Source organism: Paenibacillus sp. RC334 (assembly GCF_030034735.1).
GTDB classification, from domain to species: Bacteria; Bacillota; Bacilli; order Paenibacillales; family Paenibacillaceae; genus Paenibacillus; species Paenibacillus terrae_A.
On record NZ_CP125370.1, the window covers coordinates 288,356 to 346,026 of the forward strand.

Sequence of the window (57,671 nt, forward strand, 5' to 3'; positions counted from 1 at the left end):
CTTTTCAATCAAAATATGATTTGTCTACATACTAGGATTTGAAGTCACTGCCGAAGTTCTCACGCCTCCCTCAAGATTCAAATGAAAGAATTGACCACTGGTGACTAACTTGTCAGTTTTGAGGAATATCTTACCATGTTGGTGGGATATATTACTATATGTTTTTTATATTTTTAGAAAAAATAAGGTTAACTTCACGTGCATGTTCCATGGAAATGTTATGAATTTACTAGATTATTTTTGAAATCATTCAAAGGGGAATGGGAGAATACGAGATTTAATGATATAATCTGCATTGGATTTGTTGATATTTTATGAGGATGTAAAATGCTTAGTGCAAAGGAGTCGATTATGTTGGCAAAAACATTGATTTTCGGGCATAAAAATCCGGATACGGATACTATTTGCTCAGCTATTGCTTATGCAGACTTGAAAACCAAACTGGGCGCGGACGTGGAGCCGGTTCGTCTGGGCGAGGTAAACGGGGAAACGCAGTATGCACTGGACTATTTCAAAGTGAGTGCGCCGCGTCTGGTTGAACAGGTTGCTGCGGAAACAGACAGCGTTATTCTGGTCGATCATAATGAACGCCAGCAAAGTGCGGTTGACATTGACAAAGTGCGTGTAACTGAAGTCATCGACCATCACCGGATCGCTAACTTTGAAACAAGCCAGCCGTTGTACTTCCGCGCTGAGCCTGTAGGCTGCACAGCCACAATTTTGAACAAGCTGTACAAGGAAAACGGGATAGCGATTCCGAAAGAAATCGCAGGTCTGATGCTGTCCGCGATCATTTCCGATTCCCTGTTGTTCAAATCCCCAACCTGCACCGACCAAGACGTAGCTGCTGCCCGTGAACTGGCTGAAATCGCTGGTGTGGATGCAGATAGCTACGGTTTTGATCTGCTGAAAGCAGGAGCTGATCTGAGCGGTCACTCGATTGAGCAGTTGGTGAGTCTGGATGCGAAGGAATTCCAGATGAACGGACGCAAAGTGGAAATTGCGCAAGTGAACGCGGTAGATGTGAACGACGTGCTGTCCCGTCAGTCCGAGCTGGAAGTAGCGCTGTCCCAAACAATTGCAGCTAAAAACCTGGACCTGTTCCTGTTCGTCGTAACAGATATTGTGAACAGTGATTCCATTGGTATTGCCCTGGGAAGCCAAGCACAAGCGGTCGAAAAAGCCTACAATGTGCAGCTCGACGACAATAAAGCCGTTCTGAAAGGTGTCGTATCCCGCAAATCGCAGATCGTACCTGTATTGACAGACGCTTTTAACAGTCTGTAATTCGGAAGCAGGCTACGATACAAAAGAAGCCACCTGAATCCAGCTACATTAAAGCAGCGGAAGCAGGGGCTTCTTTTTTTATTTCTTCAATTCTACCAGTACGTCTCTGATGCATAAATTCAAAGGCCGTTTTGTTTTCAAACTAAAATGCGATTTTTGCCGTATCCCCAGTAGTGTTTCCATATCCTTTTACAGTCTATGTTACATCCTTTAAATAAAAGATATGATGTGCCAGTGGGGAGAGAAAAACATACCAACTTTGGAGACTGTACAGCAGTAGACAGAGGTATCTGACTTACTTCTTTTATCGTTTTTCAAAGTGATCCGATGATTAAAGGTTGTCAACAAACTTCAAATAATCCTGTACGCTTTTCTCCAATTTATTTGAAATCGCTCTTGGGATTGTTGCAAAATGCTCAAGCATATATGTTCTTGTCCGCCGACATCAGCGCAGGTGGAAGATGATGCAGTGATTCTGAATCAGACGCCTCCACCATTCTGCCAGCGGATATGCGAGCAGTCTTTGTCTCAGTCCTCGCACCATTTTTCTTCTCCCTCCCTGGGACCAGTTAGACGCGAACCTTTCACATCTTCAAATGCAGACCGTACGCGTGACAGATAGGTTTCAAACTGGCAGATTTCCGACTCGCTAAAGTCCGACATCAGGCGTGAGGCCAGTCCTATGAAAAAAGGGTCCATTTGATTGATCTTGCCTCTTCCTTTATCGTTCAGAGAAACAAAGATGCCACGCTTGTCATTCGGATCATCGTATTTGTTAATGTAGCCATCTTGTTCAAGGGAAATGACCATGGAACTGATCGCTGCCCGGCTTACACCCATTTTCTCAGCCAATGCAGAAGGGGATGACATTTCGTCTCTTTGCGCAGAAAGCACACAAAGTGCTATATATTGCCCATAGGAGAGCCCGAATTCACGTGAACGTTTCTCCATGCCTTTACGAATTTCATACGTTATAGAAAATAGCTCTACCAAAACACCAATCGGTTTATTGCCACCTGGAAACAGATTATAGGCCAGTTGACGAATTTCGGAGTCCAAGAAAAAGAACATGCGATCCACCTCGATGTAGTTAATTAGTTAACTGTAATTTAATTAACCACTGGTTGCAATGATTTATACAAACTTTATTCCGCTTTTTTTAAATATATCTGCACAACTTATCATGACCAAGGTCCAATGCACTGCCCTACGTCCTGATTTACAAAAGCCTGTATAGAGGGCTGGCGGAGGGTACGCCCTTCCTGCCATCGCCACTCACTGTATTGAACCTTGGCGGTATACATAGGCTGTACCCATATTGCATCCCGATGACGATCCGGCTCATTGACAAAAGGCCGCGCTGAAATGGTATGCGGTCTCAGTCGCTCCGTAAGCTGACGCCAGTCCTCTCGCGTAAGCTTCCCCGTGCCTGCATGTCCAATGTAGCGCAGCCTTCCCTGCTTGTCGTACAGCCCCAGCAACACAGCATTGATGACGCCTCCGTTTAAAGTGTAGCCTCCAATGACAGCGATGCTATCGCCGTAATTCTTGACCTTGACCCATCGACCGTCCTGCCCGCCAAATGTGTAGGGGCTGTCTAAACGTTTGCATACGATACCTTCCATCCCTTCACTGCGTATCACCTGAAACAGAGCTTGTCCATCAGGATGAGCAGGCGCCAGTTGAACCCGTTCATTCGGCAGGATGACCTGATGCAATAATTCGAGCCTTTCTGCCAGCGGTTTACGGTGAACCCATTCCCCATTCAAATACAAAATATCAAACAGCATGTACGTAGCAGGCACAGCTTCATAAGCCGCTTGAATCCGATCTGTTCGACGAATCAGGTCGCGGCGCATAATGTCATGAAACGAGGGCTTACCATCGGCTCCCAGTGCGATCATTTCCCCGTCCAGAATTATCGATTCAGCCTGGCAATATGAGGGGAATGTAGCGAGTTCTGGGTATAAAAGAGTTCGTTCATGCTGCTTCCGGTTAAACAGACGTGTGCTACCCTGATTGTGATATGTCAAAATTCTCGTGCCATCCCATTTTATTTCGTACCGCCACAGGCCCTCCGTAGGGATTTGTTCACTTTGCACAGGTTCAAACGGGATAACGGGTTTCATTTCCGAACGCAAATACAACACCTCGCCTCGCTTTTTTGGAATAAGGATAGTGTCGACGATAGGCTTCTTTTTATGTGAGGATTTTGCAAATTCTGATGTATGAGATGTTTCGTTGGACCTCAAATCGGGGAATGATAAGGATATCTAATCGTCGGCAGAAAGGGGCTCGGTTTCATGAGACAAATTCGCGAGGAGGACCATGCGGTAGTCATGGTGGATGATGGACAGGTGGTTGCGGAAGTAGGCTATAAAACCATAGATGACCATTCCTTGGTCATTGACCATACATTTGTATCCGAAAAGCTGCGGGGGCAAAAGATCGGCAAGGAGCTGATTGACAAAGTCGTGCAAATGGCGAGGGATCAGCATAAAAAGGTCGTTCCCGCTTGCTCGTACGCACTGGCCCTGTTCAAGCGTCATCAAGAATATAGTGACGTCTGGCAGCAGTAACCGCGGGGAATGCTCGTATTACAAGTGCATAAATACCACAACATCGGGACGGGTATTCAGGTCTTCCCGGTGTTTTTTGCGTGTACAAAGCCCCTGAAATGGCCGTATTCTATTATTGATATGTTAAGCAAATGGTTATTCTAAGATGCTAAAGCACATTTTTAAATTGTCGGCTGTGAAATTGTTCATACTGTTGTCACTTCACAGGCCGTCCTCAGGTTCTATATAATATAGTATGGTTATTACCACAACAAAAAACGAAAAGTTTGAATTTAAACGAAGGAGACGCTCATTATGAATAAAGCGAGTGAGGACAAGCAGTACGTTCCAACGAGCAAACGTAATTTTACAGCCTTGATTATCACCGTTTCCATCATAGCCAACGTGATTATTTTGCTGCTGTTCTTTTCGCCGATTGGATACCAGGGTAGTGTTAGCTTCGATATCACCATTTTCCCGAGGTTGAATGCGATTTTTAACAGTTTCACGTTTATTTTTCTGGTGGCGGCGTTGGTTGCCATTATCAAGAAGAACGTCAAAGTGCATAAAACATTTGTTTTACTGGCCTTCGCCAGCACTGTTTTATTTTTGTTTTCCTACCTGACCTTCCACTATATTTCGCCGGAGACTGCAAAATTTGGCGGGGTGGGCATTATTCGGCCGATTTACTTTACGTTGCTGATTTCACACAGCATACTGGCTGCCATTATCGTACCGCTGGCCCTGTTCACGGTTGTATGGGGATGGACGATGCAGGTGGCGAAACACCGTAAAATTGCACGCTGGACCATGCCGATCTGGTTGTATGTCAGCTTGACCGGGGTACTCGTGTACGTATTCATGGCCCCATATTATTAAATAGACTTGAACCCTCAGCAGGTTCAATGAGGAAAGAAGGCGTCTCTGCTAACAGAGACGTCTTTTTTATATCAAATAAAAGAAAAATTATTCCTTCTAAATTTATTTTATTGAAAAAACGTTCCTTCTCCAACGGTATTTCTGCTATAATTTGCCTTAATCAACTAAGAATAAGGGGGTCACCATGTGACGAAGAAAGCGAAAGGCAGGTTACGGTTGCTTGTTTCTATGCTCGTGCTGGTTGTGCTGCTGAGCAGCTGCGGTGGCGGAGGCAAAAAGCCGGAAAACGTTAACGGAGGAAAAGTGACACTGCAATTTTGGACCATCGCGCTACAGCCTACATTCACCCCGTATTTCAATCGGGTGATTGCCGATTATGAGGAGAAGAATCCCAATGTAAAAATTGACTGGAAGGATTACCCTTATGACGCAGTGACCAATAAGCTGTTGACGAGTATCGCTAGTGGCAGCAGTCCGGATGTAGTGAATCTCAATACGGAATTTGCCAGCCAAATGGGCTCCAAGGGTGCTGTTGTGGATATGAATGAGCATTTATCTCCGGAGGAAAAGGCTGCTTATTTCGACGGTATCTATAATTCTACAGTTATTAACGGCAAGGCATATGCACTACCTTGGTATACCGGCACGGAAGTGCTCTACATGAATACGAAGCTGGTAAAGGAAGCCGGATTAGACCCTGCCCATCCGCCCAAAACGCGGGAGGAATTGTCTGAATGGGGCCGCCAGGTCAATAGAAAAATCGGTAAAGCAGGCTACGCGCAGCAGCTTGTATCCAAGCTTTTTGCCATAGACGGGATTCCGATTTTGAATAAAGAAAAGACAGCAGCGGCGTTCAATACACCGGAAGCGGTCACTATGATTGATAATCTCAAAAAGCAGATGGAAGACGGTGTCGTGCTCAAAGAGGACGCTGAATTTTCACAGCAAGTGAAATATTACGCGGGTGAGCAGGTTGCTTTCGAGCTGGCAGGCCCGACGTTCATCAACTTTATCAAAACGGCGGCGCCGGACGTATACAAGAACACGATCGCCGTTCCTGTACCTACAGGTAAAGCTGATGTACGGCTGTCCAACACCATGGATCTGGTCGTACCGACCAAGTCTGCACATGTGAATGAAGCGGTGAAGTTTGCTGTTTTTCTGACGAATGCGGAGAGCCAGACGGCTTTTTCCAAAGCGGCTAATACACTACCTTCCACAAAGGATTCCATTAAAGACCCGTACTTCACACAGTCTGATCAATCGCTGGAAGCACAAGCGAAAGTGGTATCCGCGCAAAGCTTGGATAAGGCGACAGACTACATGGTCGGTGTTCCTAATGCCAAGGACGTGAACAGCGCTGTTACGCGTGCTTTTCAAAATATTATATTGAACGGAACGGACACGAAGCAGACGCTTACTGCTTTGGAGCAGGAAGTGAACGATATTTTAAAGCAATAGATCAGCAGGAGAGTCATACGGAGGCTCTCCTGTTCATTTATCAAAATCGGGTGGTGATGCAGCATGATCAAATGGTTGAGGTCGGAATCCTTTACGGCCTGGGCCTTTATGACGCCGGGACTGTTATTGCTTGCCGTCTTTGTATTTTGGCCTATTATTTACAGCATTCCGCTGGCATTGACGGACTACTCGGTCATATCGGATACCCATTATGTCGGTCTGGATAATTTCGAGGCAGCGTTTAAGGACCGCAACTTTCTCATTTCGATCTGGAACTCATTGGTGTACGTGCTCATTGTTCCCTTTCTTCAAATTTTCTCCATCCTGATGGCCGTGCTGGTGAACAGCCGTATACCGGGAATTAAAATATTTCGTACGACCTACTACATTCCTGTCGTAACTTCGATGGTAGCCGTGGCCTTGATTTGGAGCTGGTTGCTTGGCAATAACAGCGTTGTGAATTATTTGCTTATGCAGGCAGGCTTGATCAGTAAGGACATTCACTGGCTGTCAGACAGCTCTTTGGCCTTGTATGTACTCATGTTCATCACGATGTGGAAGGGACTCGGGTATTATATGATGCTCTATCTGGCCGGTTTGCAGAACATTCCACAAGACCTGTACGAAGCCGCCAGAGTAGATGGAGCAAGCCGCTGGCGGCTAATTGTCCATATTACACTCCCGTTATTAAGACCCTACGTTCTGTTCTGTACGCTCATATCGCTTATGGCGGCTATTCGCGTGTTCGATGAAGTGTATGTGCTGACCAAGGGTGGGCCGGGAACAGCCACGCTGACCTCCAGCTTGTATATTTTCCAAAAGGGGATGGAGCAGTTTAACTTTGGTTATGCTTCGGCGCTCGGCTTAATTGTCGGTGTAGTCATTGCGGTGCTCAGTATTATCGTATTCCGATTCAATAGGAAAGGTGGTATCAATCCCTATTGATGAATTTACAGAATGATAAAATGCTACAGTCGCCCCTTCCGAAAAACGAAAATAGCCGCATCATTCGCAACCTGGGGCGAGTTGTAAGGATGACGGTGATCTATGTACTGCTCGTGCTGCTCGCTCTCTTTTTAATGGGGCCGTTCCTATGGCTGCTCAGCGTATCGCTCATGCCTGGCCGTAACATTTTCTCAACGCCACCGGCGATTTTTCCGACCTTTATTGATTTTGATAATTATGCTCAGGTATGGCAGTTTATGAACTTTCCGAAGTATATGCTGAACACGGTGATCATTACGGCACTTGGCGTTATTTTCAATGTGGTGCTCGCCAGTCTGACGGGATATCCCTTGGCTGTATTTCGTTTTAAGGGTAAAAATCTGGTGTTCACGCTACTAATTTCCACCATGATTATTCCTTCATATACGTCGTTCATCGTACATTACCTGACCATTCAGGGGCTTCATCTGGGCAATACGTATTTGGGTGTGGTGCTGCCTGGAGCTGTCTCTGTGTTCAACATTTTTCTGATGCGGCAGACGTTTATCCATATTCCTACCGATGTGCGTGATTCCGGTAAAATGGACGGCGCTTCGGAATTCCGGATTTGGTGGCAGCTGGTGCTACCGCTGGTGAAGCCAGCACTCGCCGTCATTTCTTTGCTGGAGGCTATGTCGTTCTGGAACAGTTTCCTGTGGCCTATCGTTATTCTGAACGACACGGAGTTATACCCGCTGGCGGCTGCGCTGACGTATCTCAATGGTCAATTTGCCTATAACTTTGGCTGGATTGCAGCGGGCACGATGATTTCGGTACTGCCGATCATTATCTTGTTCCTGTTCACACAGCGCTACTATATGGAAGGCTTGGCGGGTGCAGTAAAAGGATAGACCGGAAATATCGGATACGGACGATCCGTGAATGGAAGGGGAGACGGTTACGATGGAGCTGGCGAAAGGAACGCGGCCCAATTCCCGTGTGGGGCTAACAACGCAGGAGATTCAATATTATTTTCGTGATGTGTATGACAGTGGGGCAAAGCTGGTCATACCCGAACCACATTTGATTTCTGAGTTGTCCTCCCGCTTCGGGATGAATCAGGAATATGAAGGCGTTCTGGACCCCGACGGGCCGATCAAGCTGATCTTGCCTCCAGGACCAGGCGTGCCGACCGAAACACGCGGTAGCGTGCAATTGGTACTGGAGTACGATGGAGCGCTCGTTGCAGACGGCTATCGTTTGGAGATTCACAAGGAAGGTCGAATTGAAATTCATGCAGCTAATAAAAGAGGGCTCAAATACGGCATGGATGCCCTGCATTTGCTGCTTCAAGTCGAACAAGAGCGATGTACACTTCCTGTAGTGTCCATTCGTGATGAGCCTTCTTTTCCGGTCAGAGGGATTATTGAAGGCTTTTACGGAGAACCGTGGAGCTTGGCGAATCGGCTGGATGCTGTCCGTTTTATGGCTGCGCATCGGATGAACACATTCATGTATGCTCCCAAGGATGATCCGTATCATCGTGAGTTATGGCGAGAGCCGTACCCGGAAGACACGTTTGCGCAGATCCAAGAATTAAAGGAAACCTGCGACCAGCATGAGATCGATTTTCATTACTGCATCAGTCCAGGGAATGACCTGAGCTTTGGCAGCGATGAAGATTTCCTCAGTTTGACGGAAAAGCTGGCGGCTGTGATTGCCATTGGCGTGCGCCATTTTTCTATATTAATGGATGACATTGACTATGTGCTAAAAGGAGAAAATCGACATTTGCTGGGTCGCTCGGGGCACGCTCATGTCTTTTTGACGAACAAGGTGCATACATGGCTGGCTGAGCGGTTGCCTGAATTTACGCTGACAGTCTGTCCCTCGGAATATTGGTCGTACTGGGATACCGAGTACAAAAAGGATTTCCGTGAGCGGCTGCATCCGGAGATTAAGGTGTTCTGGACCGGATACTTTGTGTTTGCTCCGCATATTGGCCGGAAGCACGCCGCCGATAATCATGCGTTCTTTGGGCACGAGCTGTGGCTGTGGGATAACATTCCGGTGAATGATTGTGACCGTGACCGTTTATTCCTCGATCCGCTGCGCGGGCGGTATTCCGGGCTTCCAGACTGCGGACATACCGGTATGGTAGCCAACCCGATGAATCAGTGGGAATGCTCCAAAGTAACGCTCATTACGATGTCTCATTATATGTGGAACAGTGAGCGGTACATGCCGGAACTTTCTTGGGATTGGGCAGTGTGGGAGTTAGCGGGGGAGCGTGCGGAGGAACTGATGTTTTTCTGCCGTCAAAACAGGAACAGCCGACTGGGCGGCAGCACGTATGAGGACGTGGACCTTGCTTTGCAGTTGCGCGATATCCCGGCGCTGGATATGTACTTTGAGCGGCTGCTCCAAGCCGTGAGCGTCCTGCGGCAAGTACCCGCCGATGATCCGGCGGCAGGCTTCGTAGCACAGGCCATGCCGTGGCTGGAACGCGCCGAGCTGGACGCTGATCTGTGGCGTACGCTGCGCCAAGCTGTGGTCAGCAGCGAGCGGCAGAGCGGCACGCAGGCAGAGGAGAGCAGTACGCCGCCGGAAGTGGTTGGCGGGCAAGGGCCTGTGCTCCTGCTGGACGAAGTCGTGGGCGAACTCCGGCGCTGTATCACTGCCTGTCTGGAGACGGAGGCTCGGCTCGGCAGTGATCCGGCGATCCGCGCAGCCGAGCGGTGGGGCTACGTCAGTCAGGATGAACAAGGCAAGTATCGACTGATCTTGTGAGCATTTTGCCGATGGATTAAGAAACCAAGGCAGCATAGCTGCCCTGAAAATAACCATTTGCCGTTAGGATAACGGTAATTTTCAGGAGAGGTGGATGCGTGTGGTGAAGCCAAACACTCGTGTGCTTTTTGTGCCGCTGGATGAGCGGCCCTGTAATTATGAATTTCCTTATTTACTGGCGCAGGGCACAGATTTGGAAATCGAGCGTCCCCCGATGGAATGGATGGGACAAAAGAAAATTTCCGGTGATACGACCCAATTGTGGGCTTGGCTCGAAGAACGTGCAGCGGGAGCCGATGGAGCCATTATTGCGATGGATACGCTGCTGTACGGCGGAATCGTGCCATCTCGTCTGCATGGAATGACAAGTGATCAGGTCGGTGACAAGGTGAATCGACTTCGCAGGCTCAAGCGGCTTTATCCGCAGATGACCTTATATGCTTTTCAACTCATTATGCGCTGTCCGCAATATTCTTTGGCTGACGAAGAACCGGATTACTACGCCGATTGGGGGCGCGAGATATTCAGGAAGGGCTTTATTGAGCACCGTCAGGAGCTGGGGATTGCTACCTCAGAGGAGCTTCTTGAATTATCTGACATCAACGAACGTTTGCCTGTAGAGACACTGGAGGATTATTTGGGCCGTCGCCGTGTGAATCTGGAAGCCAATGAAGCCGCACTGGAGCTGGTAGCAGAGGGTGTCATTGATTTTATGATCATCCCGCAAGATGATTCTGCCCCCTACGGCTATACTGCCAAGGATCAGCAGCGGCTTAGAAAACGTATTTCCAATCTTGGGCTGGATTTGAGCGTGTACATGTATCCGGGGGCAGACGAAGTCGGCTGTACGCTGCTGGCGCGGTGGGTTAACCAGGCGAAGAATGTTGTGCCGCTTGTCTATCCAAGGCTGTCCGCTTTGCAGGGAGCATTTGTGATTCCGCTTTTTGAGGATCGTTATTTTTATGAAACGTTAAAATACCAGATTATGGCGGCAGGTGGACTGATCGCTTCTTCAGCGACAGAGGCTGATTTGATTCTGTTGGCTAACACGCCCGGAGACGCCATGGCGGAAGCATCCTCCCAACAGCGTGCAATGGCCGGATATGATGTATACCGAAACGTGGTGGAGCTGGTCGAATACGGCGCCCATATGCTGCGGTATACAGGCAAAAATATTGCGGTAGCTGATGTAGGCTATGCCAACGGAGCCGATCTTAAGCTGCTTAGACTCTTGAAGCAAAAAGGGCTGCTTTTTGAGCTGGCAGGTTATGCAGGCTGGAACACCAGCTCCAATACGCTGGGAACCGTCATTGCCCAGTCCATGCTGTACAGCCACTATGGGCCTACAGCAGAGCATCTGGATTTTCTGGCGTTGCGTTACGCCGAAGATGCATGTTATTGCGCTGTGGTGCGTACCGCCATGAATAACGGGATTGTGGAACAAATGGGCTTCAACAAGTTTATGCTCGATGGACAGAGAGGCTCGGTTACTGCGGTTATTCGCGGAGAGCTGGAGCAGGCGCTCGACGAATATGTAAACGGGCCGGAGGGCTATGTGGAAATTACAGATTGCTATATGCCGTGGAACCGCACCTTTGAAGTCGGATTGACCGTACGGCATCATGCCGAAGAGAGAGGGTGATCCCAATGGGATTGGAAGCTGTATTATCAAAAGTTCAGCACGGCCTGATCGTATCCTGTCAGGCACTACCGGATGAACCGCTGCACGGATCGGATTCCATGGCCAAAATGGCACGCGCCGCTCAGCAGGGCGGAGCTGTAGCCATTCGCGCCAATGGCGCAGCAGATGTGCGTGCGATCAAACAGGCGCTTTCCCTGCCAGTCATCGGCCTGATCAAGCGGGATTATGATGATTCCGATATTTACATTACACCGACCCTTCGAGAGATGGAGGAACTGGTGGATGCGGGCGCAGATATCATCGCCCTGGATGCTACATCACGTCCGCGTCCGGGGGGATGCAGGCTGAAGCAGCTCATAGATTACGCCCATAAGCATGGAGTGGCCTCTATGGCGGATATATCCACACTGGAGGAGGCGCTTCATGCGGCTTCCCTCGGCGTAAGCTGCGTATCCACAACGTTATCCGGTTATACGCCATACTCTGCTCAGATCGATGGACCCGATCTGGAGTTGGTTCGGAGAGCGTCAGAGCTGGTTCCCGTGCCTTTAATTGCGGAGGGCAAAATCCATGAGCCGGCGCAGGTGGAGGAAGCATTCCGGCTAGGTGCACATGCAGTGGTTGTAGGCTCGGCAATTACCAGACCCCAATTGATTACGCAGCGGTTTGCCGATGCCGCAAGGAAGGCAGTGAAGTGCATCTATGGAGATGAACGACCGAATTAATACGTACTTTCCTTCATTAACAAAATCGGAGCAAAAGGTCGCTTTGTGCGTACTGGAGCGCCCGGCAGATATCATATATTTCTCCGTGACGGAGTTAGCTGATTTTGCAGGTACAGGTGAGACGACCGTCATGCGCTTTTGCCGGAAAATCGGTTTTAAAGGCTATCAGGATTTCCGACTGTCCCTGGCGCAAAACCAGGCTTATCGCAAAACCGATACGGGTGGGGAAAACACCGACCCGGACAACGAACATGATATTACCCGCATGGTGTATCACAATATGCTTGATATTTTGCACTCCAGTATGGGACTGCTGGACCGTTCAGAGCTTGGACGTGCGATAGCGTGTCTTGACCAGGCAGGCTATGTCCAATTTTTTGGTGTAGGTGCTTCGGGGATTTCTGCGCAGGACGCCAAAAACCGCTTCTTACGAATCGGGCGGCGTGCTGAAGCCGTGACAGACGGACATATCCAGTCGATGATGGCGGTGTCCATGAAACCCGGGGATGTGGCTATCGGTATCAGTGTATCGGGAAGCACGCTGGATACCAACGACATGCTGCACAAAGCCAAGCAAAACGGCGCGACCATTATCGCGATCACCAATTATGCAAAATCGCCTATCACCTCCATTGCGGATATCGTGTTGCTCACCGCAGGCAAGGAAGCCCCGATGGAGGGAGGCTCGATTGGAGCCAAAATCTCGCAGCTATTTGTCATTGACCTCATCTGCGAAGGGCTTGCTCGCAAGCACACGAGTCATACCAAACAGATGAAGGAAAAAACAGCAAGGGCGGTCATTGAGCGAAGTTATTGAGGTTTTGAAGCGGAGAACCGTACCCCTTTGGCTGTGTCATATCGTTAGTTATTGTTGTGGTATATGACTTGCTATTATAGAAGCTTTACGTAAAGAGCGTGTATGTTGATATCATTTGGCTACAAGGAGGACGCTGTGGTGGCAGATGCTGTGAACAGAGTCATTGGGATCGACATTGGAGGAACATCAGTGAAGGCCGCTGTAGTGGAACAAGATGGTTCGGTACTTGATGAAATCCGGCTGGATACGGACGCTTCTCGCGGGCGTGATTGGCTACTGTCACGGGTATCCGAAGCTGTGGAAGGACTGAAACGCTCCCTGGGAGACACCAGCAACAGCACCAGCGGCGGCATCGGTATCGACGCTCTGGGGATCGCTACGGCTGGCAGAGTAAACGTGGAGAGTGGTGAGGTTGTGTATGCCACGGATAATCTCCCCGGCTGGCAAGGCACGCACTTGGTAACGTGGGCGAGGGAGAATCTGGCCTTACGTGCTGTTGCCGACAATGATGCGAATGCCGCTTTGCTTGGAGAAGCGTGGCAGGGAGCGGGGAGGGGCAAGCAACGCTTGGCCATGCTCACCTTGGGAACAGGTGTCGGTGGCGCATATATGGAACATGGCTTGTTGTGCAGAGGGGCTCATTGGAGTGGCGGCGATTGGGGACATAGTATTTTATTCCCAAGAGGTCTTCCTTGCAATTGTGGAAAAAGGGCTGCGCCGAGCAGTATGTATCAGGTAGCGCACTGTTACGCCGGGTCAGAGAATACACAGGTAAACAGTATCGCTCGGGAATCGAGATCATGAAGCAGGCTGCTCACGGTCACTCGGAGGCGCTTCAGGTACTGGACGATTACACCGCAGATTTAGCCGTGCTTCTGGTCAATATCTCGGTCACCCTTGATCCCGAGGCTATTATCGTAGGCGGAGGGGTAGCAGATGCGGGAGAAGTCTGGTGGCCCTTGCTGGAAAAGCATCTACAACAGCTGGGAGTCGGAACGGAAGTAAACCGGGCGTTATTGGGTAATCGCGCTGGAATCATCGGTGCGGCACGGCTTGCTTTTGAATTAACGGATTCCTAGAACAAGTATGAAAGGGGAACGAACCATGACGCAAAATCGGCTTGATACTGACATTGTTGTGATTGGCGGAGGTCTGGGAGGAACATCGGCAGCTCTTGCGGCTGCGAAGGCTGGCATGAGAGTCATCGTGACGGAGGAGACGGATTGGTTGGGAGGACAGTTAACTTCACAGGCCGTCCCCCCGGATGAGCACCGATGGATCGAACAGTTTGGCTGCACAGCAACATACCGTGAGTTCCGTAATCGTGTACGTGACTATTACCGTCAGAACTATCCTTTAACGGAAGAAGCCCAAAACGATCCGATTCTTAATCCCGGCAACGGTTGGGTAAGCCGTCTGGCTCATGAACCACGAGTAGCTCTACGGGTGCTTGAGGATATGCTTGCTCCCTATTTGAACACGGGGCGTGTTCGCGTATATTACCACACCGTGCCCATAGCCGCTCAAACGGATGCTGATTGCATTTGTTCCGTAACTGTTCGTACCTCGGATAGCCTTGATGGTGGGTGTAGGGTTATGGTGTTGCACGGAACGTTTTATCTGGATGCCACAGAGTGCGGGGATCTTCTTCCGATGGCGGGGGTGGAGCATACGAGTGGAGCAGAGTCGCGGTATGATACAGGTGAGCCTCATGCTTTGGAGTGCGCTGACCCTATGGATATGCAGTCTATTACACATGTGGCGGCCGTGGATTACATCCCTCAAGGAAGCTTCATTATAGAACGGCCGCAACAATATGATTTTTGGAGAAATTATATTCCTTCCTTTTCCCGTTTCCCGATTTTGAGTTGGTTTGCTACAGATGCGGATGATACCAGCAAACTAAAACAGTTCACTTTGTTTCCTAACGATCAGGGTATTGTATCTTTGTGGGATTACCGTCGCATTGTGGACCCTTCTATATGGAGCAAGCCATTAAATGATGGAGAGGTAACACTTTTAAACTGGGCGCAAAATGATTATTACCTCGGTCCATTGATCGGTGTCACTGCTCAGGAGCAGGAAAGACGTAGAGAAGGCGCCCGTGAATTGACCCGTTCTTTAATCTATTGGCTCCAGACCGAAGCACCCCGGCTAGATGGAGGATTCGGTTATCCGGGTATTCGGCCCCGTGGAGATTTCCTTGGCACCTCAGATGGTCTTGCCAAAACCGCCTATATTCGCGAATCGCGCCGAATTCAAGCCAAGTATATGATATCGGAGTTCGATGTAAGTCGTGAGCTTCGGGGGACGGATGGGCCAAAACGATATGCAGACAGCGTAGGTGTAGGCAGCTATCATTTGGATCTCCATCCGACCACTGTATCTCAGCGGACATTTTACATTCCTAATTACCCTTATGAAATTCCGTTAGGCTCCCTTATTCCGGTGAGAGTGCGTAATCTGCTTCCCGCCTGTAAAAATATAGGGATGACTCAAATCGCAAATGGCTGCTATCGGCTGCACCCCACGGAGTGGAATATAGGTGAATCAGCGGGTAGTCTGGCGGCTTACTGTGTGTCCAACGGAGTATTCCCGATAGAAGTCAGCGAATCGGCAGAGCATCTGGGGCATTTTCAAAGCAGGCTGCTTCGCCAAGGCGTGGAGTTACACTGGCCTGTGGAAGTATTTGAGCCGGAGGGAGTTACCAGCTAAAACGTGAGGGGCTATTGCCCCTTGGCTGACTTTGATAAGGTCAAAAGATAACTTTAAAAAAGTAACAAAAAAAGTGCTTGCTAAGTTGCTTGGATATATGATATATTATTTGAGCTGACAACAAAACAGCTGTTTCAAAAGTGAAAAGCTTGGGTACAATAATATTTATAAAAGAAGAAAAAATAAAGCTTGCATTTCTGAAATGAACATGGTATGATCTTATAGCTGCTGAAAAACACAGCGAAAAAGAAATGTTTGATCTTTGAAAACTGAACAACGAGTGAGTACGGATTTTGCTTGCAAAATCCAACGCTGAGATTTTGGTACATGCCGTCAGGCTGTATAAAATGGAAGCGAACAATGAGATATTTTATCTCGTCAGTTTCAAAATGAGCATATCGCTCTTTCTATAAACCAGCTTCGGTTGGTCTTTAATGGAGAGTTTGATCCTGGCTCAGGACGAACGCTGGCGGCGTGCCTAATACATGCAAGTCGAGCGGGGTTGTTTTAAAAGCTTGCTTTTAAAACAACCTAGCGGCGGACGGGTGAGTAACACGTAGGCAACCTGCCTATCAGACTGGGATAACTACCGGAAACGGTAGCTAATACCGGATACATCCTTTCCCTGCATGGGGAGAGGAGGAAAGACGGAGCAATCTGTCGCTGATGGATGGGCCTGCGGCGCATTAGCTAGTTGGTGGGGTAAAGGCCTACCAAGGCGACGATGCGTAGCCGACCTGAGAGGGTGATCGGCCACACTGGGACTGAGACACGGCCCAGACTCCTACGGGAGGCAGCAGTAGGGAATCTTCCGCAATGGGCGAAAGCCTGACGGAGCAACGCCGCGTGAGTGATGAAGGTTTTCGGATCGTAAAGCTCTGTTGCCAGGGAAGAACGTCTTGTAGAGTAACTGCTACAAGAGTGACGGTACCTGAGAAGAAAGCCCCGGCTAACTACGTGCCAGCAGCCGCGGTAATACGTAGGGGGCAAGCGTTGTCCGGAATTATTGGGCGTAAAGCGCGCGCAGGCGGCTCTTTAAGTCTGGTGTTTAATCCCGAGGCTCAACTTCGGGTCGCACTGGAAACTGGGGAGCTTGAGTGCAGAAGAGGAGAGTGGAATTCCACGTGTAGCGGTGAAATGCGTAGATATGTGGAGGAACACCAGTGGCGAAGGCGACTCTCTGGGCTGTAACTGACGCTGAGGCGCGAAAGCGTGGGGAGCAAACAGGATTAGATACCCTGGTAGTCCACGCCGTAAACGATGAATGCTAGGTGTTAGGGGTTTCGATACCCTTGGTGCCGAAGTTAACACATTAAGCATTCCGCCTGGGGAGTACGGTCGCAAGACTGAAACTCAAAGGAATTGACGGGGACCCGCACAAGCAGTGGAGTATGTGGTTTAATTCGAAGCAACGCGAAGAACCTTACCAGGTCTTGACATCCCTCTGATCGGTCTAGAGATAGATCTTTCCTTCGGGACAGAGGAGACAGGTGGTGCATGGTTGTCGTCAGCTCGTGTCGTGAGATGTTGGGTTAAGTCCCGCAACGAGCGCAACCCTTATGCTTAGTTGCCAGCAGGTCAAGCTGGGCACTCTAAGCAGACTGCCGGTGACAAACCGGAGGAAGGTGGGGATGACGTCAAATCATCATGCCCCTTATGACCTGGGCTACACACGTACTACAATGGCCGGTACAACGGGAAGCGAAAGAGCGATCTGGAGCGAATCCTAGAAAAGCCGGTCTCAGTTCGGATTGCAGGCTGCAACTCGCCTGCATGAAGTCGGAATTGCTAGTAATCGCGGATCAGCATGCCGCGGTGAATACGTTCCCGGGTCTTGTACACACCGCCCGTCACACCACGAGAGTTTACAACACCCGAAGTCGGTGGGGTAACCCGCAAGGGAGCCAGCCGCCGAAGGTGGGGTAGATGATTGGGGTGAAGTCGTAACAAGGTAGCCGTATCGGAAGGTGCGGCTGGATCACCTCCTTTCTATGGAGAATCGTTTCCTGCAACGGAAACATTCAAATATGAAGCGTAAGCTTCAAAACTCAGGTTTAGGCCTGTTACTCACTCGTTGCTCAGTTTTGAGAGCTCAAACTCTCAATATACTGCATGAATATCATCCACTCGGTTGAGTTGGACCGATATTCACACAGGCTACAGTTTCGATGAAACTGTATTGCACCTTGAAAACTGGATACCGAAACGAAATTGCGTTTTAGAATATTCCTTTACTCTGATCTTGTGTAAACAAGTGAAATAAAGGTAGCAGGTAAGGAAAGATATTTTGCCTTTGGTAAACATCATTCTTTATCGAACATCGATATTTTCTTTCTTTGAAAGAAAAATCTAGGTTAAGCTACAAAGAGCACACGGAGGATGCCTAGGCGCCAGGAGCCGACGAAGGACGTGGCGAACAACGATAAAGCCTCGGGGAGCTGTAAGCAAGCTTTGATCCGGGGATGTCCGAATGGGGAAACCCGGCTGTCTTCATCGACAGTCACTTTCTGCTGAATACATAGGCAGAACAGAGGCATACCAGGGGAACTGAAACATCTAAGTACCCTGAGGAAGAGAAAACAATAGTGATTCCGTCAGTAGCGGCGAGCGAACGCGGATTAGCCCAAACCAAGGAGCTTGCTCCTTGGGGTTGTGGGACGTCTCACATGGAGTTACAAAGGAACCGGTTAGATGAAGAGGTCTGGAAAGGCCCGCCAGAGAAGGTAAAAGCCCTGTAGTTCAAAACTTGTTCCCTCCGAGACGGATCCCGAGTAGTGCGGGGCACGTGAAACCCCGTATGAATCCGGCAGGACCATCTGCCAAGGCTAAATACTCCCTGGCGACCGATAGTGAAGCAGTACCGTGAGGGAAAGGTGAAAAGCACCCCGGAAGGGGAGTGAAATAGATCCTGAAACCGTGTGCTTACAAGAAGTCAGAGCCCTATTGATGGGTGATGGCGTGCCTTTTGTAGAATGAACCGGCGAGTTACGTTCCCGTGCAAGGTTAAGGTGAAGAGCTGAAGCCGCAGCGAAAGCGAGTCTGAATAGGGCGAGTTAGTACGTGGACGTAGACCCGAAACCGGGTGATCTACCCCTGTCCAGGGTGAAGGTGCGGTAACACGCACTGGAGGCCCGAACCCACGCATGTTGAAAAATGCGGGGATGAGGTGGGGGTAGCGGAGAAATTCCAATCGAACCCGGAGATAGCTGGTTCTCCCCGAAATAGCTTTAGGGCTAGCCTCGGAATAAGAGTCGTGGAGGTAGAGCACTGATTGGGTGCGGGGCCCGCAAGGGTTACCAAGCTCAGTCAAACTCCGAATGCCATAGACTTGGTTCCGGGAGTCAGACAGTGAGTGCTAAGATCCATTGTCGAAAGGGAAACAGCCCAGACCATCAGCTAAGGTCCCCAAGTGTGTGTTAAGTGGGAAAGGATGTGGAGTTGCACAGACAACCAGGATGTTGGCTTAGAAGCAGCCACCATTGAAAGAGTGCGTAATAGCTCACTGGTCGAGTGACTCTGCGCCGAAAATGTAACGGGGCTAAACACGCCACCGAAGCTATGGCTTGATATTTAGGTATCAGGGGTAGGGGAGCGTTGAATGTGGGTTGAAGGTGTACCGTAAGGAGCGCTGGACTGCATTCAAGTGAGAATGCCGGTATGAGTAACGAAAAGATCTGTGAGAATCAGATCCGCCGAAAGCCTAAGGGTTCCTGAGGAAGGTTCGTCCGCTCAGGGTAAGTCGGGACCTAAGGCGAGGCCGATAGGCGTAGTCGAAGGACAACAGGTCGAAATTCCTGTACCACCGTAATCCGTTATGAGCGATGGGGTGACGCAGTAGGGTAGTGACGCGGACTGATGGATGTCCGTCTAAGCAGTGAGGCTGGTGTGTAGGCAAATCCGCACATCGTAAGGCTGGGCTGTGATGGGGAGCGAAAATTATAGTAGCGAAGGTCATGATCTCAGACTGCCAAGAAAAGCCTCTAGCCAGGAGAAGGTGCCCGTACCGCAAACCGACACAGGTAGGCGAGAAGAGAATTCTAAGGCGCGCGGAAGAACTCTCGTTAAGGAACTCGGCAAAATGACCCCGTAACTTCGGGAGAAGGGGTGCCTCGGTAGGGTGAATAGCCCGAGGGGGCCGCAGTGAAAAGGCCCAAGCGACTGTTTAGCAAAAACACAGGTCTGTGCGAAGCCGCAAGGCGAAGTATACGGGCTGACGCCTGCCCGGTGCTGGAAGGTTAAGGGGAGTGGTAAGTCCTTTTAGGGCGAAGCTATGAACCGAAGCCCCAGTAAACGGCGGCCGTAACTATAACGGTCCTAAGGTAGCGAAATTCCTTGTCAGGTAAATTCTGACCCGCACGAATGGCGTAACGACTTGGGCGCTGTCTCAACGAGAGATCCGGTGAAATTTTAATACCTGTGAAGATGCAGGTTACCCGCGACAAGACGGAAAGACCCCATGGAGCTTTACTGCAGCTTGATATTGAATTTGGGTACGATCTGTACAGGATAGGTGGGAGCCTAAGAGACTTGAGCGCCAGCTTGAGAGGAGGCATCCTTGGGATACCACCCTGATCGTATCTAGGTTCTAACTTGGTACCGTGACCCGGTACGAGGACAGTGTCAGGTGGGCAGTTTGACTGGGGCGGTCGCCTCCTAAAGAGTAACGGAGGCGCCCCAAGGTTCCCTCAGAATGGTTGGAAATCATTCGAAGAGTGCAAAGGCAGAAGGGAGCTTGACTGCGAGACCTACAAGTCGAGCAGGGACGAAAGTCGGGCTTAGTGATCCGGTGGTACCGCATGGAAGGGCCATCGCTCAACGGATAAAAGCTACCCTGGGGATAACAGGCTTATCTCCCCCAAGAGTCCACATCGACGGGGAGGTTTGGCACCTCGATGTCGGCTCATCGCATCCTGGGGCTGAAGTAGGTCCCAAGGGTTGGGCTGTTCGCCCATTAAAGCGGTACGCGAGCTGGGTTCAGAACGTCGTGAGACAGTTCGGTCCCTATCTGTCGTGGGCGTAGGAAATTTGAGAGGAGCTGTCCTTAGTACGAGAGGACCGGGATGGACGTACCGCTGGTGTACCAGTTGTTCCGCCAGGAGCACCGCTGGGTAGCTATGTACGGAAGGGATAAGCGCTGAAAGCATCTAAGCGTGAAGCCCCCCTCAAGATGAGATTTCCCAATTAGTAAGACCCCTTGAAGACGACGAGGTAGATAGGTTGGGGGTGGAAGTGCAGTAATGCATGGAGCTGACCAATACTAATCGGTCGAGGGCTTATCCTAAAGTATAGGACGCAATGGAGTTTCGGATCCAGTTTTCAGGGTGTAACACCTTGAAGGTATGTAGAAGATACATACGACAAGCGCAGGGCTATTCATTTACACGATTAGTGATGAACTGAATATCCATACGGAAGAATTTGTTTTACAAATTCATGTTTGGTGGCGATAGCGGAGGGGTTCCACACGTACCCATCCCGAACACGACCGTTAAGCCCTCCAGCGCCGATGGTACTTGGACCGCAGGGTCCTGGGAGAGTAGGACGTCGCCAAGCAATGTCCCTTTAGAGGATAATGAAGACATACATATTAGGGCCTTTAGCTCAGCTGGTTAGAGCGCACCCCTGATAAGGGTGAGGTCGGTGGTTCGAGTCCACTAAGGCCCACCACTTCTTGATTAACACAAAATGACTGGGGCCATAGCTCAGCTGGGAGAGCGCCTGCCTTGCACGCAGGAGGTCAGCGGTTCGATCCCGCTTGGCTCCACCAATATTCCCTGATAGCTCAGTTGGTAGAGCACTCGACTGTTAATCGAGTTGTCACAGGTTCGAGTCCTGTTCGGGGAGCCAAATCTTGAATATTTTTCAATTTTATATATAAGGTGGCGGCGTAGCTGGTTGAGGACTACAATCCATTCCAGTTAGGTAGGGTTTAATCCATATGTTGCTTGTTAGAGAGATACCCAAGTGGATATAAGGGGTTAGACTGCGAAAGTGGTGCAAGGGTTTGAATCCCTCTCTCCGTCATAAAGTTTGAAAATTTCAAGGATTCTTTTGTAAGGCCCGTTGGTCAAGCGGTTAAGACACCTCCCTTTCACGGAGGTAACAGGGGTTCGATTCCCCTACGGGTCATAGTATGGAGGCTTAGCTCAGCTGGGAGAGCATCTGCCTTACAAGCAGAGGGTCGGGGGTTCGAACCCCTCAGCCTCCACCATTTATGTTATACAAGTATTCCCTTTTAATGTCGCGGGGTGGAGCAGTTCGGTAGCTCGTCGGGCTCATAACCCGAAGGTCACAGGTTCAAATCCTGTCCCCGCAATTGATTTTCCTTAGGATTATCTATGGAACTGTGGTGTAGAGGCCTAACATGCCTGCCTGTCACGCAGGAGATCGCGGGTTCGAATCCCGTCAGTTCCGCCATTTTATGAAATATATAACTGGCATTTTTGTGTATTCTACATATAATGTGGGTTTGTATATTACAGCTATAAAACAACATATGGCTCGGTAGCTCAGTCGGTAGAGCAGAGGACTGAAAATCCTCGTGTCGGCGGTTCGATTCCGTCCCGAGCCACCTTTCAAGTGGGAATGAGTAATGTGCCGGTGTAGCTCAACTGGTAGAGCAACTGACTTGTAATCAGTAGGTTGGGGGTTCAAGTCCTCTCGCCGGCACCATTTTGGAGGATTAGCGAAGTGGCCAAACGCATCAGACTGTAAATCTGCTCCCTTACGGGTTCGGTGGTTCGAATCCATCATCCTCCACCAGTCTTTTCATAATCATTATGGCGGTCGTGGCGAAGTGGTTAACGCACCGGACTGTGACTCCGGCATTCGTGGGTTCAAGCCCCATCGGCCGCCCTTTATTTTCATTTAATGGGGATTAGCCAAGCGGTAAGGCAACGGACTTTGACTCCGTCATGCATAGGTTCAAATCCTATATCCCCAGCCATTAAGAGCCATTAGCTCAGCTGGTAGAGCACCTGACTTTTAATCAGGGTGTCGAAGGTTCGAATCCTTCATGGCTCACCATTTTTGTTTATTTTGCGGTCGTGGCGGAATTGGCAGACGCGCACGGTTCAGGTCCGTGTGGGCTAACCCCCGTGGAGGTTCGAGTCCTCTCGACCGCACCATATTTTGCGGACGTGGCTCAGCGGTAGAGCATCGCCTTGCCAAGGCGAGGGTCGCGGGTTCGATTCCCGTCGTCCGCTCCATTATCCATTCGGCGCCATAGCCAAGTGGTAAGGCAAAGCTCTGCAAAAGCTTCACTCCCCAGTTCAAATCTGGGTGGCGCCTTTACTGCTCATTATGGATTATATTATGCGCCCTTAGCTCAGCTGGATAGAGCGTTTGACTACGAATCAAAAGGCCGGGAGTTCGAATCTCTCAGGGCGCGCCATTTTCTTAAAAATGTATAATATCGGGATGTAGCTCAGCTTGGTAGAGCACCTGGTTTGGGACCAGGGGGTCGCATGTTCAAATCGTGTCATCCCGATACTGATTTGCGGGTGTAGTTCAATGGTAGAACTTCAGCCTTCCAAGCTGATAGCGTGGGTTCGATTCCCATCACCCGCTTTTTGCTATAGCGGATTCTTGTTGCCTCAGTGGTGACACCTTATAAATAAAGAGAGCCTGTCTGGGGACAGCGCTCTCTCTTTTTTTATTTATGCTGTTGTATCTTTACACAGGAATGGTCAGTTGGATGGAGGTCCCCTGTTCTGGTGAAGAGGTTACGCTCATCCATCCTCCTACGCCCCTGGCTCGTTCCTCCATGCTGAACAGTCCCACGCCCTCCCCTTGGGATTGCTCGGAGAATCCAATACCTTCATCCCAAATAGTCACTTGTATGGTCTCACTCTGATCCTCTACGTTGACATGTGCCTCTGCTACGTCCGCATACTTGGCTACATTCGTCAAGGCTTCCTGTACAATCCGATAAATCGCTATTTCTTTGCGGATATCAAGGCGTTTACGTAAATTACATTGAAAATGTACCTCAATTCCGTAATGAGAACAATAGTTTTCAATATAGGTTCGTATGGCCGGTACGACGCCCAAATCATCCAGAACCGACGGACGAAGTTCCCATGCCAGTCCACGGACATCCTTAATAATGTCAGTCACCTGTGAACGCAGCTTTTCCAGAGCAGGACTAGGCTGTTCAGCAAGCTGGCTATCCAGTTGAATAATCAGCGCAAACAAGCTTTGCCCAATTCCATCGTGAAGCTCTCTTGAGAAACGCTTGCGCTCTTCCTCCTGTATTTGCATCACTTGCGTCATCATCGTCTGAAGCTCAGCCTCTACTTTTTTTAGTTTGGTTACCTCATTACGGATCGCCAAATACTGATAGGGCTTACCTTCTTCGTCCATGGACGGAACGATGGTGGTATTCACCCAATAGTAGGTGTTGTCTTTGGCTCGATTACGTATCTCTCCCTGCCATACCTCGCCTGAACGAATTGTGGTCCACAGGTTTTTCATAAAGGCAGGGGTATGATAGCCCGAATTAATGAGGCGATGATCCCGACCGATCAGCTCTTCGCGACTGTATTGCGAAATCTCGCAGAACTTGTCGTTGACGTACTGAATAATGCCCCGGTGATCGGTCAAAGCAACGATAGAGGACGTATCCAACGCAAATTTCAGATTGGATAGCTGGTGAAGTGAGTTACGCAGTGCATGGAGAAAAGGGGATTCCGGTATATGCGCTTCCAAATTATCCAGCAGCTTATCGGCTGACTCGCCAAAAGCATGCTGGAGCAAAGGATTAGAAGGTTCATTCATAATGCAGCAGCCCCTTTTTTAATGCAAATTTGACCAGCTCGGGCCGTGTTTTCAGGTTAAGCTTCTCCATCAGGTTACTTTTGTGGGACTCAACAGTTTTGACGCTGATCACCAGACGCTCGGCAATTTCCTTGTTTGCATATCCCTTGGCTACCCACGAAAGGATTTCCTTTTCACGTTCAGAAAGGGACTCATACGGGCCGGCTATGCCTTCCTTTTTGATCTTATCCAGATATTCACTCATTAGCCGTTTGGTTGCATTCGGGTACAGATAGGCGCTACCTTCGGCCACAGACTGAATGGCAGCAAGTAATTCCTCGTGAGGTGCGCTTTTTAAAATATATCCGGAAGCTCCGGCCTGAATGGCCCGGAACAGATATTCTTCATCGTCATGCATCGTTAAAATAAGCACTTCCGTATCGGGCAACTGTTTTTTCAATTCAGTAGTTGCCGTAAGACCGTCTTTGCCAGGCGGCATACTAAAATCCATGAGTACAACATTGGGCTGTAACTCTATCGCCTTGCGAATCGCTTCATCCCCGTCCGCTGCATCTCCTACCACCTTAATACCGTGTTTGCCGTCCAATAGGGCCATGAGGCCGGAACGTACGACAACATGATCATCCACTACAAGTATACGAATCAATTTGTCATCCCCTCGAACGGTAGAACCGTACGTTTTGTCATCATCATAGCAAATTTAAGGGATTCCAATCAACATAAACAGTTAGATACAATTATATTTCGTAATATATATCCGTCTCATTTTCTATAAAAATGCCATTAATCTTATAGAGTAAGAGTGTGGGCACATAGCTGACCAAGCTGCTCGGCGACTTGTGTGGCCCCTGCGACGTCGGAATCGGTGAACACTCTCACATCACGATTACCGAGAAGCAATACACCGTTCGGCAGATCCCCTGTGCTGGAAAAGGGAATAGCCACAGCAGAGTGAAGCTGCTCCGCCAGCATCAGCGCACATTCCTGACGTAAACGGATGCTGCCGGAGAGCATAGCACTTACGGTCACGGTACGCCCCAGACGAACAGCCATCCCGGCAATACCATGTCCTACCTTAAAAGAAATACGCCGATAGCGTTCGCTACGGCTGCCAGAGGCATAATACCATTGCAACCTGCCGCCCGGCTTGGACATGAGCGCAAGTGCTGTGAGATCCCCATAGATACGATCTCTCAACTGATCCAGTGTTTTGCGCATTTCATCCGTTATTTCTAGCATAGAAGACACATCCTTTTCCGTAACAAAACTGTAGCTCTAACTTATTGTAGTCCCGGCAGTTACAAAAGTAAGTCAGGGAACCCCCTGATCTATAGGTGCAGGAAACACTGACTTTTGAACATGCGGGGCAAGGAGTAGGAGGAAAGCCGTTAAATTAGGCTCTGCTTGATGGCAGGAGTGATATTTATCACAGCGAATCAGGGAGTAGGAAGGTGTAAAATCAGGTGTTCTCCTGATAACAACTGATGCGTCAAAACATTATGATATAGATATCAGGTAAACACGAGGAGGACACTAACATGCAAGCCACTTGTACGGAACGGTTTGGGGATGAAGTGGAACGCACGGGAATTCAGCTTTTTTTGACTGAGGAACATTTTGGGCTGCTGAAGGATATCATGTCCTGGAAAAAGGTAAAGGCGGGTATTACGCTTTTTAGAGAGGGCGAAGAATCGGAGCAGCTATATTATATACATTCGGGCCATGTTAAGCTTCGCAAGTCGACAGAAGACGGAAAAGAATTGATTTTGACCATTCAGCATCAAGGCGACTTGATTGGGGAGTTCAGCGGGATAGATGGAGAAGAGTATAGCTGCACTGCAGAAACAGCCGATGCCTGTGAGCTGGGCGTCGTGCGTGTTCAGGACCTGGAATCGCTTCTGTCCAAAAATGGAGCGATGGGGCTTCAATTCATTCAGTGGATGGCTATGAAGCAACGGATTATGCAATCGCGGTTTCGGGATTTGCTGCTGTATGGTAAAACAGGTGCATTGGCCTCTACGCTAATCCGGGCGAGTAACACATGCGGTGTAGCAGTGAAGGATGGCATTTTACTGAATATGAAGCTGAGCCACTCCGAGCTGGGCGAAATGATTGGAGCGACGCGGGAGAGTGTGAATCGGATGCTAAGCTCGTTGAAGGAGCAGGGGACGCTTGATACGCGGGATGGCAAAATAGTCATTCATGATCTCAAGGTGCTGCGCATGATGTGCTGCTGCCCTTCATACGGCCAATGTGCGCATGAAATTTGCCGACTCTAAAAAATATGAACATAAATAAGGCGGAGTCCCTGAGGACCCGCCTTGATTTACGTTTTCTGACAACCTGCACTTATACATCAGCATTTTGCATAATTCGATTCCGAACGCTTAAAAGTACTATATATAGACGAAATAAACCATTTCGATCTTTATATTGCTGATTTGAAATCGCTCTTGGGATTTATGTAAAATGATCACATTTATAACACAAAAAAAGCTAATCAACGCCGTATAGCGGTCAATTAGCTGGGGAGACGATTATTGATCTATTTCAACCTGTTCTGTCTGGAGGACACTTAAGGCTTGAAGTTTACGTGTAATTTCCTTTTGCCACTTTATATCTCCGACTTGTACCGCAAGATTGAGAAGATCCAAATAATCATCAATATGCAGGGAGGTTCTACTAAAAGCTTCTTTCACTGCGGTCCTGCCTCCTTTGGAGTCCATGTATATTTCCCTTTTAATAATGAGAATCATTATCAAAGAATGAGCTTATTCATATTATGCCTGTGTTCGAGATAAATTGCAAGTTATGATATGAATGAATTTTGAAGCGCACGAATGAGGGCTTGAAAAAACAAACCCTTCTCCTTAAGTTCACACATTGTTCACTTCTTTTCTATAGAACATAATGAAAAAAACAAGCGGGCATTGAGTGTTCACAGACGGGAGACAATTCGCGCAATGCTTCAACAAGAGGAGGAAAAAGATAATGGGCATAACAAAAATGAAAGCGTTTGCTATTTTGATGGCGAGCGCCTTGGCATTGACGCTGACAGCTTGTAATAACGGACAGAGCGCAAGTCCGGGAAACTCGGGCAGCAAGGGTGGAGACATTGCAAGTAAAGAAGTGACGATCACCTTCCAGAACATTAATCCTGATCCTAGCACTCCTTCATACAAAATGATAAAGCAAATTGTAAGTCAATATGAGCAGAATCATCCGAATGTCAAAATTGAGCTGGATTCGCTGAATACAGATCAACAAAAGCTAAAGCTGAAAACACAGGCGGCGGCGAAGGAAGTTCCGGATATTACGATTGTAAACCCGGCCGCACAGATGAAGCCCTTCGTAGATGCCGGGCTGCTGGCTCCTCTGAACGATGTGGCGGATAAAGATGGGTTGAAAGATACATTTCAGGATGGACTGCTCAATTATTATAGTTTTGATGATAAGCTTTATGCTTTTCCCGACGGCAACAATATAGAAGTAGTGTTTTACAATAAAGAGCTGTTCACGCAGGCGGGAATTCAAAAGCTGCCGACCACCTTTGATGAGCTGATAACGGCGGTTAAGGCGCTGAAGGCAAAGGGGATTACCCCGATTGCGATTGGGGAAAAGGATTCGTGGACCGGATCACTCCTTTTCATGAATATTTTGCTGCGTACGAATGAAGGGCCGAATTTCCTCAAGGATGTGCTGGACGGCAAAAAGACGTTTAATGATCCGGCCTTTGTGGAAGCAGTGGATGCATTTCAGGAACTGGTGCAGGCAGGGGCTTTCCCGGATGGAGCTACATCCATTGACTATAATGCGGGCGGCAATATTTTTAAAACAGGAAAAGCCGCTATGTATATCATGGGCACATGGGAAACAGGGTCTATTGATGCTTCTTCGGTAGCAGGCAAAGTGGGCGCGTTCCAATTTCCTACGGTGAATGGCAAGGGAGATGTGAATGAGTATGTGATTGCGCCGGGCAGTGCGTTTGCAGTATCGGCGAACAGTGAGCATTTGCAGGAGACGAAGGATTTTCTGCACTATTTTATTACAGAGATGCCCAAGATTCAGTTTGATCTGAAAAATGCGATTGGCAGCGGCCAGAAAATGAAAGGCGATCTGAAGGAGGCGGGCTACTCCGAGCTGGCAATTAGCCTCAATGAGCTGTTCAAAAATGTGAAAGGCGGCGACCTCGCATTTGATAATACGATGAATCCAGCTATCGCGCAGGCGCATCTGAGCAGTATTCAAAACCTGTTCGTGCAAAAAGAAGACTCCGCACAAGTTGCCAAGGAGCATCAGAGCGCTTTTGAAGCGAACAAATAGTTTCAGCTTAACAGGGGAGGGGCGCATTAGTTCCTTCCCTGATTTGGGATAACCATGAGCTGCCCATTCTTAGAAGATGTTCAGAAAAAACACAAAAGGGGATTGGAGCATGAATGTACTGAAGGTGCCGGCACGCACCATTGCCGTTTTCGTGCTGCCCTGCCTGCTGCTGTACACCTGTATGGTGTTTGTTCCGATTCTGGTGTCGGTGTACTGTGGACTACTGGATTGGAACGGAATATCTGAGGCGAAGTTTGTAGGGCTGGCGAATTTCGAGCGAATATTTACAGCCGATCCGGTGTTCTGGCCGTCTGTGAAGCGGACGATGATGTTCGCTTTGTTTTCCATGCTGGAAATTCCGTTCTGTCTGCTGCTGGCTATTTTGCTTAATCGCTATGTGCGTAAGGCGAATACGCTGGTTACGATGTATTTTCTGCCAGTCATTCTGTCGGTGGTTATTATCGGGCAGCTGTGGAAGACGATCTATAATCCGGCCTCAATGGGTGGGATGCTGAACGGTATTTTGATGTCGGTCGGGCTGGAAAGCTGGACACGCTCATGGCTGACAGAACCGCAGATTGCCATGTACGCTCTCTATTTTGTGTCGTTGTGGCAGTATTTTGGCTATCATTTGCTGATTCAGTTTACCGGGGTGCAAAATATTCCGAATGAGTTGTACGAGGCAGCCAAAATGGATGGAGCTGAGGGTTTTAAAGCAGACCGGTATATTACGCTACCGCTCATTGTGCCTATTTTCAAAATATCAATTGTATTGGCCTTTATTGGTTCTCTGCAATCGTTCGATCTGATCTGGGTGATGACGGGTGGAGGGCCTGCTCATGCAACGGATACGGTGTCCACGTATATGTACAACATGTCCTTTTTGTCCATGAAATATGGATATGGCAGCGCATTGGCTTCGTTTCTCGTGATTATCTGTTTGTCATTTACAATTGTGATAAATTTTGTTTTCAAACGAATCGAAAATAAGGTAAGCTAAGGGGGATGAAGCTGTGAACACCATGAAAAAAACATTGGTCTTTTCCTTGCTGGCGGTCTTGATCGTCACGCAGCTGTACCCACTCTTCTGGCTGCTGACCTATTCGTTGAAGACGAATGAAGAGATTTTGAGCGCAAGCTTCTTTGCACTCCCTCAAGTGCCCCAGTGGCACAACTATCAGGAAGCTTATGAATCAGGGAGCTACTTGCGCTATTTGGGAAACAGTGTGCTGGTGACCGGAGTTACGATGCTATTCGTCATTTTGTTAAGCTCGATGACTGCTTATGCGATTACGCGTTTCCGCTGGCGCTTTGGGGCTGCTGTGCTGACCTTGTTTCTGATCGGAATGATGATTCCGATGCAGGCAACGCTGCTGCCGCTGATGGTGATGTTCAAAAACATCAACATTCTCAATACGTATTTCTCGCTAATTTTACCCTACATTGCTTTTCAGACACCGATTGCGGTTTTCATCCTGTCCGGCTTTATGCGGTCCATTCCCCACGAGATTGAAGAATCCGCTTACATTGATGGGGCGAGCATTTATCGTATTTTTCGCAGTGTGATCTTACCCATCTCGATTCCGCCGATGATGACGGTGTGTATTTTGACCTTTATTAATATCTGGAATGAATACATTATGGCTGCCACCTTTATCTCGTCAGAGAAGCTCAAAACACTCCCTTTCGGCGTCTATACATTCGTCAGTCAGTATTCTGTGAATTACGGCAATATTGGCGCTTTTCTGGTCATGGGGGCCTTACCGGTCATTATTATTTATTTTGTCCTGTCCGAAAAGATTACCAAGGGCATGGTAGCGGGGGCGGTTAAAGGGTAGGCGAGCGATTCGAAAGGAGCGCACGGAGGTATGATGCGCCGTTTTCAGTCTATTCACCACCGCTTGTTTATTCTATTCCTGTTGAGCATGTCCGGTATTGTGCTGGCGATCAGTTTGTTATTTTATAACCGTACTACAGTGCAGTTCCATGATAAGGTCAGTGAGCTGGCTCGTAAAAATGTTTCCCAAACGGCAGGACTGTTCGAATTACTGCTCAGCAGCTATAACAGTCTGTCCAAATCGATCAGCAACAATATGGATTTGGTTCGTCTGCTAACGACGGATACCAGTGATTTACCCGCCGTCAATTACATCAATGAACGTACAATTACCAATATTCTGGGAGCTATCTATTATTCGCGGGAGGACCTGATAGGCATTCATGTCATCACAGACACAGGCAAGGTATACAACTACGGTAATTATATGAATGTTATTGATACCGATTACGAACACACTGAATGGTATAAGGAAATTCGAAAGTCAGCGGGCAAAATCGCATGGCTGGGCGTTTATCCTCACTCTGTCATTGACCAGGTGGAAACCAGACCGGTGTTTGCGTTCGGGCGCCAGCTCTATGATCTGGATGAGCATAAGCCGATTGGTATCGTCCTGTTTGAAGCTGAACCGCGCTCGGTTCTGTCCGCCCTCCACAATTTACGGCTGGGTACCAATAGTCAGGTATATCTGGTAGGCAATGAAAATCGGATTGTGTCGGCTACTTCCTCTGAACCGCCACCGGATCTGCAAAGTCTGGAGCAGCAGGTACCTGAGGATGATGTCATTGTAAATCGGAGTAATGAGAAGGTTGTAATCGCTTCCAAGTTGCCGTTTGCCGATTGGTCGGTCATTAGTGTGACACCCAGCGGGGATTTGAACGTGGAGCTGGTGCAAAATCAAAGGTATTTGCTCATCGTGGTGCCTGTACTCATTATTTTATCCGCGCTGATTGCGTCCATCGTCTCCAGACGTATTTCGCTTCCGCTGAAGCGGGTCATTCGGGAAATGAAACGGGTAGAGACGGGGAATTTCCGCCATACGTTGGAGATTGAATCGTATGAGGAAATCAACCAATTGGCGACATCCTTCAACCATATGGTAAGACGGATTGCCGAGCTGATCGAGCTGGTTCGCATATCATCGGTCAGTGAAAAAAATGCCGAGCTGCACGCGCTCCAGACACAGGTCAATCCGCATTTTCTGTATAATACGCTGGATATGATCTATTGGATGCTGGATGAAAAGGGGCAGGATCAGCTCGGGGAAGTGGTGCTTTCCTTATCCCATATGTTCCGCTACAGCAGTCATTGGGAGGAAGGGACCGATGTCAGCCTGCGCGAAGAAGTGGAGCAGATCGGGCATTACCTCACGATTATTCAAGCACGGCTGGAAGGCAGGGTATCCGTAGACATCAGTATTGATGAGCGCTGGATGGATATCCGCTTGCCGAAAATGACCTTACAGCCGTTGATTGAAAATGCGGTCAAGCACGGACTGGAGCCTCTTCATGCAAATACAGGCGGCAAGCTGCTCGTCAGGGCAGAGGAATATGACGGTGTTTTAAGCCTGCATATTATGGATAACGGCGCAGGGATGGAGTACGAACGATGGGAGGTGGTTCAGGTTGCTTTGGCAGAACCCGGCAAGCAGACGGGCAGCGGGCAGGCGGGAGGCATCGGCCTGCAAAATCTAAATTTACGGCTACGGCACATGTTCGGAGAAGAGTACGGCCTACGGATCTCCAGCGTACCTGGGGCCGGAACGACAGCCACTGTAAGTGTGCCTCTGCCACAGAAGGAGGAGAAACATGAATATTCTGATAGCTGACGATGAAAGTATGATTCGGCAGGGGATTCGGCGCACCATTGGCCAGGCTCTGCCAGCCTGCGGCATTCATCTCGCTGCTTCCACCGAGGAAGCAGCAGGCATTCTGGCGGAGCATCCCGTGGATATTGTATTGACCGATATCCTGATGCCCGGTATGGATGGTCTGGAATTCATGCGCATTTCCAAGCGAAAGCATCCTCATCTGCAGTGGGTTGTTATTTCGGCCCATTCCGACTTCCAATATGCACAAAGAGCAGTAAAGCTGGGTGCCAAAGACTACCTGTTAAAGCCGATCGGCAAAAAAAAGCTGCTGGAATGCATTGAAATGCTGGCAGCCGAAGCACTTGTCGCTTCACAGCAGGCGAACGAGGGCAAGCTTCTCAAGTCCAATATGGTCTATTTGCGTGAAGCTGTTTTTCAACGCTATGCACTCGGACTGGATACTGGGAAGCTCGATATACAGCCGTTTGTGGAAAACTATCCGGAGTTTCATCTCTTCATGGTTCGTATGGAACCTGATCACAAGCAGACACACCTGGAGCATTTTATGATTGAAAATGTACTATCCGAGCTGGTTGAGGCAGGCGGCAGTGGCTTTGTCGTCAGTCTCGACCGCCATAGCCTGCTGGGTATTGCACGGCTGCGGGATGAGGCAGAGGCGGCACGGCTGGAAACGTTGCTCGAATCCCACTTGAAGCGTTATGTGAAGGTACCGTTACAAATTACGCGTTCGGGGGTTCACCACAATTTTGCGTCCATTCCCGAAGAAGTGGCACGGCTAAGACGAACGCCCGAGGAGATTGCAGCGGCGGCGGTGGACGCCGGAGAATGTTTGCGAAAAGGCATGCATACGGTGGATGTGGCGTTGCAATATATTCGGACACATTTTACAGAGGAATTGTCGCTGGAGAAGGTGGCTTCGGTCGTCTTTTTGAATCCGGTGTATTTCAGCCAGTTGTTCAAGCAAAAAACCGGACAAGGCTACAAGGATTACGTTATTTGCTTGCGGATGGAGGAAGCGAAGCGGCTGCTCGGTGATCCTCATCTTCGGCTGGCTGATATTTCCGAGCGGATTGGCTATCAGGACATGCGGCATTTTACACAGGTGTTCCGGCGCAAATGTGGAATGACTCCGACCGAGTATCGGCATCAGGGAGTCAAATAAGGCGGTATCAACGAAGGAATGATGGAAGTTCCTCCAGCATAAGGCTGTTTCATGAGTAGAGCTGTAGAGCATCTACTCGGGAGCAGTCTTTTTCGTGTCTCCAGCCTGTAGCTGTTCAACCAATTTGCGAGCTGCATTGGATAAATAACGATCCTTGCGCCATACGACGGCAGGCCGTGTGAAGGGGAACGGCTCTTTAATGGAGAGTGTGCGAAATCTGTCCCCGTATTCTTGTCCCAAGCGAGTGTCTGGAATGATGGTAATCCCCATGCCTGTGGATACGAGCGCGAGAATGGTCGATATTTCAGGACAGTCCAGTACGACGCGCGGAATAAGATGGTGTTCCTGAAATTTGCGGATGACGGTTTCGTATAGCCCGTGTCCTTCTGTTCGGCGTGCCAACAAAAGGTCATAGCTGGCTGCTTCCTGTAACGTCATTTGTCCACTCGGATGACGATCTGCCCATTCACACGGAAGTACCGCAACAAAAGAGACGCCCTCCAGTTCAATCGTATGGTAAGAGCTGTCGTCTACCGGAAGCAGCAGCAGAGCCAGATCGACTTTATTTTGATGCAGCAGTTCCTCCAGATGATGTGTGTCTCCGTGTCCTATTTTAACGTATACCTCTGGATATTCCTGGTGAAAGCGGCTGAGTTGTTCGGTAATCAGAGACATACAGACCGATGAAGTGCCTATGGACAGGGTGCCGGTTACGTTGCTTTCGAACTCTCCAATTTCTCTACAGGTATCCTCCATTTCAGCCAATAATCGCTTGGCGCGGGTGTATAGTGCGTATCCGGCCTCGGTGACCTCCCACTTCTTTCCTTCACGGTAAATCAGCTTTACGCCAAGCTCATCCTCCATATTTTTTAGCTGTTGGCTCAGTGGTGGCTGGGCCATGTTAAGCATTCGGGCGGCCTTCGTGATTTGTCCTTCCTCCACGATGACGCAAAAGTAATGCAGCTGCTTCATATCCATTAGGGGATTCCACCTCATTTCTGAACAACCACTTCGATTTGAATACTTTTAAAGTATGCATTACATATATTATATATATTTTTCGTGTGCAAGGAACAGGCGTATAATTTTTGACAGTGATGCATTGGTGAACATAAAACGATGGGGTGGAAGGAGGGAACATATGAAAAAAATCATTGTAGGAATATCGGGAGCGACAGGGTCTATCTTCGGTATCCGTATATTGCAGCAATTACGGGAGGCCGGAGCCCAGAGCCATCTGGTGCTATCCCCGTGGGCTATTGCGAACATTCCCTATGAGACAGGCTATACGGTGAAGGAAGTGGAGGCCATGGCGGATGCAGTTTATTCGTATAAGGATCAGGCTGCGCGTATTTCCAGCGGCTCCTTCCGGGTAGACGGCATGATCGTCGCTCCTTGCAGCATGAAGACGCTCGCCTCCATTCGTATCGGTATGGCGGACAACCTGCTCACCCGATCGGCGGATGTGATGCTGAAGGAGCGAAAGAAGCTGCTGCTCATGACCAGGGAAACACCATTAAGCAGTATTCATCTGGAAAATATGCTGGAGCTGTCACGCATGGGCGTGATGATCCTGCCGCCGATGCCTGCTTTTTATAATCATCCTGCAAGTATTGAGGAATTGGTGGATCATATTGTTTTTCGCGTATTGGACCAGTTTGGTATCGTCACAACCGCAGCCAAACGCTGGGATGGAATGAAGCAGACTGACTCCAGACTGCACCAGAATTGAGAAATCGGAAGACGAAGGAGAATGAAAGATGGCTTATAAAGACTTTCGCGATTTTCTGCATACCTTGGAAAAGGAGGGGCAACTGCTCACGATCAGCGATGAGGTAAAGCCGGAGCCAGACCTCGCAGCAGCTAACAGAGCGTTAAACAATTTAGGTGATAAGACGCCTGCTCTCTTTTTCAACAATATCTATGGATATAATGCTGCTCGTATTGCAATGAATGTGATGGGCTCCTGGCCCAATCATGCCCTCATGATGGGAATGCCCAAAAATACACCGCTCAAGGAGCAGTTTTTTGAGTTTGCCAGACGCTATGAACAATTTCCAATGCCCGTGAAGCGGGAAGAAACCGCTCCTTTTCATGAAGTGGAGATTACAGAGGATATTAATTTGTTTGATATTTTGCCATTGTTTCGTTTGAACCAGGGAGACGGAGGGTTTTATCTGGATAAAGCGATTTTGGTGTCACGTGATCTGGATGACCCCGACACCTATGGCAAGCAAAATGTAGGCTTGTACCGGATGCAGGTGAAAGGCAAAAACCGTTTGGGTATCCAGCCTGTACCGCAGCATGATATTGCAATCCATATTCGTCAGGCAGAGGAGCGCGGCGAAAATCTGAAGGTAGCTATTGCCCTCGGATGTGAGCCTGTGATTACCACAGCTGCTTCTACGCCGCTGCTGTACGATCAATCGGAATATGAGATGGCGGGCGCCATTCAGGGTGAGCCTTACCGTGTGGTCAAAGCGAAGGATGCGGATCTCGATCTGCCTTGGGGAGCTGAGGTTATTCTGGAAGGTGAAGTGTTGGCGGGTGAACGTGAGTATGAAGGTCCATTCGGTGAATTTACAGGTCACTATTCCGGCGGCCGCGCGATGCCAGTCATTCAGATTAATCGTGTATATCACCGTAAGCAGCCTATATTTGAGCATTTGTACATCGGGATGCCTTGGACGGAAACGGATTATATGATCGGTGTGAATACAAGTGTACCGTTGTTTCAACAGCTCAAGGATGCATTTCCTAATGAAATCATAGCCGTTAATGCCATGTATACGCATGGGCTGGTCGCTATTATTTCCACGAAAACCCGTTATGGCGGCTTTGCGAAGGCTGTGGGGATGCGTGCGCTAACGACTCCGCATGGATTGGGGTATTGCAAGCTGGTGATTGTGGTGGATGAGGATGTCGATCCGTTCAATCTGCCGCAGGTCATGTGGGCGTTATCCACCAAGCTGCATCCGAAGCATGATGCTGTCATTGTGCCGGGCTTGTCTATTTTACCTCTTGACCCCGGCTCTGATCCGGCAGGTATGACGCACAAAATGATATTGGATGCGACGACACCCATAGCACCGGATATTAGAGGCCATTATTCCCAGCCGCTCGATTCCCCGCTTGGTGTAGCAGAATGGGAGAAAAAGTTGAGTCACATGCTTCGTTAAATATGTTTGAAAATAAAGAAAGATTAAAGGAGTGCTGACAGATGCATATTTGTCCCCGTTGTGAATCTAATCGTTCGGAGGTCGTTACCCGTTCGCCAGTTAAAGGCGCCTGGGAGGTCTTGCTGTGTCCTGTATGCATGTTCACATGGCGCACCTCGGAACCAGATAGCATTACTGATCCGGCAAAGTATAAATCGGCGTTCAAGGTGAACCCCCAAGATATTCCGAATGCTACCCATGTCCCTCCTATTCCAGAGCGGGTACAGCGTCGTTCGTAACCAGATGTAAATTGTGGTACTTTGAAGATATAGGCCAAATGTAAAGGGGAGTATACTTCATGCAGACACCAAGGATCGGCAAGGAGCTGTTCACGCTGTTGGACGGCAAGGCATTGGAGAACAAGCAGCATGAAGCGATGATGCTGCTGACGGTCACTGAGGATCAGTGGCCGCATATTGCAATGATTAGCGTAGGCGAGGTTGTAGCGCTGGATGAGGGAAATCTGCGTCTGGCACTATGGCCGGGCACGACTACGACGGGCAACATGATTCGTACCGGGAAGGCGACACTCGCGGTGTTCATCGGCGGGAAGGCGCATTATGTCCGATTGTCGCTGGAGCATTTGCCGATGTTGCCCGGAGCCAAGCATGTACGCGAACGGTTTGCGGCACAGGTATTCGCAGCCCGAGAAGATTCGGCCCAATATGCGGATATTGTGACAGGTGTTACGGTCCGACTCAAGGAGCCGGAAGCAGTGTTAAATCGCTGGAAAAAAACAGTGGCAGAACTGTTAATGTAAAGCCATTTGGTTATGAAAATAATCTTTGTAATTACTAATTTTACCGTTAAAATAAATGCGAGGGGATAAGCGCTTACAAGAAATTCAGGTTGGGCTTGTTGTTACAGGAAATTAGAGCACGAGGGAAAGCTTGTTTCTTTTGAAAGCAAAACAGGAGGAATGAATATGTCTCGTTTTGAAAAGGTAGATCAGTTATTACAACAATTCATAGCGAATGGGCCAGCAGGTTGTGGTTGTGCCATTGCGCAAAATGGCCAAGTGTTGTATGAAGGGTATCACGGATATGCTGATCTGGAAGCTCGAAAACCAATCACTGAAGATACCGTGTATCGCTTGTTTTCCATGACAAAGGTTATTGTATGTGCGGCTGCACTTATGCTGTATGAACGCGGACAATTTTTGTTGAATGAGCCTTTGTATGAATATTTACCCGAATATCGTAATTCGTATGTATTCAAAACCGCTCCTAACGGACATACCTATATGGATAAAGCGGAGACTCCCATTTTAATTAAGCATATATTCAATATGAGTGCGGGTCTTCCTTACGCTTCCGAGTATTCAGATACAGGAAAAGCTATGCAAAAGGTCATTACAGCGTTAAAGGACAAGCAGGGGAAATATGATCTGCGCGCAGAGATTAAAGCGCTTTCTGAAGTTCCGCTTGCCTTTGAACCGGGAACACGATGGTTATACGGATATGGACATGATCTTGTTGCAGGTCTTATTGAAGTCATTTCAGGAAAATTATTAGGACAATTCCTAAAGGATGAAATTTTTGATCCGCTTGGAATGAAGAATACAGGTTACCGTTATCGTGGAGATATTGAATCGCGTATGGCCTCTTTTTATCAACGGACAGACACCGGAGAGCTTGAAAAAATTGAGGGTTTCTTGGATGAGCATCATCAGCCGGACGCTGTATATGAAAGTGGAGGGGCAGGTTTATATTCGACAGTTAAAGAGTACCTCACATTTTCACAAATGCTGTCGAATGGCGGTACGATAGACGGTGTGAGGCTTTTAGGGAGAAAAACAATTGATTTAATGCGCACCAATCATCTGAGTACAGCCCAATTATCCGATTTTACGAATTCATATCATACAGGTTATGGTTACGGATTGGGCGTGCGCACGTTAATTGATAAAGCGGCTGGACATGCAAACAGCTCTATTGGAGAATTTGGCTGGTCGGGAGCAGCAGGTACTTGGGTTTCTATAGATCCAAGCGAGCAGTTCTCGGTCGTTTATATGCATCAGCTGGCCCCAAATATGGAAGAATACCACCATTTGAGGCTTCGTGCAGCAGCTTACAGCTGTTTGTAAAAGTGAGGTTATATGTAACGGCTTAATCTTTGTCAGTACCGATTCTAGTTAATAAGGACCAAATTTTCTTTAAAGCCTAAACTATTCTTTTCCACATGTCGACATAAAACGTAGGTATAAGGATTTTGCGAAATCCTTAATTTTAAGTTTCGAAATGGGAGGGAATTAGATTTTGAAGAATAGATGGTCCGGTTTCTTGGCGTTGGTCATCCTGATCTCAAGTTTTACATCATACGCAGGGTTTGCATCCGCAGCTGATCCGGTGCTTTCCAAGATTGTCCTTTCCTCTAACGAGGTGACTGTGCAGCAGGGAGATACGGCTGCGTTGACGGCTACGGCTATTTACGCCGATGGGACGACTTCAAATGTAACTGTAAGCACGGATTGGAAAAGTGATAATACTGCTATTGCTACGGTATATAACGGTACAGTTTCTGGTAAGGGCGAAGGGGATGCGACTGTGGTTGCAACCTATAAGGATAAGATACAATCGGTTCAGGTACATGTAACGAAAAAGGTTAAGGCGCTCACATCCAGTGTACAAAGCTTGAGCTTGCGTTCAAGCGGCACAGGACAGATCAATCTGACAGCGACTTACAGTGATAACACGACAGCTCAGGTATCGGGTGATGCTACCTGGACCTCGGATAACCAGAAGGTAGCAACCGTAGTTAACGGATTGGTTACCGCTCAGGGAGCAGGTACAGCCAACATTAAGGCCGTATACGGTCAACAAACCGTAACGATTGCTGTGCAGGTAGAACAGGTTAAACGTTTGGATGTCAGTCCATCTGAGGTTTCCCTTTTGCTGAAGGATACCGAGAAGGTCAAATTGACAGCGACCTTCCCGGATGGAACCGTGCAGGATGTTACTGAGTCCGCCGAGTGGAGCTCCAGCAATGCAGCCGTGGCGGATGTACTGAAAGGCACGATTACGGGCTACAGCGCAGGTAAAGCGACGATTACCGGTAAATACGGTACGATGTCTGCTACCATTTCGGTGGATGTCGATCAAACGAATAAGCTGAAAGCCAGCGAATCCAATATTTTTCTCCGTTTGGATGAATCCAAAAAAGTACAGGTTTCTGCGGTGTACCCGGATGGAACGGTAACGGACGTCACGGATAAAGCTACATGGTCCACAAGCGATGAAAAAATTGCGACGGTGACCAAAGGAACGATTATGGCGATTGGAGCGGGTTCGGCTACGGTGACCGCGAAGTATGGCGATAAGACGGTTTCGATTAAGGCAGACGTGGAAACGTCCAGATATCTGGATTTGAGCGAGGACAAGTTGAGCCTGAATGCCAAGGAATCCAAGAAGCTCAAGCTAACCGCGACGTACGTAACAGGTACGGAAGAAGATATCACGGATAAGGCAGAATGGAAATCCAGCAATGAAGATATTGCTTTTGTCAGCAAGGGTGAAGTGACGGGCTATAAAACAGGTGAGGCAACGATCACTGCTTCTTATGGCGGCAAAACAGTCACAGCGACGGTATCTGTGAATGTGCCTGGTGACCTGTCCCTGTCCTCCAAAACAGCAACGATTGATATTGATGAGGATTATGTTGCTACTCTGACCGCTACGTATGCGGATGGTCGTAAGGAAGATGTGACACAGGATGCAGAATGGACTTCAAGCGCGGAAGATGTTGCTTCGGTGTCCAAAGGAACAATTACGGGTAAAGCAGCGGGTAAGGCGGCTGTTACCGCCACTTATAATGGCAAAAAGCTGACCATTAATGTACAAGTCGGTCTCGTAGACCGTTTGGAAACAGACACACGCGTGATTGCGCTTGGTGCCCAGGAAACGAAGCAGTTGAAAGTAACAGGCGTCAAGAGCAGCGGTACAAAAACAGATGTAACCAAGGATGCCACCTGGACTACCAGCAATGTGAAAGTGGTCGAGGTTAGCGAGGGCTTGATCAAAGCGAATGGCAGTGGTAAGGCTACTGTTACAGCTTCTTATGGCAAGCAAAGCATTACATTTACAGTAGAAGTGGATGTAGCGCAACAGATTGAGGCGGATGCTATCGCGTTATCGCTTAAATCAGGAGATCAAAAAACCATCGCAATTGTGGTCAAATCCAGTGATGGCAAAGAAAAGGACGTTACGGCCCAAGCCGAATGGAAAACGTTAAATTATAAGGTAGCTACAGTCAAAAAGGGCCAGGTTACCGCGGTAGGCTACGGTAAAACCAATATTCAAGCGAAGTTTGGCGGGAAATATATCACCGTACCTGTGGATGTCGATACGCTTAAATATTTGCAAACCGACGAAGTCTCGCTGAATTTGAAAGCAGGACAGGTAGCTAAGGTTACGGCTACAGCTACGTATAAGGATGAGTCGGAGAAGGATGTATCCAAGCCGGCAGTCTGGTCCTCGTCCCGAATTATTGTTGCCACGGTCAAAGACGGCAGCATTAAGGCACAGGGTAAAGGTAAAGCTGTGATTACCGTGAAATATGCAGGGAAAACGACGAAGGTACAGGTGAACGTACAGTAAAAAAAAGAGCAAGCATACGTCTAAGGACGACATGCTTGCTCTTTTTTTATAAGGCGACTGTTCTCTCCCCATGTGTTATTTGGGGTGGCAGTCGCCTGAAAGCTACGACTTATCCTTCTTGGCTGGTATGTTGCGCGTAAGCGACTCCGTCAGACGCTTGCCGGTCGGCGTTTGGGCCAGGCCGCCCTTGGCTGTCTCGCGGTGCTTGGACGGCATCGCGCTGCCGACTTCTAGCATCACGTCGATGACTTCGTCAGACGGGATGGCGCTGCGCACACCCGCCAGAGCCATATCCGCGGCGGCAAGCGCGGTCACGGCTCCCAGCCCGTTGCGCACGATGCACGGAATCTCCACGAGTCCGGCGACGGGGTCGCAAATCAGGCCGAGCGTGTTCTTGAGCGCGAGGCCCACTGCATGGATGGCCTGCTCTGGCGTACCGCCGCGCAGCTCGACCATGGCCCCTGCGGCCATCCCGATGGCTGAGCCAATCTCGGCCTGACAGCCTCCCTCCGCACCGGAGATGAAGGAATTGTTGGCGATGACGTAGCCAATCGCTCCAGCGGCGAACAGTCCGCGCACCATATGCTCGTCATCCCAGCCGAACCGCTCCTGCGCGCTGATGAACACACCGGGGATGACCCCGCATGAGCCTGCGGTGGGTGTGGCGACAATGCGACCCATGGACGCATTGACCTCTGACACGGAAAGGGCGTACGCCATGGCGAGTGCCGAGGCATCGCCGGAGCAGGTTTCCCCTGCACGCAAATATTCCGCCAGGCGTTTGCCGTCGCCGCCTGTCAATCCGCTGCGGGATACAGTGTCCTGTGTTTGTCCGCGATGAACGGCCTCCTTCATGACTTCATAATAATCAGCCATTTGGCGGAAGATTTCTTCCTCCGGTGTGTTCGTCTCTTGTACCTGTTCCTTGATCATCAGGCGACCAATCGTAGTGGATTCCTCGGCGCACAAGGCACCTAATTCATGCAGATGGCTAAACCGCATCGGATTCAGCTCCTTTTTTCAAGTTAATCATTTTGATTCCATACATATGAGGCAAAGCCCGCAGCTCGGCAATTAATTCAGCCGGAGCGGGGCTATCGGTTTCAATAGCAGTGAGCGCTTCGCCATCCCGGCCTTTGCGATCCACGTGCATATAGGCAATGTTAATGTCAGCCGCGCCCAGCGCTGAAGTCACCGCGCCCAATGTTCCGGGCTTATCCGAGTGAAGAAGCACCAGCGTAGGCAACTCTCCGGTTAGATTGACCCGGAATTCGTTGAGCTGTTGAACATGAATGTTTCCACCGCCGATGGAGGAGCCTAGCAGCGTGCGCTGATCTTCACCCTTCCATAGCTCGAAGCGGACCGTGTTCGGATGAGGGGCGGGCAGTCCGCTGACAGCGAACTCTACTTCCATCCCGGCCTGCTCTGCACATTGCTCAGCATCCGGAATCCGGTAGTCGTCTGTATCGTAATTCAGCAGTCCGGCAATGAGTGCCAGGTCTGTGCCGTGTCCCTTGTACGTATCGGCAAATGAGCCGTACAGCGTCATGCGGGCACGGTCAGGTTGCACACCGAGCCAGTGCCTGGCAACACGTGCGAGCCGCACCGCGCCAGCGGTATGTGAGCTGGAGGGTCCGGTCATAGCCGGACCGATAATGGAAAATACATCTTTGAAACGCATGGTGTGGCCCCCTGTATGTTTGAATATCATAGTATATGGTGCTGCCGCGCCTTTGCGCGGGTGTGACGGTTTCTAATGCTGACGCAGCATGTAAGCACAAAAAAGGACAGGATAAGGAAATTTCCCTTATCTCTGTCCTCGTTACCTGAGAGTTTCGTGCGGTGTATACCGCCTTACCCCTTGGGTGGCTTGCGCTCTCTCCAGAGTTGCGTCAGATGACGATACATGGACCTGAGAGATTATCCGCCAGCCGGGTGCTGACGTCTTGCTCCTTCGGTGCTGCCGGGATGTGATTCCCGGACAGGCTCTCCCGTCATCTTCATTCGCGTATACCGTTCAACAATTCCTCCTAAGCGTAATGTATGCCATGCCCGGTGTCAATCACAGGTTGGTATTTTACAGAATCAGGAATCTTCTCAATAAAAAAGATTAAATTTTACATAATTATGGATGAAATCAGGAAGGAATTAGAAGGTTGATAGCTAATCTGATAGAGGACAAGCTAATTTATGGAATAATGGGAGGGACATTTACGTATGGTAAAAGGTTTTCGGTTCACAGGTTCACGCTTGAAAGGAATGCTGCATCTGGCGGCAATCGTATCACTGCTGGTAGGACTCTTCGTTCCATTCGGCCAGGTCAAGGCAGAGGGCGCGTTGACGGTAGCGGAAGCGCTTCAGCGTCAAAGCAGCGGAGGTACGGTGACGGTAGAAGGCTACGTCGTCGGACATGCCACTGGATCGAAAACGGCTAATTTCTCTGCCCCATTTGCAAATGATTTTAACGTACTGATTGCGGATCAGGCGAGTGAACGCAATACATCTAATCTGTTAAATGTGCAACTGACATCCGCGTATAGAGGACCATTCGGGCTGTCAGGCCATCCTGAGCTGATCGGCAGCAAAATTCGCGTGACGGGTGCGCTGGGTGCCTATAACAATTTTGGTGGAGTGAAAAGCCCAAGCGCTCTGGAACTGGTAAGCGGAAGCGAGCCTGGGAACCCTGGCGAACCTGATCCTGGTACTACATTGCCGGATGGAAAAGGCAAAAAAGTGCTGTTCGATAATACGCACGCACAGACAGCCGGAGCGGCGGATTGGGTTATAGATGGAGCCTTTTCCGATTTTGCCAGCGGACTGCGTAATGCTGGTTTTACCGTGGACCCGTTGAACCGTTCCATTCCTTTTACCTATGGCGAGCAGGCTATAACGTACGACAAGCTGCGCCCATATGATGTGTTCATCATTGGTGAAGCCAATGTTGCCTTTAAGGCATCCGAGCAAGCTGCTCTGGTTCAATATGTGAAGAATGGAGGCAGTATTTTCTTCATTTCTGACCACTATAACGCAGACCGGAACAAAAACCGTTGGGATTCCTCCGAGGTTATGAACGGCTACCGCCGTGGAGCCTATTCCAATCCGGCCAAAGGGATGACTACAGAAGAAGCTGCATCACCAGCTATGCAGGGACTAACCAGTTCCGACTGGCTGGCAACGAACTTTGGCGTTCGTTTTCGCTACAATGCACTCGGTGACGTAAATGCCACGGATATCGTAGCGGCAGATCAATCCTTCGGCATTACGAAGGGTGTACGTTCGATTGCCATGCATGCTGGTTCTACATTGGCGATTATGGATCCGACCAAGGCTAAAGGAATCGCTTATATTCCTACAGGCACGAAAAAATGGGGCAATGCCGTGGACCAGGGTGTCTATAACGGCGGGGGCCGTGCTGAAGGGCCTTATGCTGCTGTAGCCAAGGTAGGTCAGGGCAAGGCAGCGTTTATCGGTGATTCTTCGCCAGTTGAGGATGCCACGCCGAAATATGTACGTGAGGAAAACGGACAGTCGAAGAAGACGTACGATGGTTTCAAGGAAGTCGACGATTCCACCTTCCTGGTACAAACCGTCCAATGGCTTGCATGGAAGCAGGACTATACGAAGCTGTCCGATGTGGCGGGTCTGACGCTGGACCAGCCAACACAGCTGCTGCCGTTCGAGGAGCCTGCGGCTTCTACAGAACCGCAGCCTGAGCCTTGGGCTGCTCCGGCAGCGGGCTACAAATGGTACGATCCAAGAACGTTCAAGTCCGGCTCCTATGGAGCGGCTTCGTAACCAGCGAAGAGAGTACAATTTGAGCTGGACCAGCCAGTCGCTTGATCCCTTTAAGGGGGTCAGGCGACTTTTTTTGTGCTGAAAATTAACCTGTGGTTGGTTATTTCATTACATTTTGTGCCAGAAAGGTCGCGCTACTGCTGAATCATTGGTTTTTTCAATGATCGTGATAGTCTATTCTTAATTGATATATCCATATACTGGTGATAGGATAAGTTCAAATTATTCCGACTAAATCGGTATGTAATGTTGATGAGAGGTTTAACATCAAGCGTGGCGCGCATAAGCAGGACAAGGCCATGGAGAACGGAGGAAGCATATACATTGAGTAGCGAGCCGGTGTTGGAGATCAAAGGGTTAACGGTATCTTTTCGCATTAAGGATGAATATTACCCCGCAGTCGACCATCTGGATCTGACGGTCAATCCCAATGAAGTGCTGGCTGTGGTCGGAGAGTCCGGCTGCGGCAAAAGCGCGCTGGCGCTTTCGATAGCACAACTGCACGATCTGGAGCGTACCCGCGTGGAGGGACAGATTCTTTTTAAAGGCACGGATCTGAATCGTCTCTCAACAGGGCAAATAAACAAAATCCGTGGAGCAGGCATCGGCATGATTTTTCAGGACCCGCTGACCGCGCTGAATCCGCTAATGAGCATTGGTAAGCAAATTGAGGAAAACCTTGATTATCATACGACCCTCTCTACGAAGCAGAAAAAGGTGCGTGTGCTGGAATTACTGGAGAGTGTGGATATTCCGAATCCCGTACGTGTATACGACCAGTATCCGCATGAGCTGTCAGGGGGGATGCGGCAGCGTGTGATGATCGCCATTGCCATCGCTTGTCGTCCTGCCCTCATTATTGCAGACGAGCCGACTACAGCGCTCGATGTAACCATTCAATCTCAAATTCTCGACTTGCTCAAGCAGCTTCAACAGGAGACTGGAAGCGGCATTATCCTGATTACGCACGATCTTGGCGTTGTGGCAGAGGTGGCGGACCGCGTGGTGGTCATGTATGCCGGAGAAATCGTGGAAAGCGCCAATGTTTTTGAATTGTTCCGACAGCCCCAGCATCCGTATACGCGCTCTTTGCTCGCATCCATGCCGGGATCACATACCAAGGGAGAACCGTTGCACGTCATCGGAGGAATCGTCCCTTCCTTGCAGGATATTCCCCGCAATAGCTGCCGCTTTGCTCCACGTATCCCCTGGATTCAGCATGAAACGCATGAGGATCATCCCCATTTAAGTGAGATTTCTCCCGGGCATTGGGTCCGCTGTACATGTTATCAGCATTTTCATTTTGAAGACGAGGCAAAGGGGGAAGCTGCTCATGGCACTGCTGGAGCTAAATGATCTGAGAGTCCATTATCCGGTGCGCGGTGGTTTCTTCCAGCGTGTGGTCGATCAGGTAAAAGCAGTGGATGGTGTGTCCATCAGCATTGAGGCGGGTCAGTCGTACGGGCTGGTTGGAGAATCCGGCTGCGGAAAAACGACTACAGGAAGGACGATCATCGGTCTAAATAAGCTGACGAGCGGGCAAGTTCTTTTTAACGGAGATGACCTAACGGCCTTAAGCCGTAACAACCTCCATCCGCTGCGGAGAGACATTCAGATGATCTTTCAGGACCCGTATTCCTCGCTCAATCCGCGTAAGCGTGTGCTGGATGTCATCGCCGAGCCGTTGCGGAATTTCGAAAAGCTGAGTAGTGAGGAGGAACGCCGAAAAGTTCAGACGCTGCTGGAAAAGGTCGGCTTGAACGCCGATGCGGCCTACAAATATCCGCATGAATTTTCCGGGGGACAGCGACAGCGGATCGGCATTGCACGTGCGCTCACGTTGAATCCAAAGCTGATCATTGCTGATGAGCCGGTATCAGCGCTGGATGTGTCCGTTCAGGCACAGGTGCTTAATTTTATGAAGGATGTGCAGCGGGAATTTAATTTGACGTATTTATTCATCAGCCACGACCTCGGTATTATCCGCCATATGTGCGACCAAATCGGGATTATGTACCAGGGGCGTCTGGTGGAACAGGGAAGCGAACAGGATATTTATGAGCATCCGCAGCATTTGTATACCCAGCGTCTTATTGCAACCATTCCGAATATAGATCCTGCCAAGCGGCTGGACAATGCTCAAAAAAGGCGAACGCTGTTGTCCTCCTACAAAACAGAGCTGCCCAAACATCTGGATGAGAACGGCAAGCCGTTTGCGCTAAAAGCGGTAAGCCCGTCCCATCAAGTCGCTTTACCATAAAGGGGGGGACAAAATATGTGGAAATTTATACTGCGTCGGCTGCTGATCATGATCCCTCAGCTGTTTGCTTTGAGCATACTTATCTTTTTTCTGGCGAAGGCCATGCCGGGGGATGCCCTGACAGGACTCATAACCTCGACACCCAATTTGAATCCGGCGGCGCTGGAGGAGCAACGGCAAAAATTAGGGCTGAATGATCCGGTGTGGGTACAATATGGCAACTGGCTTGCCCGATTGGCTTATGGGGATTTGGGAAAATCATATGTACATAAAATCGGCGTCACCGATCTGATCGGTAGCCGTCTGGGGAACACGTTCTTTTTGGGCGTAGTGATCCTGATTTTGACGTATCTGATCGCGATTCCACTCGGTGTACTTAGTGGTCGTTATCAGCATAGTCCGCTGGACAAAACCGTGGTGGGTTATACCTATCTCAGCTTTGCGACCCCCTTATTTATACTCGCGTTGCTGCTACTGTACGTGTTCGGCTTCAGGCTTGGCTGGTTTCCGACCAGCGGCAGTGTGGATGTGGGCGTGGAGCCGGGAACCTCGGCATATTACATCAACAAGGCTTACCATCTTATATTGCCAGCGGTTACAGGAGCATTGCTTAGTACGACAGCCACGATTCAGTATTTGCGCAATGAGGTCATCGACACACGGTTAAAGGATTTTGTAAAAACAGCGCGTTCCAAAGGGGTACCTGAGGGGGAAAATCTATTCCCGTCATATTTTCAAAAATTCGCTGCTACCGATTGCTGCCTTTTTGGGCTATGACCTGACGGGAGTGATTGCGGGCAACATTTTCCTTGAATCCATCTTTGGGTATCCGGGGCTGGGTCAGCTATTTCTCCAGTCCATCACCCAACGCGATTTTTCAGTCGTGACAGCGCTGGTGATGATTTCCGGCTTTCTGGCATTGTTGGGAACCCTTTTGTCTGATGTCATCCTGAGCAAGGTCGATCCTCGCATTCGGATCGAATAACGAACAACTTCAGAGGAAGGGGAGGGATGTAAGGTGTCCATACAGGTAGAGGAGGTTTTCACGCCAGAGATTATTCGTAAATCACCATCCAGCTGGTCTGTACTGCGCCGCGAGCTGGTGCGTGACAAAACGGCGCTGGTATCCATCGCGTTTGTGGTTTTGTTTTTGATCTTTATTTATTCATCCGTTCTGTTTGTGAATCAGGATGTAGTTACGACGGTGGATTTGGGCGCGATCCGTGAGGCTCCAAGCTCGGCGCATTGGCTGGGCACGGACCGGGCGGGCAGAGATATTTTCGGTCAGCTGGTCATTGGGGCACGCAATTCCTTCACGATTGGCTTCACGATTACGCTATTATCCGCTGCCATCGGCTTGACGCTGGGACTGCTGGCGGGTTTTTATGGCGGCTTGGTTGATAACATTATCATGCGGATCATTGATTTTATCCTGGTGCTTCCGTTTTTGATGCTGGTGATCGTATTCGTCAGTATTGTCCCCAAGAGCGGCATAGGATCTTTTATTTTCATCATGACCGCTTTTTTGTGGATTGGAAAAGCACGTCTGATTCGAGCCAAGGTACTGTCGGAGCGGGAGCTGGACTATGTGCAGGCCTCCAAAACGCTCGGCACACCCAATTGGAAAATTATCTGGTTTGGCGTACTGCCCAATCTCAGCTCGGTCGTGATCGTCAATCTGACGCTCAGCCTCGCGGGAAATATCGGGATTGAAACTGGACTTTCCTATCTCGGCTTTGGGTTGCCAGAATCCACGCCAAGCTTGGGTACGCTGGTGAGCTACGCCAATGACCCGGATGTATTACAGAATAGCTGGTGGATGTGGTTGCCTGCATCTTTACTTATTTTGGTGCTAATGCTGGCGATCAACTTTATCGGCCAGGCGCTCAAACGCGCCACGGATGCCAGACAACGATTGGGTTAATCGAAGTTCCATAATAAGGACAATGACAAGGAGGGGCTTACAATGGTTAAACGCTGGAAAAAAGGAATTCTGCCTGTTCTATCTGCAATTTTGGTGCTTTCTCTGGCCGCATGCAGCGGCGCGCCTTCCGCTTCAAATGGAGGAAAATCGTCTGATGGTACAGGCGGCTCAGGATCAGACAGCAAGCAGGTGAATGCGACAGCGCTGGCGAAGGCGGTCAAGAATGATAAGGCACCGATTAAGGGCGGTGTCATCAATTATGCACTTGTGTCCGATACCCCTTTTGAAGGAATTTTGAACCCTGTATTTTATGATGGAAACCCGGATTTTGAAGTCTTCCAATTTTTCTACCCTTCTATGTTTTCGATTGATTCCAATCTGAATATTGACGATAAAGGAGCGGCGACGATTTCCTTTTCCGCAGACAATAAGGCGGTGACTGTCAAAATTGATCCCAAGCTGAACTGGACAGATGGTAATCCCGTAACGGCGGAGGACTATGCCTTTTCCTATGAAGTCATCGGTCACAAGGACTACGAGGGTCCGCGTTACGATAGCTTTATGACGAATATTGTGGGTATGGAGGAATATCACGCGGGCAAGGCCAAAACGATTTCCGGCATCAAGGTGTTGAATGAGAAAGAGGTTACCATTCAGTTCAAGGAGCCTAATCCATCGGTGAAATCGGGACTCTGGTCTACGCCACTGGAGAAAAAGGTGTTTCAGAACATTCCCGTGAAGGATATGGCTGGATCTGATCCTGTCCGTAAAAATCCGATTGGCTATGGGCCGTTCAAAATTAAATCTATGGTCACAGGTGAATCTGTGGAATTTGTCAAAAACAAGGATTATTTTCACGGTGAGCCCAAGCTGGATGGCCTTCATTTGAAGGTTGTGAACCCGAATGTCATTACAGAAGCGCTGAAAAGCGGAGAAATTGACTGGGCCAGCTATCCAACCACCCGTTACGATGAAGCCAGCAATCCGAAAAATGTACAGTTTCTCGGTCAGGAGGAATTGTCTTATAGCTATGTAGGCTTTAAACTGGGCAAATTCGATCAGGCCAAGAGTCTAAATATTATGGACCCGAACGCCAAGCTGGCGAACAAGTCATTGCGTCAGGCGCTCGGCTATGCGCTGAATAATGAGCAGGTCGGCAAGCAGCTCTATCACGGGCTTCGGGTTCCGGCAACGTCCCTGATTCCGCCTGCCTTTAAGGGATATCATGACACGAACGCGAAGGGCATCACATATGACCCGGACAAAGCGAAAAAGCTGCTGGACGAGGCAGGATATGTGGATACCAATGGAGATGGCTACCGTGAGGACCCTAAGGGTAAGGAGCTGGTGCTCCATTATGCAGCGATGAGCGGGGATGCGACAGCCGAATCACTGGCGAAGTTCTATTTGCAAAACTGGAAGGATGTCGGGCTTCATGTGGAGCTGGTGGACGGTCGTCTACTGGAGTTCAATTCTTTCTATGATCGTGTGCAAAAGGATGATCCCGGCATCGATATTTTTGGCGGCGCATGGGGAACAGGTTCAGATGTAGATCCTGGTGGGCTGTATGGACGGGGAGCCAGCTTTAACTATTCGCGCTTTACGAGTGAAGAAAATGATAAGCTGTTGAAGGAAGGCGTGTCGGTCAAAGCCTTTGACGACAACTATCGTAAAGATATATATAATCAGTGGCAGGCGTATATGAGTGAGGAAGCTCCAATCGTACCGACGTTATTCCGCTATTCGCTGGAGGCTCTGAATAACCGGGTAGCCAATTACGACATTACCCGTGGCAAGGAGTATGGTGCAGACACGTTTGCCAATATTACGTTGACGGCGGAAAAAGCAGAAGTAGCACAATAATCTAAAAAGAAGCGCGAACCGGAGTGATCCGATCTCGTGCTTCTTTTAGCCTTTTAATGTAACCATCTGCGGAATTTCGAAGGGAGAGAAATAAGACGGAAATACGCCAGCTTCAATACTTCATAGCCGTATGTGAGGAACTGCATTTTACGAAAGCTTCTGAAAAGATCGGAATCTCCCAGCCTACGCTCAGTTTGCAAATTAAGGCGTTGGAGGAAGAACTGGGGATGACCCTCTTTAATCGTGCAGGCAAAAAGATCAAAATGACAGAGGCTGGAAAACTGTTGCTACAGCACAGCGCTCATGCGCTCAAGGATCTACAGCAGGCGAAAGCTTCCATTGAGGAGCTTCGCACCGAGCAACGGGGAAGCTTACGGATCGGTATCGCGTTGCCGGAGCTGGAGGAACCATTGCAAGAGATGTTTATGGATTTTCATCGTTTGTTTCCTAAAATCAGTCTGCACATCCACCCATCCTTTGAATTGCTGGAGCAGGTGCTGGATAACCGGATGGACCTTGGCATTACGCTGCACTCAGGTATGGATGAAAGGCTCGTCCAGCTACCGCTTCGGACGGAGAGCTACTGTCTTATTGTCCCGGCAGGACATGCGTTTGCCAACCGTTCTTCGATTGCACTGGACGAATTGAGGCACATGCCTTGGGCTATGCAGCCAGGGGATCATCCGGGTAGAAGGCACATTGAAAAATGCTTCTGTGATCGAGGGTATCCCTTTACCACTGCGATGGAGACCCATTCCATTCCTGCGATCCTGCGCTGGGTACAGGAGGGACTCGCAGTGACTATCCAGACCAAATCCCTCGCAGCATCCCTGGACCGTTCATCCCTTTGTGCAGTACCTATTTCACGGGGAGTACCCGAGGTTCGGCTGGAGCTGATTCATCGGTCAGACCGTTACAAGGGAGAAGCAATCAAGAGGCTGATTGAAAAAATACATGCTGTGCTGACAGAACGTTCAGGCTGGCGGCAGCCCTGATCAAGCTATGTGTAATGAATGCTAATGAGTACGCACCTCCAGCCTGCGTGCAAGCAGCGACATGCTGTAATTGACAGCGAAGTACAGGAAAGCGGCGAACAGCAGAGCAGGAATGACGAAGGACTGATTTTGACCGCCGACAATCTGAATGTTATGTGTCAGCTCCGGCAGACTGATAATGACCGCGAGAGAAGTATCCTTGAGCAGGGAAATGAACTGGCTGACGATGGGCGGCACCATACGGCGGAGCGCTTGCGGCAAAATGATATGCCATAACGTTCTGGAATAGCTCAGCCCGGAGGACCGTGCGGCTTCAATCTGTCCTTTATGAACGGAGTTCAAACCGCTACGGACAATCTCGGCGATCATGGCACCCTCGAAGATCGACAGGCCCGTAATGGCTGCCCATTTAAGTGAAATGGAAAGACCAATGGACGGTAAGACCATACCGATGAAGAAGATAATGAGCAATAACGGAAGATTGCGAATCAGATCGATTAAAAAGGCCGCTACTTGTGAAATGACAGGTAAGCGCGTATAGCGCAGGATACCGAACACGATACCGAGCACGAAGCTGAACATGATGGAATAAACGGAGACCTCCAGCGTCAGCAGGAAGCCCTCCAGTATAAAACGCACATTAGGCCATGCAAACATACCACTGAAATCCATACGGGCTTCCCTCCTTAGGATGTTTTGGACAGGCGACGCTCCATATACAGGACAAGAAAGCTAAGTGGAACCGTCAAGGTAAGGTATAGCAACGCTGTGATGGCATAGACGGTGATGGGCATAAAGGTATCCGAGTTAATCAGATCCGAATAATACATCAGGTCCAGTCCGGCTACTATAGCTAGTACGGAAGAGTTTTTGACCAGATTGATGAACTGGTTGCCAATCGCAGGCAGTACAATTTTAATCGCTTGTGGCAAAATAATACTGATCATCGTCTGGTTGTAGCTCAGCCCGGAGGAGCGTGCGGCTTCGAATTGCCCCTTCGGTACGGACTGGATACCGGCACGTATCGCTTCTGCAATAAAGGAGGCTGTGTACACGGTCAAGCCAAGCGTTCCAGACACAAACCCGTCCAAGGGAACGCCCAAAGTGGGAAGTCCCAGATAAAAGAACAATACAACGATCAGTAACGGGATATTACGAATGACCTCTACATAGACAGTCCCAATCCAGTTAAGCCATTTAAAGGGCGCAATTCGGAGGATAGCGATGATCGCGCCCAGAATAAAGCTTCCGATCAAGGCAATGACACTGGCTTGAACGGTATGAAGCAAGCCTTCTATGAAGCGGTCGCTATGGTCGAAAAGTACGTTGATATCAAAAGTAAGCATCTGCGGATGACACCCCCATTATTCGGGTTTAACCCCAAGCCATTGCTCGTGGAGCTTATCGTATTCACCGTTGCTTTTCAGTTCCTTGAGCGTATCGTTAATGGCTTGCAGCAATTCCGTTTGTCCCTTCTTCACCGCAATGCCGTAAGGTTCCTCAGTGAAGTTCCCGCCTACAAGAGTGTAATTCGGGTCTTGTTGTTGCATGCCGAGCAGAATAGAGTTATCGGTGGTCAACGCCTGCCCTTGACCTGCCTTGAGTGCGTTGAATGCATCCTGGTAGTTTTCGAACTCCAGTATAGTCGCTTTGGGTGCTTTTTCGCGTATATTTTTGGCGGAGGTGGAGCCTTTAACTGCGAGTACCTTGGTAGCCGGGGTCAGGGACTCCAGACCGGTAATCGGGCTTCCTTTTTTCACGAGCAGGGATTGCCCGGCGTTAAAGTAGACATCGCTGAAATCAACCTGCTTTTTACGTTCGTCCGAAATGGTCATGGTTGCGATAATGGCGTCGATGTCCCCGTTTTGCAGCAAGGTGATTCGTGTTTTGGATGTGACTTCCTTCAATTCAAGCTTGGTTTCGTCTCCAAAAATATGTTTGGCTACCGCCTTGGCAATGTCGATATCAAAGCCTTCTACTTCCCCGCTAGCCGGGTCTTTCAGACCGAACAGCTTGGTGTCGTATTTCACCCCAACAACCAGCTTGCCACGTTGCTTGATGGCTTCCAGCCCGTTGGCTGCCGCCGCCTCATTCCCCGACGTTGCCGTTCCTTGCTTGCCTCCACAGCCAGCCAAAACGAGTAGACAGGACAGCGTAAGCAGCATAAGGGCACTCCATGAATATCTTTTTCTCATTTGAACAATCCCCTTTCGATTTACATTCTGAATTTACACTCCAGAGGAGTTTGCAAAAATCCTGACTCCATTTAAAGGTCTGCTTAATGATGAATCAGACGGCTCAGGAACAGGCGTGCCCGCTCTTCACCCGGATTCTGAAAAAACTCGGCAGGCTGACTGTCTTCTAAAATCTGTCCTTTGTCCATGAAAATGACGCGATCCGCTACTTCACGGGCAAAGCCCATTTCATGAGTCACAATGACCATAGTGATGCCCTGATGGGCGAGCGAACGCATAACATCCAGTACCTCCCCAATGGTTTCGGGATCAAGAGCGGAGGTAGGCTCGTCAAACAGCATGATCTTTGGATTCATCGCGAGGCCACGGGCGATAGCAACCCGTTGCTGCTGTCCCCCGGACAATTGGGCGGGGTAGCTCTGTGCTTTTTCCTCGATTCCAACACGCTTCAAATAGGTGATGGCTGTTTGGGTAGCCTCTTTCTTTGAGATGCCCAGCACCTTCATGGGTGCGAGTACAATGTTCTCGATTACCTTTTTATGGGGATACAAATTGAAATGCTGGAATACCATACCGATATTGCGCCGGAAGGCGTTAATATCAATCTTTTTGTCATGTACAGGTATTTCGTTGACGATCAGTTCCCCGTCCGATATGGTTTCCAAACGGTTGATGCAGCGTAGCAGGGTGCTTTTACCCGAGCCGGAGGGTCCGATGATCACGACGACCTCGCCCTCCTTAATCTGAAGATTGATGTCTTTAAGTACATGGAAGTGACCAAAATGCTTGTTGACGTTGCGAAATTGGATCAGAAGGCTCACCCCTTTCAGGATTGGATACATAGCTTGGTAGATTGGCTGGCATGATCAAGCTCTATCAAAATTTCAAAATTTTCTCTCATGATACTATAAGCTTACAATAAAAAACAAGATTTTATGTCATAAAACTTCACGTAAAATATATTTTTATGTAATTATCCATGAGTGAACCGGTATTTTCACATGTAAACGAGCATGAATGCATAAATTAATGTTATTTTATTTGACATAAAATAATCTCCTTCGACATTCCAAGGGAGAAACGTGACAAAAGCAACGCTATGTTTTACAGTAGGGGAGAAGGAATTTAGGGTAAAGGAAGGTTAGTACAATGACGAAAGCTATTTCACCGCTGGTAACCGCATTGGGCATGGAGCCCCATCCGGAAGGCGGCTGGTACAAAGAAATGTGGAAGTCCCATTTTCAAATTCCGAAGCCTGTACTGCCGGATGTGTATTCCGGTCCGCGCTTTGCAGCTTCATCGACGTATTTTTTGCTGCATCCGGGCGAGTTCTCCGAGTGGCATGTCGTGCATTCGGATGAGCTGTGGCTGTATCATAGCGGAAGCCCTGTGGAGTTGAAATTGGGTGGAAGCGGAGAACAACCTGGTGAAGAAACGGTGATTATTGTCGGTGCCGATGTGGAGGCAGGACAGCATCCACAAGCGCTGGTGCCGGGCACAGTATGGCAAACGGCGCGTCCGCTTGGGGATGAGCCTGTGCTGGTAACCTGTGTCGTTGCTCCGGGATTCCACTTTGACGATTTCAAGCTGATTGCAAAGGTGTAAAACTGAATAAGGAAGTTTTTATTGGCGGGTGTGTTCCTTAAATCAACAGGAATGACCCGCCTGATTTATATTCTCAGCCGGGTTTGGATAGTTTCCTGGCTTATAGAGGTGCAGGTTGTTTTTTGACATGGACATTATGGCGCTTTCGAATGTCTTTTGCGAGGTTTTTGATCCGTGTAGTGTTGTATGAGCTGCTCTGTTTCCGGCTAATCTTGGAATACACGGCATAACGATTTCTTCCCATTCGTTTGGCATGGTACATGGCGATATCCGCCTCTTTGAGCAATGTCTGCAGATTGTCCTTCTGGGATGGATTCAAGCTAATACCAATACTTCCTGTGACAGATAGTCTGTGTCCATGAATGCTGTAGGCGCTGCTGATTTTTCTTAGGAGGAGTTGCGCCAAAATTTTTACCTGGTCGGAATCAAAATTTTTTATAATGAGTAAAAATTCATCCCCTCCAATTCGAAAAGCCTTTTGGTTCGCATTCATGACTTGTAGCAGATGAAGGCTAACTTCATGTAACAACATATCGCCAACCTTGTGTCCATAAGCATCATTAATGGCTTTGAAGCCGTCCAGGTCAATGTATAAAATAGCAGTGCTTTCTTTGCCTTTATGTTGCTGCCAAAAGTGGTTGAGCGCATTCCGATTGAACAAACCTGTTACAGGGTCTTGGTAAGCAAGTTTCCTTAGCATAGTTCTTTCCACAAATACAGACCTTAAAAAAATCCCAAGGCATGTCCATACGATCAGGTTTAAGATCAATAAACATAAGAGCATGTAGGAGTTTTGAGCTAAATTCAAGTTCATGTCACCACTCATATCATTGATAGTTGTTCCCCTTCCTCGTTTTGTGTAAGCCGAGAAAGGGGATTATTTGATTATTTGATTATTTAATTCTTTTATTTTTATGCATCCGTCTGTATTTCAAATAGGCACCCAGAAGAATGAAAGACATTCCGCTCAAATAGAAGGGAGCAGGACTGTTTTCTCCTGTCTGCGGTAATTTATTTACCTGCGGAGTACGACCTGGATCACTTGGGTCCTCGGGGTCCTCAACAGGGAACTTGATGCCTCCTTTGGGTATGGGTTCATCTTCAATCTCTACAGGTGGAGACGATTTCTGAGGAGGATCAATTTCTGGCGATTCCGGCAGCGCATCGGGTTCTGCAGGAGGCTGCACAATCTCTGGAACACCCAATGGCACATCTTCATCTTCAACGATCTGTGGCTCATTGGTTACTGGCTTAACGGGTACATTCGGCGTTTCTGTGGGTTCAGGATCTTTATCGTGCTTTTTACCTGAACCCGGATTCGTAGGCGTTCCTGGATTCGTAGGCGTTTCCGGATCAGTAGGTTTACCCGGATCGACAGGGGTCTCTTTTTCATTAGTTACCACAATCTGCTTAATACCTGAGCTTTCTTTAACCGTGGCGTCTATTTTGACCGCTGTCTTCGAGGCTGTTATTTTATAGCCTGCTGGAGCCG

At 49.0% G+C, this 57,671-nt stretch carries 45 protein-coding genes, 19 tRNA genes, 3 rRNA genes, 2 pseudogenes and 1 riboswitch (1 of these 70 cut by a window edge); of the genes and pseudogenes, 54 read left to right on the forward strand and 15 right to left on the reverse strand.

All coding sequences use genetic code 11. The features are described from left to right. Positions 1-351 precede the first annotated feature (351 nt). Positions 352-1,287 carry a manganese-dependent inorganic pyrophosphatase gene (locus QMK20_RS01305; protein WP_280740281.1) on the forward strand — a complete coding sequence of 312 codons (936 nt, stop codon included), beginning with the start codon at positions 352-354 and terminating at the stop codon, positions 1,285-1,287. Positions 1,288-1,815: 528 nt separating this feature from the next. Here the strand turns inward: QMK20_RS01305 and QMK20_RS01310 are convergent. Both QMK20_RS01310 and QMK20_RS01315 read right to left on the reverse strand, forming a co-directional pair. Further along, complete coding sequence (locus tag QMK20_RS01310) at positions 1,816-2,358, reverse strand: MarR family winged helix-turn-helix transcriptional regulator (RefSeq protein WP_283654258.1); 543 nt, start codon at positions 2,356-2,358, stop codon at positions 1,816-1,818. Between the two features lie 110 nt (positions 2,359-2,468). Then, entirely contained in the window at positions 2,469-3,428 is a 960-nt protein-coding gene (locus QMK20_RS01315; protein ID WP_283654259.1) for an ATP-dependent DNA ligase, read from the reverse strand. Positions 3,429-3,590: 162 nt separating this feature from the next. Here QMK20_RS01315 and QMK20_RS01320 point away from each other — a divergent pair, with 162 nt between their 5' ends. The 33 genes and pseudogenes from QMK20_RS01320 (at position 3,591) to QMK20_RS01480 (ending at position 23,367) form a co-directional block, all read left to right on the forward strand. Beyond that, entirely contained in the window at positions 3,591-3,866 is a 276-nt protein-coding gene (locus QMK20_RS01320; protein ID WP_283654260.1) for a GNAT family N-acetyltransferase, read from the forward strand. 294 nt (positions 3,867-4,160) lie between these two features. Then, entirely contained in the window at positions 4,161-4,724 is a 564-nt protein-coding gene (locus tag QMK20_RS01325) for a DUF420 domain-containing protein (protein ID WP_283654261.1), read from the forward strand. Between the two features lie 186 nt (positions 4,725-4,910). After that, entirely contained in the window at positions 4,911-6,185 is a 1,275-nt protein-coding gene (locus QMK20_RS01330) for an extracellular solute-binding protein (protein WP_283654262.1), read from the forward strand. A 63-nt stretch (positions 6,186-6,248) separates the two neighbouring features. Further along, the gene (locus QMK20_RS01335; RefSeq protein WP_283654263.1) at positions 6,249-7,130 is read left to right on the forward strand and encodes a carbohydrate ABC transporter permease; all 882 of its coding nucleotides are present in this window, start codon (positions 6,249-6,251) and stop codon (positions 7,128-7,130) included. Further along, entirely contained in the window at positions 7,130-8,020 is an 891-nt protein-coding gene (locus QMK20_RS01340; protein WP_283656173.1) for a carbohydrate ABC transporter permease, read from the forward strand. Before QMK20_RS01335 ends, QMK20_RS01340 begins: the two co-directional genes overlap by 1 nt. A 52-nt stretch (positions 8,021-8,072) precedes the next feature. After that, positions 8,073-9,899 carry a protein O-GlcNAcase gene (locus QMK20_RS01345; protein ID WP_283654264.1) on the forward strand — a complete coding sequence of 609 codons (1,827 nt, stop codon included), beginning with the start codon at positions 8,073-8,075 and terminating at the stop codon, positions 9,897-9,899. Positions 9,900-9,999: 100 nt separating this feature from the next. After that, entirely contained in the window at positions 10,000-11,541 is a 1,542-nt protein-coding gene (locus QMK20_RS01350; protein ID WP_283654265.1) for a DUF4127 family protein, read from the forward strand. Between the two features lie 5 nt (positions 11,542-11,546). Further along, positions 11,547-12,266, forward strand: a complete 720-nt coding sequence (locus QMK20_RS01355) for an N-acetylmannosamine-6-phosphate 2-epimerase (RefSeq protein WP_283654266.1) — start codon at positions 11,547-11,549, stop codon at positions 12,264-12,266. Then, positions 12,244-13,083, forward strand: coding sequence for a MurR/RpiR family transcriptional regulator (locus tag QMK20_RS01360; protein WP_349361899.1), 840 nt, complete (start codon positions 12,244-12,246; stop codon positions 13,081-13,083). The genes QMK20_RS01355 and QMK20_RS01360 overlap by 23 nt, the downstream gene beginning before the upstream one ends. A gap of 102 nt (positions 13,084-13,185) precedes the next feature. Then, a pseudogene (locus QMK20_RS01365) lies at positions 13,186-14,162 on the forward strand (ROK family protein). A 25-nt stretch (positions 14,163-14,187) separates the two neighbouring features. After that, on the forward strand, positions 14,188-15,798 hold the full coding sequence (locus tag QMK20_RS01370; protein WP_283654268.1) for an FAD-dependent oxidoreductase: 1,611 nt from the start codon (positions 14,188-14,190) through the stop codon (positions 15,796-15,798). 431 nt (positions 15,799-16,229) lie between these two features. After that, positions 16,230-17,787, forward strand: a 16S ribosomal RNA gene (locus tag QMK20_RS01375). Between the two features lie 363 nt (positions 17,788-18,150). Next, a 23S ribosomal RNA gene (locus tag QMK20_RS01380) occupies positions 18,151-21,079 on the forward strand. A gap of 155 nt (positions 21,080-21,234) precedes the next feature. Continuing rightward, a 5S ribosomal RNA gene (gene rrf, locus QMK20_RS01385) occupies positions 21,235-21,351 on the forward strand. Together the 16S, 23S and 5S rRNA genes with 19 tRNA genes alongside form the textbook arrangement of a ribosomal RNA operon. A 37-nt stretch (positions 21,352-21,388) precedes the next feature. Then, a tRNA-Ile gene (locus tag QMK20_RS01390) sits at positions 21,389-21,465 on the forward strand. 24 nt (positions 21,466-21,489) lie between these two features. Beyond that, positions 21,490-21,565: transfer RNA gene (locus QMK20_RS01395), tRNA-Ala, on the forward strand. A gap of 4 nt (positions 21,566-21,569) precedes the next feature. Further along, positions 21,570-21,645, forward strand: a tRNA-Asn gene (locus QMK20_RS01400). A gap of 210 nt (positions 21,646-21,855) precedes the next feature. Next, a tRNA-Glu gene (locus QMK20_RS01405) sits at positions 21,856-21,927 on the forward strand. Positions 21,928-21,933: 6 nt separating this feature from the next. After that, positions 21,934-22,009 (forward strand) — tRNA-Val (locus QMK20_RS01410). A 31-nt stretch (positions 22,010-22,040) separates the two neighbouring features. Then, positions 22,041-22,114 (forward strand) — tRNA-Met (locus QMK20_RS01415). 24 nt (positions 22,115-22,138) lie between these two features. Beyond that, positions 22,139-22,215, forward strand: a tRNA-Asp gene (locus QMK20_RS01420). A gap of 81 nt (positions 22,216-22,296) precedes the next feature. Beyond that, positions 22,297-22,369: transfer RNA gene (locus QMK20_RS01425), tRNA-Phe, on the forward strand. A 25-nt stretch (positions 22,370-22,394) separates the two neighbouring features. Beyond that, a tRNA-Thr gene (locus QMK20_RS01430) sits at positions 22,395-22,470 on the forward strand. A gap of 4 nt (positions 22,471-22,474) precedes the next feature. Next, positions 22,475-22,560, forward strand: a tRNA-Tyr gene (locus tag QMK20_RS01435). A gap of 20 nt (positions 22,561-22,580) precedes the next feature. After that, positions 22,581-22,653: transfer RNA gene (locus QMK20_RS01440), tRNA-His, on the forward strand. 16 nt (positions 22,654-22,669) lie between these two features. Next, positions 22,670-22,744 (forward strand) — tRNA-Gln (locus QMK20_RS01445). Positions 22,745-22,748: 4 nt separating this feature from the next. Then, positions 22,749-22,824 (forward strand) — tRNA-Lys (locus QMK20_RS01450). 14 nt (positions 22,825-22,838) lie between these two features. Beyond that, positions 22,839-22,925: transfer RNA gene (locus tag QMK20_RS01455), tRNA-Leu, on the forward strand. 6 nt (positions 22,926-22,931) lie between these two features. After that, positions 22,932-23,006: transfer RNA gene (locus tag QMK20_RS01460), tRNA-Gly, on the forward strand. Between the two features lie 10 nt (positions 23,007-23,016). Continuing rightward, a tRNA-Cys gene (locus QMK20_RS01465) sits at positions 23,017-23,088 on the forward strand. Between the two features lie 26 nt (positions 23,089-23,114). After that, positions 23,115-23,191: transfer RNA gene (locus QMK20_RS01470), tRNA-Arg, on the forward strand. Positions 23,192-23,213: 22 nt separating this feature from the next. Further along, positions 23,214-23,287 (forward strand) — tRNA-Pro (locus QMK20_RS01475). A 9-nt stretch (positions 23,288-23,296) separates the two neighbouring features. Beyond that, positions 23,297-23,367, forward strand: a tRNA-Gly gene (locus QMK20_RS01480). Positions 23,368-23,472: 105 nt separating this feature from the next. Here QMK20_RS01480 and QMK20_RS01485 read toward each other — a convergent pair. The 3 genes from QMK20_RS01485 to QMK20_RS01495 all read right to left on the reverse strand — a co-directional run bounded on the left by QMK20_RS01485 (position 23,473) and on the right by QMK20_RS01495 (position 25,815). Next, the gene (locus tag QMK20_RS01485) at positions 23,473-24,576 is read right to left on the reverse strand and encodes a PAS domain-containing sensor histidine kinase (protein WP_283654269.1); all 1,104 of its coding nucleotides are present in this window, start codon (positions 24,574-24,576) and stop codon (positions 23,473-23,475) included. After that, positions 24,569-25,222: a response regulator gene (locus tag QMK20_RS01490; RefSeq protein WP_014279401.1), complete on the reverse strand. Its 654-nt coding sequence runs from the start codon at positions 25,220-25,222 to the stop codon at positions 24,569-24,571. The genes QMK20_RS01485 and QMK20_RS01490 overlap by 8 nt, the downstream gene beginning before the upstream one ends. Before the next feature lie 143 nt (positions 25,223-25,365). Then, a complete protein-coding gene (locus tag QMK20_RS01495; protein ID WP_283654270.1) occupies positions 25,366-25,815 on the reverse strand; it encodes a GAF domain-containing protein in 450 nt (149 codons plus the stop codon). 299 nt (positions 25,816-26,114) lie between these two features. Here QMK20_RS01495 and QMK20_RS01500 point away from each other — a divergent pair, with 299 nt between their 5' ends. Beyond that, complete coding sequence (locus QMK20_RS01500) at positions 26,115-26,855, forward strand: Crp/Fnr family transcriptional regulator (protein WP_283654271.1); 741 nt, start codon at positions 26,115-26,117, stop codon at positions 26,853-26,855. Positions 26,856-27,113: 258 nt separating this feature from the next. On the opposite strand, the gene QMK20_RS01505 is transcribed toward QMK20_RS01500, so the two are convergent. Then, positions 27,114-27,275 (reverse strand): lysine-specific demethylase, encoded by a 162-nt coding sequence (locus tag QMK20_RS01505; RefSeq protein WP_014279404.1) that lies wholly within the window; start codon positions 27,273-27,275, stop codon positions 27,114-27,116. Between the two features lie 292 nt (positions 27,276-27,567). Between QMK20_RS01505 and QMK20_RS01510 the strand changes: the two genes are divergently transcribed. The 5 genes from QMK20_RS01510 to QMK20_RS01530 all read left to right on the forward strand — a co-directional run bounded on the left by QMK20_RS01510 (position 27,568) and on the right by QMK20_RS01530 (position 33,729). Next, on the forward strand, positions 27,568-28,899 hold the full coding sequence (locus QMK20_RS01510; RefSeq protein ID WP_283654272.1) for an extracellular solute-binding protein: 1,332 nt from the start codon (positions 27,568-27,570) through the stop codon (positions 28,897-28,899). 109 nt (positions 28,900-29,008) lie between these two features. Beyond that, positions 29,009-29,899, forward strand: a complete 891-nt coding sequence (locus QMK20_RS01515; protein ID WP_283654273.1) for a carbohydrate ABC transporter permease — start codon at positions 29,009-29,011, stop codon at positions 29,897-29,899. 13 nt (positions 29,900-29,912) lie between these two features. Further along, positions 29,913-30,737 carry a carbohydrate ABC transporter permease gene (locus tag QMK20_RS01520; RefSeq protein ID WP_283654274.1) on the forward strand — a complete coding sequence of 275 codons (825 nt, stop codon included), beginning with the start codon at positions 29,913-29,915 and terminating at the stop codon, positions 30,735-30,737. Between the two features lie 30 nt (positions 30,738-30,767). Next, positions 30,768-32,564, forward strand: coding sequence for a sensor histidine kinase (locus tag QMK20_RS01525; protein ID WP_283654275.1), 1,797 nt, complete (start codon positions 30,768-30,770; stop codon positions 32,562-32,564). Continuing rightward, entirely contained in the window at positions 32,545-33,729 is a 1,185-nt protein-coding gene (locus QMK20_RS01530; protein WP_283654276.1) for a response regulator, read from the forward strand. The genes QMK20_RS01525 and QMK20_RS01530 overlap by 20 nt, the downstream gene beginning before the upstream one ends. A gap of 72 nt (positions 33,730-33,801) precedes the next feature. On the opposite strand, the gene QMK20_RS01535 is transcribed toward QMK20_RS01530, so the two are convergent. Further along, positions 33,802-34,707: a LysR family transcriptional regulator gene (locus QMK20_RS01535; protein WP_283654277.1), complete on the reverse strand. Its 906-nt coding sequence runs from the start codon at positions 34,705-34,707 to the stop codon at positions 33,802-33,804. A 163-nt stretch (positions 34,708-34,870) separates the two neighbouring features. Here QMK20_RS01535 and QMK20_RS01540 point away from each other — a divergent pair, with 163 nt between their 5' ends. The 6 genes from QMK20_RS01540 (at position 34,871) to QMK20_RS01565 (ending at position 41,542) form a co-directional block, all read left to right on the forward strand. Continuing rightward, positions 34,871-35,461: a flavin prenyltransferase UbiX gene (locus QMK20_RS01540; protein WP_283654278.1), complete on the forward strand. Its 591-nt coding sequence runs from the start codon at positions 34,871-34,873 to the stop codon at positions 35,459-35,461. 28 nt (positions 35,462-35,489) lie between these two features. Further along, complete coding sequence (locus QMK20_RS01545) at positions 35,490-36,908, forward strand: non-oxidative hydroxyarylic acid decarboxylases subunit C (protein WP_283654279.1); 1,419 nt, start codon at positions 35,490-35,492, stop codon at positions 36,906-36,908. Between the two features lie 41 nt (positions 36,909-36,949). Then, the gene (locus QMK20_RS01550) at positions 36,950-37,186 is read left to right on the forward strand and encodes a non-oxidative hydroxyarylic acid decarboxylases subunit D (protein ID WP_283654280.1); all 237 of its coding nucleotides are present in this window, start codon (positions 36,950-36,952) and stop codon (positions 37,184-37,186) included. Positions 37,187-37,245: 59 nt separating this feature from the next. Then, entirely contained in the window at positions 37,246-37,707 is a 462-nt protein-coding gene (locus QMK20_RS01555; protein ID WP_283654281.1) for a pyridoxamine 5'-phosphate oxidase family protein, read from the forward strand. Between the two features lie 165 nt (positions 37,708-37,872). Then, complete coding sequence (locus QMK20_RS01560) at positions 37,873-39,033, forward strand: serine hydrolase domain-containing protein (protein WP_283654282.1); 1,161 nt, start codon at positions 37,873-37,875, stop codon at positions 39,031-39,033. 172 nt (positions 39,034-39,205) lie between these two features. Next, positions 39,206-41,542 carry an Ig-like domain-containing protein gene (locus QMK20_RS01565; protein ID WP_283654283.1) on the forward strand — a complete coding sequence of 779 codons (2,337 nt, stop codon included), beginning with the start codon at positions 39,206-39,208 and terminating at the stop codon, positions 41,540-41,542. Between the two features lie 102 nt (positions 41,543-41,644). On the opposite strand, the gene sdaAA is transcribed toward QMK20_RS01565, so the two are convergent. Then, positions 41,645-42,544, reverse strand: a complete 900-nt coding sequence (gene sdaAA / locus QMK20_RS01570; protein ID WP_283654284.1) for an L-serine ammonia-lyase, iron-sulfur-dependent, subunit alpha — start codon at positions 42,542-42,544, stop codon at positions 41,645-41,647. Further along, the gene (gene sdaAB / locus QMK20_RS01575; RefSeq protein ID WP_283654285.1) at positions 42,534-43,223 is read right to left on the reverse strand and encodes an L-serine ammonia-lyase, iron-sulfur-dependent subunit beta; all 690 of its coding nucleotides are present in this window, start codon (positions 43,221-43,223) and stop codon (positions 42,534-42,536) included. The genes sdaAA and sdaAB overlap by 11 nt, the downstream gene beginning before the upstream one ends. A gap of 209 nt (positions 43,224-43,432) precedes the next feature. Next, positions 43,433-43,546, reverse strand: a riboswitch (glycine riboswitch). Between the two features lie 213 nt (positions 43,547-43,759). On the opposite strand from sdaAB, the gene QMK20_RS01580 reads away from it, so the two are divergent. The 7 genes and pseudogenes from QMK20_RS01580 (at position 43,760) to QMK20_RS01610 (ending at position 52,379) form a co-directional block, all read left to right on the forward strand. Further along, positions 43,760-45,337 carry a DUF6359 domain-containing protein gene (locus tag QMK20_RS01580; protein WP_283654286.1) on the forward strand — a complete coding sequence of 526 codons (1,578 nt, stop codon included), beginning with the start codon at positions 43,760-43,762 and terminating at the stop codon, positions 45,335-45,337. A 324-nt stretch (positions 45,338-45,661) separates the two neighbouring features. Further along, positions 45,662-46,693, forward strand: a complete 1,032-nt coding sequence (locus tag QMK20_RS01585; RefSeq protein ID WP_283654287.1) for an ABC transporter ATP-binding protein — start codon at positions 45,662-45,664, stop codon at positions 46,691-46,693. Then, positions 46,671-47,597 (forward strand): ABC transporter ATP-binding protein, encoded by a 927-nt coding sequence (locus tag QMK20_RS01590; RefSeq protein ID WP_283654288.1) that lies wholly within the window; start codon positions 46,671-46,673, stop codon positions 47,595-47,597. The genes QMK20_RS01585 and QMK20_RS01590 overlap by 23 nt, the downstream gene beginning before the upstream one ends. A 15-nt stretch (positions 47,598-47,612) precedes the next feature. After that, positions 47,613-48,582: pseudogene (gene opp4B, locus QMK20_RS01595) on the forward strand (oligopeptide ABC transporter permease). 39 nt (positions 48,583-48,621) lie between these two features. Further along, complete coding sequence (locus QMK20_RS01600; protein ID WP_192512264.1) at positions 48,622-49,521, forward strand: ABC transporter permease; 900 nt, start codon at positions 48,622-48,624, stop codon at positions 49,519-49,521. Positions 49,522-49,563: 42 nt separating this feature from the next. Beyond that, on the forward strand, positions 49,564-51,384 hold the full coding sequence (gene opp4A / locus QMK20_RS01605) for an oligopeptide ABC transporter substrate-binding protein (protein WP_283654289.1): 1,821 nt from the start codon (positions 49,564-49,566) through the stop codon (positions 51,382-51,384). Positions 51,385-51,485: 101 nt separating this feature from the next. After that, positions 51,486-52,379 (forward strand): LysR family transcriptional regulator, encoded by an 894-nt coding sequence (locus QMK20_RS01610; RefSeq protein WP_283656174.1) that lies wholly within the window; start codon positions 51,486-51,488, stop codon positions 52,377-52,379. Positions 52,380-52,400: 21 nt separating this feature from the next. Here the strand turns inward: QMK20_RS01610 and QMK20_RS01615 are convergent, their stop codons facing one another. From QMK20_RS01615 to QMK20_RS01630, 4 genes are all read right to left on the reverse strand, one after another. Continuing rightward, on the reverse strand, positions 52,401-53,051 hold the full coding sequence (locus QMK20_RS01615) for an amino acid ABC transporter permease (protein WP_283654290.1): 651 nt from the start codon (positions 53,049-53,051) through the stop codon (positions 52,401-52,403). 14 nt (positions 53,052-53,065) lie between these two features. After that, positions 53,066-53,725, reverse strand: coding sequence for an amino acid ABC transporter permease (locus QMK20_RS01620; RefSeq protein ID WP_283654291.1), 660 nt, complete (start codon positions 53,723-53,725; stop codon positions 53,066-53,068). Positions 53,726-53,743: 18 nt separating this feature from the next. Next, the gene (locus tag QMK20_RS01625; protein ID WP_283654292.1) at positions 53,744-54,574 is read right to left on the reverse strand and encodes a transporter substrate-binding domain-containing protein; all 831 of its coding nucleotides are present in this window, start codon (positions 54,572-54,574) and stop codon (positions 53,744-53,746) included. An 83-nt stretch (positions 54,575-54,657) separates the two neighbouring features. Further along, positions 54,658-55,416 carry an amino acid ABC transporter ATP-binding protein gene (locus QMK20_RS01630; protein WP_283654293.1) on the reverse strand — a complete coding sequence of 253 codons (759 nt, stop codon included), beginning with the start codon at positions 55,414-55,416 and terminating at the stop codon, positions 54,658-54,660. A gap of 307 nt (positions 55,417-55,723) precedes the next feature. Here QMK20_RS01630 and QMK20_RS01635 point away from each other — a divergent pair, with 307 nt between their 5' ends. Next, positions 55,724-56,179: a cupin domain-containing protein gene (locus QMK20_RS01635; RefSeq protein WP_283654294.1), complete on the forward strand. Its 456-nt coding sequence runs from the start codon at positions 55,724-55,726 to the stop codon at positions 56,177-56,179. Positions 56,180-56,279: 100 nt separating this feature from the next. On the opposite strand, the gene QMK20_RS01640 is transcribed toward QMK20_RS01635, so the two are convergent. Both QMK20_RS01640 and QMK20_RS01645 read right to left on the reverse strand, forming a co-directional pair. Further along, positions 56,280-56,987 (reverse strand): GGDEF domain-containing protein, encoded by a 708-nt coding sequence (locus QMK20_RS01640; RefSeq protein ID WP_283654295.1) that lies wholly within the window; start codon positions 56,985-56,987, stop codon positions 56,280-56,282. Positions 56,988-57,072: 85 nt separating this feature from the next. Then, positions 57,073-57,671, reverse strand: the end of a protein-coding gene (locus QMK20_RS01645) for a collagen binding domain-containing protein (protein WP_283654296.1). 2,992 nt of this gene lie beyond the right edge of the window; the window shows 599 of its 3,591 coding nt (coding positions 2,993-3,591); the start codon falls outside the window, past its right edge; its stop codon occupies positions 57,073-57,075.

Bases quoted from the DNA above. Each gene is read 5' to 3' on its own strand.
- sdaAB (WP_283654285.1), bottom strand. From the start codon at position 43,223: ATGCGTTTCAAAGATGTATTTTCCATTATCGGTCCGGCTATGACCGGA.
- QMK20_RS01590 (WP_283654288.1), top strand. From the start codon at position 46,671: ATGGCACTGCTGGAGCTAAATGATCTGAGAGTCCATTATCCGGTGCGC.
- QMK20_RS01630 (WP_283654293.1), bottom strand. From the start codon at position 55,416: ATGTATCCAATCCTGAAAGGGGTGAGCCTTCTGATCCAATTTCGCAAC.
- QMK20_RS01540 (WP_283654278.1), top strand. From the start codon at position 34,871: ATGAAAAAAATCATTGTAGGAATATCGGGAGCGACAGGGTCTATCTTC.
- QMK20_RS01340 (WP_283656173.1), top strand. From the start codon at position 7,130: ATGAATTTACAGAATGATAAAATGCTACAGTCGCCCCTTCCGAAAAAC.
- QMK20_RS01560 (WP_283654282.1), top strand. From the start codon at position 37,873: ATGTCTCGTTTTGAAAAGGTAGATCAGTTATTACAACAATTCATAGCG.
- QMK20_RS01530 (WP_283654276.1), top strand. From the start codon at position 32,545: ATGAATATTCTGATAGCTGACGATGAAAGTATGATTCGGCAGGGGATT.
- QMK20_RS01310 (WP_283654258.1), bottom strand. From the start codon at position 2,358: ATGTTCTTTTTCTTGGACTCCGAAATTCGTCAACTGGCCTATAATCTG.
- opp4A (WP_283654289.1), top strand. From the start codon at position 49,564: ATGGTTAAACGCTGGAAAAAAGGAATTCTGCCTGTTCTATCTGCAATT.
- QMK20_RS01500 (WP_283654271.1), top strand. From the start codon at position 26,115: ATGCAAGCCACTTGTACGGAACGGTTTGGGGATGAAGTGGAACGCACG.
- QMK20_RS01625 (WP_283654292.1), bottom strand. From the start codon at position 54,574: ATGAGAAAAAGATATTCATGGAGTGCCCTTATGCTGCTTACGCTGTCC.
- QMK20_RS01545 (WP_283654279.1), top strand. From the start codon at position 35,490: ATGGCTTATAAAGACTTTCGCGATTTTCTGCATACCTTGGAAAAGGAG.
- QMK20_RS01335 (WP_283654263.1), top strand. From the start codon at position 6,249: ATGATCAAATGGTTGAGGTCGGAATCCTTTACGGCCTGGGCCTTTATG.
- QMK20_RS01360 (WP_349361899.1), top strand. From the start codon at position 12,244: ATGGAGATGAACGACCGAATTAATACGTACTTTCCTTCATTAACAAAA.
- QMK20_RS01345 (WP_283654264.1), top strand. From the start codon at position 8,073: ATGGAGCTGGCGAAAGGAACGCGGCCCAATTCCCGTGTGGGGCTAACA.
- QMK20_RS01525 (WP_283654275.1), top strand. From the start codon at position 30,768: ATGATGCGCCGTTTTCAGTCTATTCACCACCGCTTGTTTATTCTATTC.
- QMK20_RS01555 (WP_283654281.1), top strand. From the start codon at position 37,246: ATGCAGACACCAAGGATCGGCAAGGAGCTGTTCACGCTGTTGGACGGC.
- QMK20_RS01320 (WP_283654260.1), top strand. From the start codon at position 3,591: ATGAGACAAATTCGCGAGGAGGACCATGCGGTAGTCATGGTGGATGAT.
- QMK20_RS01485 (WP_283654269.1), bottom strand. From the start codon at position 24,576: ATGAATGAACCTTCTAATCCTTTGCTCCAGCATGCTTTTGGCGAGTCA.
- sdaAA (WP_283654284.1), bottom strand. From the start codon at position 42,544: ATGCGGTTTAGCCATCTGCATGAATTAGGTGCCTTGTGCGCCGAGGAA.
- QMK20_RS01495 (WP_283654270.1), bottom strand. From the start codon at position 25,815: ATGCTAGAAATAACGGATGAAATGCGCAAAACACTGGATCAGTTGAGA.
- QMK20_RS01355 (WP_283654266.1), top strand. From the start codon at position 11,547: ATGGGATTGGAAGCTGTATTATCAAAAGTTCAGCACGGCCTGATCGTA.
- QMK20_RS01515 (WP_283654273.1), top strand. From the start codon at position 29,009: ATGAATGTACTGAAGGTGCCGGCACGCACCATTGCCGTTTTCGTGCTG.
- QMK20_RS01510 (WP_283654272.1), top strand. From the start codon at position 27,568: ATGGGCATAACAAAAATGAAAGCGTTTGCTATTTTGATGGCGAGCGCC.
- QMK20_RS01325 (WP_283654261.1), top strand. From the start codon at position 4,161: ATGAATAAAGCGAGTGAGGACAAGCAGTACGTTCCAACGAGCAAACGT.
- QMK20_RS01635 (WP_283654294.1), top strand. From the start codon at position 55,724: ATGACGAAAGCTATTTCACCGCTGGTAACCGCATTGGGCATGGAGCCC.
- QMK20_RS01550 (WP_283654280.1), top strand. From the start codon at position 36,950: ATGCATATTTGTCCCCGTTGTGAATCTAATCGTTCGGAGGTCGTTACC.
- QMK20_RS01620 (WP_283654291.1), bottom strand. From the start codon at position 53,725: ATGCTTACTTTTGATATCAACGTACTTTTCGACCATAGCGACCGCTTC.
- QMK20_RS01580 (WP_283654286.1), top strand. From the start codon at position 43,760: ATGGTAAAAGGTTTTCGGTTCACAGGTTCACGCTTGAAAGGAATGCTG.
- QMK20_RS01370 (WP_283654268.1), top strand. From the start codon at position 14,188: ATGACGCAAAATCGGCTTGATACTGACATTGTTGTGATTGGCGGAGGT.
- QMK20_RS01305 (WP_280740281.1), top strand. From the start codon at position 352: ATGTTGGCAAAAACATTGATTTTCGGGCATAAAAATCCGGATACGGAT.
- QMK20_RS01615 (WP_283654290.1), bottom strand. From the start codon at position 53,051: ATGGATTTCAGTGGTATGTTTGCATGGCCTAATGTGCGTTTTATACTG.
- QMK20_RS01535 (WP_283654277.1), bottom strand. From the start codon at position 34,707: ATGGATATGAAGCAGCTGCATTACTTTTGCGTCATCGTGGAGGAAGGA.